Origin of the sequence: Streptoverticillium olivoreticuli subsp. olivoreticuli, assembly GCF_003391135.1 — a bacterium.
GTDB classification, from domain to species: Bacteria; Actinomycetota; Actinomycetes; order Streptomycetales; family Streptomycetaceae; genus Streptomyces; species Streptomyces blastmyceticus.
Genome location: NZ_CP031455.1, coordinates 7,705,425 through 7,763,095, shown reverse-complemented (window position 1 = coordinate 7,763,095; position 57,671 = coordinate 7,705,425). Strand labels below are relative to the sequence as shown.

The following is a 57,671-nucleotide window of genomic DNA, read 5'->3' as shown; positions in this document are numbered from 1 at the left end:
CGCGCTCGACTGGGACTTCGTCAAGACGTATGTGCGCGCGCCGGGTTGGGTGATGGAGGAGGCCGCGCGGTACGCCCACGACCGGCTCGGGGTGCGGGCGGGCAGCCACCTCTGCTCGCCCGGCATGCAGCTGGGGCAGGATCTGACGACCCATCTCCAGGCGACCCAGCGGCTGGAGTTCGGGCACGCCACGACGGCGTCGGGCCACGCGCACCAGGATCTGGTGGAGATCTACACCCGTGCGGGCTTCCACATGATCGCCACGATCTTCACCTCGGTGCCGCTGCTGGGCGAGGCCCCGGCCCTGGCGGAGGATCCCCGGGTGACGCGGCTGATGCCGCCGTGGGACGCGGCGGTCGTGCGCCAGACGGCGACGGCGGCGCCGACCGCGGAGCAGCTGACCACGCTGGAGCGGGAGATCGACGTCTACCGCAGGATCCTGGCCGGCGGCGGCATCGTCGCCCTCGGTACGGACGCGCCCCTGGTGCCGGTCGGGCTGTCCCTGCACCTGGGGCTGCGGGCCCTGCACCGGTACGGCCTGTCGGCGGCGCAGGCGCTGCGGACGGCGACGGTCCTGCCGGCGCGGGCGTTCGGCGCGGAGCGGGAGCTGGGCACGCTGGAGGCCGGGAAGCTCGCCGATGTGACGATCGTGGACGGCGACCCGTTCACGGACTTCGACGCGCTCGTGCGGACGGTGTCGGTGCTGCGCGGAGGGGTGCCGTTCGAGCAGGCGGAGCTGGTCGGGGCGTACGGCGGCGCGGGGGACCGCGGGACGTACGCGGCGCGCTCGCACAGTCAATGGCTGGAGGTCGGGCGGCAGTTGCGCCGCGACTCCTGCTGCGACATGGAGCTGCCGCACTTCTGACGGCCGCCGCCCCGCGCGCCCGGGTGAGGGCGCGCGGGGCGCCGTCGGCTGTTCGTCGATCTGCCGGAGAAGGAACGCGCCGACTTCCGCACCAGGCGTCAACTCCCCGGCTACGCCCGTACGGTGGCCTCCACGGCGTCGGTCCGCTCCCGCACCGGCGCGGCCGGGACGGTGGCCGGGCGCAGCGCGATCGCCCGCCACCACGGGTCGGACGGCAGCCCGCCCGCGGGCTCGAAGGGCTGTCCCGGCGTGGGTGCGGCGACTCGCGCGCCCAGGCGGCCGGCTGCAGCGACCGTGCCCTCGACCGGCTCCTCCCAGGAGTGCGGCGCGAGGTTGAAGGTGCCCCAGTGAATGGGCAGCATGACGCCCCGCGCGGCCTCGCCCTGGAGGTCGGCGTGGGCCCGCACGCCTTCCTCTGGAGTCATGTGGATGTCCGGCCAGAACTCGCTGAAAGCACCGATTTGCACCATGGTCGCGTCGAACGGCCCGTATTGCTCGCCGATGTCCGTGAAGCCCGGGAAGTAGCCGGTGTCACCGCTGTGGAAGATGCGGTGCTCGGGACCGGCGACCACCCATGAGGCCCACAGGGTGTGCTGGGTGTTGCGCAGCGCCCGGCCGCAGAAGTGCCGCGCGGGGGTGGCGGTGAGGGTGAGGTCGCCCACCACGGTCGACTCGTGCCAGTCGAGTTCGGTGATCCGGTCGGCCCGTACGCCCCAGTGCTCCAGGTGGGCGCCGACGCCGAGCGGTACGGCGAAGCGGGTGCCCGTGCGGGCCAGGGCTCTGACCGTCGCCATGTCCAGGTGGTCGTAGTGGTCGTGGGAGATGACCACCACGTCCGGCCTCCCGACCTCGGCCAGCGGCACCGGCACCGGGTGCAGCCGCCTGGGCCCCGCGAACGCGAACGGCGAACAGCGCTCGGACCACACGGGGTCGAACAGCACCCGGTGGCCGTCGATCTCCGCGAGCACGCTGGAGTGCCCCATCCACGTCAGCCGCAGCCCGGAGGCGGCGGGGACGGCCAGGTCGGCGACGGTCGTGGGGTGGACGGGCACGGTGCCGGCGGGGGTGCGGCGGGCCCGCTCCTCCTTGCGGAAGTAGGTGGGCAGGAACTTCAGCAGCGAACCGGAAGGAGTGCGGTCCGCGGCCACGGGGTTGGTGAACACCCCGTCGACGAAGTTCGGCGACCGCCTGATGCGCTCCATCCGCTCTCCGGACGGATCCGCCCCGAACGCGGCCGGGCGCAGGGCGTCGAGCGGTGAGCTTTTCGGACGGAAGCCGGTCACGGCACCTCCAGGGCGGCAGCGGGCAGGTCATGCCATTATCTGCCCCTCCGGACCGGCACGTGGTGACCCCCTCCCGACGTCCGGGCCGCGCCCGCGCGAAATCCGCGTGCCGCCGCCCGGGCCCACCCCCGATCTCACGGGCCCGGACGGCGGCAGCGGAAGCATGCCCCACTGTGCAGGGTCACGGCCGCCGCCGCACGTGAATTTCCATGAACATGCCCAATGCGCCCCACGCCCGGCCGGGTCCGCTCAGAGCCCGCTCACCCGGAGCGTGATGTTCAGCCGCCCGGACAGCCCGAGCTCGGGCGGCGCGGTGCCCGGCAGGGTGCGGGGCACGCCGTGGAAGGCCCGGCGCGCGGGGCCGCCGAAGACGAAGAGATCACCGCTGCGCAGCTCGACATCCGTCCAGGGCCTGCCCCGGCCGCTCGCGGTGCCGAACCGGAAGACGCAGGCGTCCCCGAGGCTGAGCGAGACCACGGGGGCGTCGGACTCCTCGTCGCGGTCCTGGTGCATGCCCATCTTCGCGTCGGGGCCGTAGAAGTTCACCAGCGCGATGTCGTACGGGGGCGGGGCGGCCGCTTCCGTTCCGTACGCGTCGGCGACGGCCGACCGCGCGAGCTCGCCCAGCCAGGGCGGGAACGGCTTGACGGGCGCGCCGTCGCCGTCCACGACGGTCCGGGCGTAGCCGTAGGGGAACCAGTGCAGGCCGAGGCAGACCGTCCGCACGGACATCTCCCCGCCGCTCGGCATCCGCACGGTCCGCAGTCCGGCGGGGGGCCTCGCCCATTCCCGGCAGGCGGCGAGCGTCCGCGCCTGGGCGGCGGGGGTCAGCCAGTCGGGCACGTGCACGGCGCCCGGGGCGATCTCGGCCCGGGGGCGGGGGAAGAGCGAGTCGTCCATACGACCAGCGTAGATCGGCCTCCGCGCCCGGTCCGGGGACGCCTATTCCGTGAGCAGCCGCTGCCGCAGCCGCTCCCTCGTCGCGGTGGTGACTCCGAGGCCCTCCGCCAGATAGCGGTCGGCCGTGCCCCAGGTCTCCTCGATCACCGCGAACGCGGACGCGAGGTACTCCGCCCGCGCCTCGAACATCGGGGACAGCAGTTCCGTGATCTCCGGCGGCTCCGCCGCTTGCGGCCGCCGCATCCGGTAGCGCCGGTGCGGCGCGTTCGACTCCAGGTAGTCCGCCTCGATGGCCTCGCGCGGGACCCCGAGCGCGAGCAGCGTGACCGCGATCGAAAGCCCCGCCCGGTCCTTGCCCGCGGCGCAGTGCATCAGGGCGGGCACGGCGTCGTCGGCGAGCAGGCGCAGGACGCGGCCGTGCTCGGCGGTGCGGGTGGTGATGATCTCGCGATAGCTCGTACACATCCGGTCCGCGCCCCGGGCGCCCGCCAGCACCTCCCGCAGCCGGTCGAGGTCCCGGGCGCGGACGAGTTTCCAGAACTCGGCACCGTACGCGGGGTCGTTGAGCGGGATGTTCACGTTGCGGACGCCGAGCAGGTCGACGTCGGGGCCGTCGAGTTCGATGTCGGCCGCGTTGCGGAAGTCTAGGACCGTGTGCAGGCCGAGGCTGTCGAGGAAGCGCCGGTCCTCCTCGGTCGCGTGGGCGAGGTGGCCGCTGCGGTAGAGGACGCCGGGCCGTACGCGCCGCCCGCCGACGGCCGGAAGGCCGCCCAGATCACGGAAGTTGCGGACCCCCGCCAGCTCGGGCTCGGTGGACGGGACATGCGGCGTCTGCGTCACGGGCGCTCCCAGGTTCGGCCGTCGACACCGGTCGTCGACGAAGCGACTGACTGACTTTACGACAACGGTTGTACGGGCAATCAGCTCTCGCGGGCACCCGCGTCGACGTATTCCGGTTGGGTCGATTTTGCCGGGGTGGGATACATCACTGCACGTCAACCCCTGGTTACGGTGGCGTAAGTCACTCCCCAAGGTGAAAGATGTGCTGACGTGGCAGACGATTCGCAAGCATTCAGCAAGAGCACAATCGGGTCGTACGCAGCCGTCGGGGACAGCTTCACCGAGGGCGTCGGGGACCCGGGGCCGGACGACGCCTTCATCGGCTGGGCCGACCGACTGGCCGTACTCCTCTCCGACCAGCACCCCGAGCACGCCTTCCGGTACGCCAACCTCGCCGTCCGCGGCCGCCTCCTCGACCAGATCGTGGAGGAGCAGGTGCCGCGGGCGAAGGAGCTCAGACCGGATCTGGTGACGTTCTGCGCCGGGGGCAACGACATCCTGCGGCCGGGCAGCGACCCGGACGACGTGGCCGAGCGCTACGAGGCGGCCGTCGTCGACCTCGCCGGTTCCGTCGGCACGGTGCTGGTGTGCACCGGCTTCGACACCCGTGGCATCCCGGTCCTGCGCCACCTGCGGGGCAGGATCGCGACCTACACCGCCCACGTCCGCGCCATCGCCGACCGGCACGGCTGCCCGGTCCTCGACCTGTGGTCGCTGCGCTCGGTCCAGGACCGGCGGGCCTGGAGCGACGACCGCCTGCACCTCTCGCCGGACGGGCACACGCGCGTCGCGCTGCGCGCCGCCCAGGTGCTGGGCCTTCAGGTGCCGGCCGACCCGGACCAGCCGTGGCCCGAGGAAGGGCAGCGGTCGCCCGCCGAGGTGCGCCGCGACAACATCCACTGGGCGCGCGAGCACCTGGTGCCGTGGATCGGCCGGCGGCTGCGCGGCGAGTCCTCGGGGGACCACGTGGAGCCCAAGCGGCCGGACCTCCTGCCGCTGTAGTCCACCCGGCGGGTCAGTGGGGGAGCCGCCCGTGCGGCAGGTCGGCCCAGACGACGCGGCCACGGCCGCTGTCGTCGGGCCGGACCCCCCAGGCCTTCGACAGCACCCCGACCAGCAGCAGTCCGCGCCCGCTCTCCTCGTCCGTGCCGCTGCACCGCGCCCGCGGCTCCGTCGACGCGTGCCCCTGGTCGGTGACCTCTATCCGCAGGTGTGCGCCGCTCAGGCGCAGTTGACAGCCGACCTTCTCGCTGTCCGTGTGCCGCACCGCGTTGGTGAAGAGTTCAGACACCACCAATTGGGCGTCGTCGCACGCCACTTCGTCGATGCCCCACTCCCGCAGCTGCGCGGCGACTCGTCTGCGCGCCTCCGCCACCGAGGTGTTGAGAGCCGGAAAGTGAAAGGCGTCCTGAAGACGCGCGGCCGTGGAACTGCCGTAGCGTCCGAGCGAAGGTGCGTCATGGGAGGGGACCACTCCGCAACTATGTGCGATGCCGGTCATGTGTGGCAAGGTTCAATCTGTAATTTGCAGAATCGTCAGGGCAGTCTGTGTGCTCCGGGGGGTGCATGGCACACTGCGGGCATATGACAGCGACTGACGGCACGGAGGGGGAACAACAGTGGCGGACGCGCGGCCGACAGGCGCCCCGACCGTCCTTCGGGTCGTGCTCGGCAAACGGCTTCAGGACCTCCGGGAGAAGGCCGGACTGTCCTATGAGGACGCGGGTCGCGCCCTCGATGTGACCCATGCCACGATCCGCAGAATGGAGAAGGCCGAAGTCGGCCTGAAACTCCCCTATGTGGAGAAGTTGCTGTGCGTCTACGGCGTCGCCGGCCAGGAGGAGATCGAGGGTTTTCTCTCCCTCGCCCGCGAGGCCAACCGACCCGGCTGGTGGCACCGTTTCCGCGATGTCCTCCCCGAGTGGTTCAGCGCCTTTGTGAGCCTCGAAGGAGAGGCCAACCTCATTCGTGCCTACGAACCGCACTACGTCCCCGGGCTGTTGCAGACCGAGGATTACGCGCGCGCCGTGCTCCGCGCCGGAATGCCGCACGCGCCCGCCGCCGACATCGACCGCGCGGTCACCGTCCGCAGGCAGCGCCAGTCGCTGCTCACCCGGGACGGGGCGCCCCTGCTGTGGGTGGTGCTGGACGAGACCGTGCTGCGCAGGCCCATCGGCGGGCCCGACATCATGCGCGCGCAGATCGCCCACCTCATGGACGCAACCGACCTGCCGAATGTCAGGCTGCAGGTCATGCCGTTCACCGCCGGGCCGCATCCGGCGATGTACGGGCCTTTCCATATCTTCCGGTTCCCGCTTCCGGAGCTGCCGGACATCGCCTACGCGGAAAACCTGGTCGGAGCCTCCTACTTCGACCAGCGCGACGATGTCTCGGCCTTCCTGGAGGCGCTGGACCGCATGTGCGCGCAGGCCGCGCCGGCACACACCACCAAGGCCGTCCTCGGTGGCATTCGTAAGGAGATCTGAACCATGGATCGCATATACAACGGCATGCCCGCCACCGATCTCGGCACCGAGGGGTGGAGCAAGCCGTGGAGCGGCGGCAACGGGGGGAGTTGCGTCGAGGCCATGCGACTGGGGGACGGCCGGGTCGCCCTGCGCCAGTCCACCGACCCGGAAGGGCCGGCGCTGATCTACACGCACCACGAAATCGAGAGCTTCATCAGAGGCGCGAAGGCCGGCCAGGCCGACTTCCTTCTCGCGGGAACGAGTGTGAGCTGCGAATGAAAGAGCACGGTGTGAGCGAGCGGGGCTTCACGGCCGAGGAAATAGACACCAGCAGGCCGCATCCGGCCCGCATGTACGACTACTACCTCGGCGGCTGGGACAACTACGAGGTCGACCGGCAGGCCGCGGAGCACGTCATCCAGGTGCATCCGCAGGTGCGGCTGTCCGCCCGCGCCAACCGCGCCTTCCTCCAGCGCGCGGTGCGGGAGTGCGTGCGCGACGGCATCCGCCAGATCGTCGACATCGGCACCGGCATCCCCACCTCGCCCAACACCCACGAGGTGGCCCGCGGGATCGCGGAGGACGTACGGGTCGCCTATGTCGACAACGACCCGATCGTGGCGACCCACGCCGGCGCCAAGCTCACCAACACCGGGCGGGCCGCGTTCGTCCTCGGCGACGTGCGCGAGCCCGAGGCCGTCCTGGCCCACCCGGTCGTGCGCGAACTCATCGACTTCACCGAGCCGGTGGCGCTGCTGCTCGTCGCCGTGCTGCACTTCGTCAAGGACGAGGAGGACCCGGCCGGCCTCGTCGCCGCGCTCGGCGCCGCGCTCCCCTCGGGCAGCCGCCTGGTGCTCTCCCACGCCACGGCCGAACCCTACGAGGGGTACGCGGAGGGCTACACCGACGTCAAGGCGCGGGACAGCGTGCTCGGCGCGTACAAGAACGCGACCGCGGCGCTGAACCTCCGGGGCCGGGCGGCGATCGAGCCGCTCTTCGGCGACTTCGCGCTCCAGGACCCGGGCCTGGTGCGGGTGCCGTTGTGGCGCCCGGACGGCCCGGTGCCGAGCGCGCAGGAGCTCAACGACACGATCTTCTACGGCGGGGTGGGCCACAAACCCTGACGCTCCCGCGCGCCGGGCCCCGGCCCGGAAAGGGACGGGGCCGGACGGGGAAAATCCGGGTTGAGCCGCACGACCACGGGGCATCAGCCCTTTACGCGGCCATTTCGGACGCGCGGGGACACGGGGGTGAGCCCATGCGCAACCTCGGCACGGGCATCGGCTGGCGTCCGGAGCTCGCCGACACCCTCGCCCGGCTCCCTCCCCCCGACTGGGTGGAGGTCGTCGCGGAGAACATCGACCCCGCCCATCTTCCCGGCCCCGTAAGGTGGTTGCGCGCCCACGGCACCCCCGTCGTCCCGCACGGCGTCACCCTGGGCCTGGGGGACGCGGCCCGCCCCGGCCTCGCCCGCCTGGCCGCCCTCGCCGAGTGCGCCGAAGCCCTCGGCGCGCCCCTGGTCACCGAGCACCTCGCGACCGTGCGCGCGGGAGGCCTGGAGGCCGGGCATCTGCTGCCCGTGCCCCGCACGCGCGACGCGCTCGACGTCGTCTGCGCGAACATCCGCCTGGCCCAGCAGTTCCTGCCCGTCCCCCTCGCGTTGGAGAACGTCGCCGCCTGCATCCGGTGGCCCGACGAGGAGTTCACGGAGGGTCAGTTCCTCACCGAGGTGGTCGAGCGCACCGGGGTCCGGCTGATCGTCGACGTGGCCAACCTCCACACCAACCACGTCAATCTGGGCCAGGACCCCGTCGGGACACTGGACGCCCTCCCCCTCGAAGCCGTCGCCTACGTCCATGTCGCCGGGGGCGTCGAGGAGCGCGGCGTCTGGTACGACACGCACGCCCACCCCGTGCCCCCGCCCGTGCTGGCCCTGCTCGCCGAGCTGTGCGCCCGCGCCGTGCCGCCCGGCGTCCTGCTGGAGCGTGACGGCGACTTCCCCGGCCCGGACGAGCTCGCGGCGGAACTCGCGGCCGTGCGCGCCGCGGCGGCCCCCGGCGGCCGCCGTGTCTGACCACGGCCTGGAGCGGGCCCGCGCGCGCCTCGCCCGGGACCAGGCCGCCCTGCTGGCCGCGCTCGTCGCGGGCGGCCCGCCGCCGCGGGGCTTCGACCCCGGGCGGCTCGACGTGCAGCGCCGGGTGCTCCTCGCCAAACGGGCGGACACCGTGGCCAAGGTCGCGCCCGAACTCCCCACGATCCTGGGCGAGGAGTTCCACGGCCTGTTCCTCGACTACGCCCGCGCCCGGCCCCTCACCGAGGGGTACCACCGCGACGCGTCGGCCTTCGCCGACCGCCTGCTGGCCACCGGCCGCCCCGGGGACCCGGCGCGCCGCCGTCGCCTGGCCGACTGGCGGACCGCCGCGGCGGAGCCGGCGCCGAACCGGCTCGCCGCGGCCGTACGGGCCCTCCGGCTCAGCGTCGCCCCACGTCCCGTCCGCTCGACACCGCGTTCCGCGAAAGGCACGTGACAGCATGAACACCGCATGGGTAATCGCACTCGCCGTCGCGCTCGTCGCCGTCGCTCTGCCCTCGGCCCTGCTGGTCCGGGCGCGCCACCGGGCGACCGCGCCCGCCCGCACCGGGGACGGCGGGCCGAGCCTGCTGGAGGTCGCCTGTCTGACGGCCGGTCCGCTGCGGGTCGCGGAGACCGTGATCACCATGATGTACGACGACGGGCGGATCAGGGTGACCACCGACGGTCTGATCAAGGTGCTCAGCCCCGTCACGTACGACCCGGTCGAGCGCGCCCTGCTGAAGTGCTGCGGTGACCGCTGGTACTGCACCATGCGCGGCGCGCGGATGGCGCTGCCGCGCGCGCCGGCCGTGCAGGACATCGAGTCGGCGCTGGTGGAAAGGGGCCTGCTCGCGCCCGCCGGACCGGACGCGGCCGGGCGCCGGGCCGAGCGGCTGCACACGGCGGGCCTGACCGGTGCGGGGCTCCTGGCACTGGCCTCGCTCTTCGTCACGCGTACGTATCCGGTGCCGTCCGCCCTCCTCGCGTGCGTCGCGTGCGGTCTCGCGCTACGCCTGGCGGTCCGCGTCCCGTGGTCGAGGGCGACCCGGGCGGGCCGCCGGGCGGTACGGGCCGCGCGCCCGGCGGGGGCCGCGGGCGAGGTCGCCGTCGAGGGCCCGTCCGCCCTGCCGGACGGGGTCCTGCGGGACCAGCTGCTCCGGGCGGCGAAGCCGGAGCGGGCCGGCGGGGCGGCTCCTTCCGGCAGGGGGAACGGGAGCGGGGGATCGGCGTCGGGCTGTGCGGGGTGTCCTACGTTCTCGTGCTCGACGCACGGCGCGTCCTGCGGTTCGTACTCCGGCTGCGGGGGCGGGTGCGGTGGAGGGCACTAGCCCCTACCGGTTCGCCACCGCCTGTTTGACCAGCGTGCGGCCGAAGTCCCACATCAGGGCGCCGCCCCCGTGTGCCTCGTCCATCACCGCCGTGAAGGCGGACACGAAGCGGTCCACCTCCCGCTCGCCGATGATCAGTGGCGGAATCAGCTTGATGACCTCCAGGTGGTCGCCGGAGACCTGGGTGAGGATGCGATGCTTCTGGAGCAGCGGCACGACGACCATCTGCGCGAACAGCCCCTTGCGGGCGGCCTGGAGCATCGCCCAGCGGCTGCGCAGACCGAGCGACTTCGGCTTGCCGAACTCGATGCCGATCATCAGCCCGCGGCCGCGCACATCGTGCAGCAGCTCGTACTTGTCGACCAGCGCCGCCAGTCTCGTCCGCAGCAGATCTCCCGTGTGCCGGGCGTTGGCCACGACCTGGGCGTCCTCCATGACCGAGAGCACGGCGAGGCCCGCGGCCATGGCCTGGGCGTTGGAGCCGAAGCTGGCCGAGTGGACCAGCACCCGGTCCATGGAGGAGTAGACCTTCTTGAAGATCCAGTCCTTGCCGAGGGTCGCGCCGACGGGCACATAGCCGCCGGACAGGGCCTTCGCCACGCACACCAGGTCCGGCTCGACGCCGCCCTCGTGCTGGTAGGCGTAGAAGTCGCCGGTGCGGCCGATCCCGGTCTGCACCTCGTCGGCGATGAGCAGCGCCTTGTGCCGGCGCAGCAGTTCCTGCGCCTGGCGGAGGAAGCCGGGCGGCGGCTCGTGGACGCCCTTGCCCTGGATGGGTTCGACGACGAAGGCGGCCACGTCACCGCGGCGCAGCTCCCGTTCGAGGGCGTCGAGGTCGCCGAGCGGGATCGCGGTGTCGGGCAGCAGCGGGGCGAATCCGTCGCGGAAGCCGTCCTCGCCGTTGACGGACAGCGATCCGGCCGTCAGGCCGTGGAAGGCGTGCGCGCAGTACAGGACTCGTGGCCGCCCGGTGGCGTAGCGGGCGAACTTCAGCGCGGTCTCCACGGCCTCGGTGCCGCTGTTGCCGAAGAACACCCGGTCCAGGTGCGGGGTGTACGACAGCAGCTTCTCGGCGAGGAGGCCGGGCAGCGGCTGGCAGTCGAAGCGGGTGAGGTCGGCGAGCGAGGCGTCGAGGACGTCGTGCAGCGCCTTGCGGACGACGGGGTGGTGGCGGCCGACGCCCATCACCCCGAAGCCGGCGAGCATGTCGAGGTAGTCCTGGCCCTCGGCGTCCCAGAAGTAGGCCCCTTCGGCCCGCTCGTAGACCTTGTCGAAGCCGATGGTGTGCAGCATGCGGGGCAGCTGGTGGTTGAGGTGGCGGGCGTGGAGCTCGTACCGTTCCCCGCCGCGCTCCGCGAGGAGCCGGGTGAGGTCGAATCCCTTGGCGGAGCCGGTGCCGTCGGGTGTCATGCGTCGTTCTCCTTACGGGCCGTGTCCGCCGCCACGGCCTCCTTGCGGGCCAGGGCGGCGCTGATCCGGCCGGCGATCTCGGCGGGTGTGAGCCCCAGGTCGGCCAGGACCTCGCCGCGCTTGGCGTGGGCCAGGAACTGCTCGGGGATGCCGAAGGTGCGTACGGGCACGTCGGAGTCGGCGTCGCGCAGGGCCTGGGCGACGGCCCAGCCGACGCCTCCGGTGCGGCTGTTGTCCTCGACGACGGCGACGAGCCGGTGCCGTTCGGCGAGGGCGGGCAGGGCCTCGTCGACGGGCTTGACCCAGCGCGGGTCGACGACGGTGCAGGCGATGCCGCGCGCGGCGAGCAGGTCGGCCGCCTGGAGGCAGACCTGGGCCATGGCGCCGACGGCGACCAGCAGGACCTGTGGCTCGCCGGTCTCCGGGCGGGCGATCACGTCCATGCCGCCGACCCGGTCGAGGGCCGGGACGGCCTCGCCCACGGTCTCCTTGGGGAAGCGGATGACGGTCGGGGCGTCGGTGACGTCCATGGCCTCGCGCAGCTGGGCGCGGAGCTGGCCGGCGTCGCGCGGGGCGGCGATCCGCAGTCCGGGGACGACCTGGAGGATCGACATGTCCCACATGCCGTTGTGGGAGGCGCCGTCGGTGCCGGTGACCCCGGCCCGGTCCAGGACGAAGGTCACCCCGCACTTGTGCAGCGCCACGTCCATCAGCACCTGGTCGAAGGCGCGGTTGAGGAACGTCGCGTAGACCGCGAAGACCGGGTGCAGGCCGCCCGTCGCCAGCCCCGCCGCCGAGGTCGCCGCGTGCTGCTCGGCGATCCCCACGTCCCAGACGCGGTCGGGGTAGGCCTCGGCGAACCGGGTCAGGCCCACGGGGTGCAGCATCGCGGCGGTGATCGCCACCACGTCCGGCCGCTCGGCGCCGATCCGCACCATCTCGTCGCCGAAGACGGAGGTCCAGGACCGGCCGGTGGAGGGCGTCAGGGGCTCGCCGGTGAGCGAGTTCATCACTCCGACGGTGTGGAAGCGGTCCGCCTCGTCCTGCAGGGCCGGCTGGTAGCCGCGGCCCTTCTCGGTCCGGCAGTGGACGAGGACGGGGCCGTGGAAGCGCTTGGCCCGGCGCAGCGCCGATTCGACGGCCTCGATGTCGTGGCCGTCTATCGGCCCGAGGTACTTCAGCCCGAGGTCCTCGAACATGCCCTGGGGGGCGAAGGCGTCCTTGAAACCCTTCTTCGCGCCGTGCAGCGATTCGTAGAGCGGTTTGCCGACGACGGGCAGTCCCTGGACGGCGTCCTTGCCCCAGGAGAGGAAGCGTTCGTAGCCGTCGGTGGTGCGGAGGGTGGCGAGGTGGTCGGCGAGGCCGCCGATGGTGGGCGCGTAGCTGCGTTCGTTGTCGTTGACGACGATGATCAGCGGCCGGTCCCGGGCGGCAGCTATGTTATTGAGGGCCTCCCAGGCCATGCCTCCGGTGAGGGCTCCGTCGCCGATGACGGCGACGACGTGGCGGTTCCAGCGGCCGAGCACCTGGTTGGCCTTGGCGAGGCCGTCGGCCCAGCCGAGGACGGTGGAGGCGTGGCTGTTCTCGATGACGTCGTGCTCGGACTCCTCGCGCGAGGGGTAGCCGGACAGTCCGCCCTTGCCGCGCAGCTTGGAGAAGTCCTGGCGGCCGGTGAGCAGTTTGTGCACGTACGACTGGTGGCCGGTGTCCCACAGGATGCGGTCGGCCGGGGAGTCGAAGGCGCGGTGCAGTGCGATGGAGAGCTCCACCACGCCGAGGTTGGGTCCGAGGTGTCCTCCGGTCCTGGCCACGGCGTGCACCAGGAAGTGGCGGATCTCCTCGGCCAGTTCGGTCAGGTCCTCGCCGTCCAGCGCCTTCAGGTCGCGTGGACCGCGGATGTTCTCCAGCAACGACACGCGAGCCCCCTCCTCTTCTCTCGGCCTCGGCCGGGCTTGCCGCCACGGCCCTTCTCGCGGTTCCCCTCGCGGTGCGGCGCCGGTGGTCAGCCGACGGTGACGTCGGGCGAGCCCGGGCCGACGCCGTCCGCCGCCATGCCTTCGGCGAGCTTCATCGCCTCGTCGATCAGGGTCTGGACGATCTTCGACTCGGGGACGGTCCTGATGACCTCGCCCTTGACAAAGATCTGCCCCTTGCCGTTGCCGGAGGCCACACCGAGGTCGGCCTCGCGGGCCTCGCCGGGGCCGTTGACCACACAGCCCATGACCGCGACGCGCAGCGGGACCTCCATGCCCTCCAGGCCCGCGGTCACCTCCTCGGCGAGCTTGTAGACGTCGACCTGTGCCCGTCCGCAAGAAGGACAGGAGACGATCTCCAGACGGCGCTCCCGCAACCCCAGCGACTCCAGGATCTGCATGCCGACCTTGATCTCCTCCGCCGGCGGGGCGGAGAGGGAGACGCGGATCGTGTCGCCGATCCCCTGCGAGAGCAACGCCCCGAAGGCCACCGCCGACTTGATCGTGCCCTGGAACGCCGGGCCCGCCTCCGTCACCCCCAGGTGGAGGGGGTAGTCGCACTGCGCGGCCAGCTGCCGGTAGGCGTTGACCATGACGACCGGGTCGTTGTGCTTCACCGAGATCTTGATGTCCCGGAAGCCGTGCTCCTCGAAGAGGGACGCCTCCCACAGCGCCGACTCCACCAGCGCCTCCGGTGTCGCCTTCCCGTACTTCTCCAGCAACCGCCGGTCCAGCGAACCCGCGTTGACTCCGATACGGATCGGCGTACCCGCGTCCGACGCCGCCTTCGCGATCTCCCGTACCTTGTCGTCGAACTGCCGGATGTTCCCCGGATTCACCCGCACCGCCGCACACCCCGCGTCGATCGCGGCGAACACGTACTTCGGCTGGAAGTGGATGTCGGCGATCACCGGGATCTGCGACTTCTTCGCGATCACCGGCAACGCCTCGGCGTCGTCCTGCGAAGGACACGCCACCCGCACGATCTGACAACCCGCCGCCGTCAGCTCCGCGATCTGCTGGAGCGTGGCGCCGATGTCGGCCGTCACGGTCGTGGTCATCGACTGCACCGACACCGGAGCGCCCCCGCCGACGGCGACCGGCCCGACCTGGATGCGCCGCGAGACGCGGCGCGTCGCGAGCGGTCGGGCCGGCACGGCGGGGAGCCCCAGGGACACCGGCCCCGCGGTTCCCATCGCGGTCAGCTCCGGTTCCCGGCGACGCTCTCACGGACCGCGCGCAGCGACTCCTTCAGCGATCCCATGGTGGCGAGGACCGCCGTGGGCTCATAGCCGCAGTGCGCCATGCAGTTGTCGCAGCGGGGGTCCTTGCCGCGCCCGTACTTCTCCCAGTCGGTCTCCTCGATCAGCTCCCGGTACGTCGGCACATAGCCGTCGCTCATCAGGTAGCAGGGGCGCTGCCAGCCGAAGAGGGAGTAGTTGGGGATCGCCCACGCGGTGCACGGGAAGTCGACCTTGCCCTCCAGGAAGTCCAGGAAGAGCGGGCTGTGGTTGAGGCGCCAGCGGGCGCGGTTGCCGCCAGCGAAGGCCTTCTTGAAGAGCTCGCGGGTCTGCTCGACGCCCAGGAAGTGGTCCTGGTCGGGGGCCTTCTCGTAGGCGTAGGCGGGCGAGAGCATCATCTCGTCCACCTGGAGCTCGTCGTTGAGGAAGTCGAGCACGTCGACGATCGTCTGCGGGGTGTCGGTGTTGAAGAAGGTGGAGTTGGTGGTGACCCGGAAGCCGCGCCGCTTGGCCTCCTTGATGGCCTCCACCGCCTCGTCGAAGACGCCTTCCTTCGCAACGGACTCGTCGTGCCGCTCCCGCAGCCCGTCGATGTGCACCGCGAAGGCGAAATACGGCGAGGGGGTGAACTTCTCCATCTTCTTGCGCATCAACAACGCGTTGGTGCACAGGAAGACGTATTTCCGCTTGGCCACCAACTGCCGGACGATCTCATCGATCTGGGGGTGCATCAAGGGCTCGCCGCCGGCGATGGACACCATCGGCGCGCCGGATTCCAGCACGGCGCCCACGGCCTGGGCAACGGGCATGCGCTGCTTGAGCACCCCTGCGGGATGCTGGATCTTCCCGCAGCCCTCGCACTTGAGGTTGCAGGCGAAGAGCGGTTCGAGTTCCACGATCAGGGGGAACTTCTCGCGCTTACGGAGCTTCTGTTCAAAAAGGTAGGTTCCCACCCGGATGGACTGACGGAGCGGCATGGCCATCTGGCTCACCTCCTGGGGAGCAGTAAGGATCGGTGCCATTCGATAAATGCGGGAAGCACGGTGCGGAGCACCCGGAAGGCTGATATTCCACCCCGCAACGTCCCGATTCGTACGAGTTCATGTTCTGGAGCGTCCACGACCACCCGGACGGCCGCAACGGGGCGCGGGCCCCTGCGGACGGCGCTCCGGAGCGTGGCGGCGGACTCCATGTCCACCGCGATCGCGCCCGCGGCGTGCAGGGCCGCGCGCTCCGCGCCGCGCACGACGTGGTCGGAGCCGACGAGCGGTCCGGTGTGGATGACGCGCTTGGGCACGGCCCGTGCGAGCTCCTTGGCGAGCAGCTCGACGCCGGAGCACTCGATGCGGCCCTCGTGGTCGTGGGTCTCGTCGGCGACGACCAGGTCCCCGGGGTGCATCCCGGGGGCCAGGCCGGCGCAGAATCCGGTGGCGATCACGGCCGCGTCGAGCATGGCCGTGCCGTCGCCGAGCGCGCGGGTGACGGCCTGGTCCGCGGCGTGCGGGCCCATGCCGGTGCGCAGGACGGTCACGGGTCCGGCCGCACCGCCGAGGCCGCCCCCGCGCAGGGCGAGGCGCTCGATGCCGAGCGCGCAGGCGATCAGCAGCGGTGCGGACGCGGGACCCGTGCCGGTGGTCATCACGCCTCCCGGCGGTCGGGGGTGAAGGGCTCCCCGTGCACATAGCGGCCGAGGGCCGTGACGGGGAAGACCTGCCGGTAGAGGTGGTAGTTGATGGAGAAGTCCCAGGGGAACCCGGTGCCGGTGAAGTACGGCTCGTCCCAGGTGCCGTCCTCGGTCTGGGTCTCCACCAGATACGCGACGCCGCGCTCGACGGCCTTGCCGCTCCGCTCCCCCGCCGAGAGCAGGGCCATCAGCGCCCACGCCGTCTGGGAGGGGGTGGAGGCGCCGCGGCCGATCCACTCGGGGTCGCGGTAGGAGCGCAGGTCCTCGCCCCAGCCGCCGTCGGCGTTCTGCACGCTCTCCAGCCAGCCCACGGCCCGGCGGACGGCCGGGTGGGAGGCGGGGATGCCGGCGGCGGCCAGGGCGGGCAGCACCGAGCCGGTGCCGTAGACGTAGTTGACGCCCCAGCGGCCGAACCAGGCGCCGCTCTCCTCCTGTTCGGCGAGCAGCCACTCGATGCCGCGCCGGGTGCGCGGGTGGTGCTGCTGCCCGAGGACCGCCAGCATCTCCACCACGTGCGCCGTGACGTCCGCGGACGGCGGGTCGACGACCTCGCCGAAGTCGCAGAAGGGCAGCCGGTTGGGGAAGGGGCTGGTGTTGTCGGCGTCGAAGGCGCCCCAGGCGCCGTTCTTCGACTGCATCCCGAGGTTCCAGCGGGCGGCGCGCTGGATGGCGGCCTCGACGCGTACGGGGTCGGGGTGCGCGACGCGCTTGAGGGCGAGGACCACCTCGGCGGTGTCGTCGATGTCGGGGTAGTTGTCGTTGTGGAACTCGAACGCCCAGCCGCCCGGGGTGAGTTCGGGGCGGCGCACGGCCCAGTCGCCGGGCCGGTGGATCTGCTCGTCCAGCATCCAGTCGACGGCCTTGACGAGCGCCGGGTGGTCGGACGGCACCCCGGCGTCGGCGAGGGCGATGGCCGCGAGGCAGGTGTCCCAGACGGGCGACTGACAAGCCTCGATCATCCGCGAGCCGTCCTCCCGCCAGACGGCGAAACGGTCCAGCGACTCCAGCCCGGCGCGGAGCACGGGGTGGTCGAGGTCGTAGCCGAGAAGGTGGAGGGCGATGACGGAGTAGACGGCCGGGGGCTGGATGCCGCCCCAGCAGCCGTCGTTCTCCTGCCGCTCGACGATCCACCGGGCGGCCGCGGCGAGCGCGGAGCGCCGCAGCCGGCGGAGCGGGAATTTCCGGTACTGGTGGAGCGCCTTGTCCAGGCGCTGGAAGACGCCGTCCCAGCTGGCGACCGGGGCCGGCGGGCGCGGGGGGTTGGGCCGCGCCGGGTCGGTGTGCAGCTCGTCGAGGGCGAACGGCGCGGGCCGTACGGGCCGCTTGGCCGAGACGACGGTCAGCGGCACGATGGTCTGCCGGGCCCAGCAGCCGAAGTCGTAGATGTTGAGCGGGATCCACTTCGGCACGTACATGATCTCGGGCGGCAGCTCGGGGAGGTCGTCCCACTTCCACCAGCCGAAGAGGGCGAGCCAGATCCGGGTGAAGACGCGGGCGGCGGCGACGCCGCCCCGGGCGCGGATCCACTCGGAGGCGGCGGCCATGTGCGGGGCGTCGGGGGTGTCCCCGGCGAGCCGCAGGGCGACATACGCCTCGATGGTGGCGGAGAGCTCCCCCGGCCCGCCGTGGAAGGTAGCCCAGGTGCCGTCCGGGCGTTGCTCGGACCGGATGAAGAGGGCCGCGGCCCTGGTGGTCCTCTCGTCCTGGATCCCCAGGAACTGACGGAGCAGCAGGTCTTCGGCGTCCATGGTGACGTTGGTCTCCAGGTCGCCCTTCCACCACCCCTGTGCGTCCTGACGGGAAAGGAGGTGTTCCACCGCCCGGGCCGTGGCCTGCTCGGCGGCCGTGAGCGGGGGTGCTGCCGTGGCGCTGTCCTTGGCCGCGGCCGCGCCGGGCGCGAGGGCCCCGGCGCTTCCGTCGGTCGTCGCTGTCATGGTTTCCCCTTTTTGCAGTGATCATTACTTCTCTGCCGTGCTGGGGGCTCCGTCGGCCGACGCTCCGTCAGGGCGTCGGCCGGCGACTGCGATCTGTCAGATCGGGTGAATGGTGATCATCTCTTTCGTACGACGACGAAGTCGGCGAGCGCGGTCAGCTGCGCGCGGACTTCGGTGGGCATGTCGACTCCGTTGAGTGCCTCGATCGCGGTGGCGTGCTGGCGGCGGGCTTCCTGGGAGGTCCACTCCCGGCCGCCCGCCTCCTCGATCAACGCCGCGCGGCTGGCGAATTCTTCCTCGTCGAAGTCGGCGGACTGGGCGTCGCTGAGCTTGGCGTCGGCGGCGAGGATGTCGGCGAGCCGGCCCGAGGCGGGGCCGCCCGCCGCGAGGGCGGCGACGACCGGCAGCGACTTCTTGCGCTGGCGCAGGTCGCTCCAGGTCTGCTTGCCGGTGGCCTCCGGGTCGCCCCAGATGCCGAGCAGGTCGTCGACGGCCTGGAAGGCGAGGCCGAGGTGGTAGCCGTAGGCCTCCAGGGTGTCGGCCGTGCGGTCGTCGGCGCCGCCGAGGACCGCACCGATGGAGACGGCGCAGGCGAGCAGGGCGCCCGTCTTGTTGCCCTCCATCTCCAGGCACTCCTCGACGGTGACCCGCTCGCGGTGCTCGTAGGAGATGTCCTGGGCCTGGCCGTCGATCAGCTTGCGGGTGGCGGTGGTCAGCCGCCGGGTGGCCCGGCCCGCCTCTACGGTGCCCAGCTCCAGCAGCACCTCATTCGCGAGTGCGAACAGCGCGTCGCCGACGAGGATGGCCTGCTCGGGGCCGTACACCTTCCACACGGTGTCGCGGTGCCTGCGCTGCTCGTCGCCGTCCATCAGGTCGTCGTGGAGCAGCGAGAAGTTGTGCACGAGCTCCACGGCGACGGCGCCGGGGATGCCCACCTCGGGGCGGGCGCCCGCGGCCTCGGCCGAGAGCAGGGCGAGGGCGGGCCGTACGGCCTTGCCGCTGTCGCCGTGCGCCGGCCGGCCTTCGGCGTCGATCCAGCCGAAGTGGTAGGCGGCGACGGTGTCCATGGGCGGCGCCAGCCGGTTCACGGCAGCACGCAGCACCGGCGTGGCAAGCGTCCGTCCGCGCTCCAGCAGGGCGTTGACGCCTGCGGTGTCGACAGCTGGGATCGCCGAAGTCACGGTCTCTCCTCTGGTGGTCGTGCTCGTGCGCGCCCCGTAGCGGGGCGGCACGCCTTGGTGGCTCGCCTCGTTCATGCCGCCTCCCACGAGGGGTTCCGGCGGGGTAGGCCGAGCTCAAAGAGTGCCGCGCCGGCGGCGTTGACACCGCTGCGCACCGCGCCCTCCATGGTCGCGGGCCAGCCGGTGGCGGTCCACGCACCGGCCAGGTACAGGCCGGGCGCGTTCGTGGGGGCGTGCGGCCGCAGCCGGCCGACGCCCGGAGTGGGGGCGAACGTCGCTGTCCGCTCCCGGGTCACGAAGAAGTCCCGTACGCCGGCGCCGCGTGCCGCGGGCAGCAGGCGCTCCAGCTCGGGAAGATAGCGCTCGCGGAGCTCGGCGACGGGCCGGTCGATGTCGTCGTCCGCGGCCGACTGGGACACGGCCAGGTACTGGCCGCCGTCGGCGCGGCCGCCGAGTCCGGAGGAGTCCGTGCGGTCGAAGACCCACTGCACCGGCGAGCCGAGCGCCGCGAAGAACGGCTGGCGCAGGACTTTGCGGTCGTAAACGACATGGAGGTTGAGGATCGGCGAGGTGCCGATGTCCAGCAGCCGGTCGGGGTCGTCGAGGGCGCCCTCGGGCAGCAGGGCGTGGGTCTCGCGCTGGGGCACGGCGAGCACGACGGTGTCGACGGCGAGCCGCTCGGTGCCGCCGGATCCGGCCTCGATGCCGACGTGCCAGCCGGCGCCTTCGCCCCGGGTGATCGCGGTGGCGCGGGTGCGCAGCTCGGTGCGCACCCCGGCCGCGTCGAGGGCGGCGCGGGCGCGGACGTCGTGCAGTTCGCCGAGCGGGACGCGGGCCCAGCCGATGTCGGCGGCGCCGGGCTCGGACAGCAGCCCGGTCTTGAAGACCATGGCGGCCAGGCCCAGCGAGGAGCGGTCGGCGGGGGCGTTGAGCGTGGCGACGCCGACGAGGTCCCACAGGGCCTCGATCGCACGGTCCGACTGACCGTGGCGGTGCAGCCAGCTCGCGAAGTCCTCGCCGTCCAGGGCGGGGTCGCCGAGGTCGAGGCCGCCGAGCGCCAGCGCGGCGCGCCCGACCTTGGCCCGCTCGGCGAGCGAGAGGTGCGGGTAGGTGGCGAGGCTCGCCGCGAGGTGCAGGGGCACGGGCAGCTGGGCGCGGCGCAGCCGGCCGAGGCGCGGCCGCCCGGAGGGGTGGCCGACGTCCAGCACGGGGACGTCCAGCCGCTGCTGCAGCGGGGCGAGTTCGGCCGCGTCGACGCGGTCGAGGAACCACCGATAGGCGGCGCAGCAGCGCAGGTAGACATGCTGTCCGTTGTCGACCGTCAGTTCGCCGCGACGGAAGGAGAAGGCGAGCCCGCCCAGCCGCGGGCGGCCCTCGACGAGGGTGACCCGCAGCCCGGCGTCGGCGAGCTCGAGGGCTGCGGTGACACCGGCGAGACCGCCGCCGACGACCACCGCGGCCGCGCCGACGGAGCGGCCCTCCCCGTCCGGGCCCCGGCGCTCGGACCGGGTCGTCGTCCCTGGTGTCGTCATGCGCCCACCCCCTCGGCTGCTGTCAGTGACGTGTGCGATCGCCGGAGGGTTGCACACCGCCCACCGGTAGGAGTAGGGCGCATCAAGTGCGCCCCCCGGCGGTCTGCCGGTGGACGCTACGGGCGTCGAATCCGGACAGGCCGCGCACGGCGACATAGACCTTCTCGCGCCCGGGGAGCGAGACCCGGCCGCGCAGCACCGCCTCGGGGTCCTGGGCGATGCGGTCCAGCAGCCTGCGGTAGATGCCGGACATGGCGGCGACGCAGGCGCCGCTGCGCCGGTCGAGCATGGGCAGCAGCTTGGTGCCCTCGGCGAACAGCGCGCGGGCGCGCCGTACTTCGAAGTGGACCAGGCCGGCGAAGTCGGAGCCGGCGGGCGGCCGCACGGAGTGGAAACCCGCGGAGCAGCCGAACTTGGCGAGGTCGTCGGAGGGCAGGTAGGTGCGGCCGTTGGCCGCGTCCTCGCGGACGTCGCGCAGGATATTGGTCAGCTGGAGCGCGAGCCCGAGCGTGTCGGCGTACTCCGCGGCGCGTGCCGCGTCACGTGCGCCGGGCACCGTGCCGAACACGCCCAGCGAGAGCCGTCCGATGGCGCCCGCGACACAGCGGCAGTACGCCGCGAGGTCGTCCCAGGTCTCGTAGGTCTCCCCGCGCACATCCATCTGGACGCCGTCGATGAGCTCGTCGAGCCCGCCGAGCGGGATCGGGAAGCGGCGCGCGGCATGGCTGAGCGCGACGGCCACCGGGTCGGTGTCGTCCTCCTCGACCCTGCCCTCCCTGATCCGGGCGAGCAGGGCGCGGGTCTCCTCGAGCCGGTGCCGCTTGGATTCCGCGTCCAGTGGGCCGTCGCCGATGTCGTCGACCCGCCGCGAGAAGGCGTACAGCGCCGACATGGCGCGTCGCTTGGCGGTCGGCAGAAGCCTGATGCCGTAGCTGAAGTTACCGGCCTGCTGTCCGGTGACTGCCTCGCAGTAGCTGTACGCGGCGAGTACCGGCGCGGACGCGTCTGGCGATCCGTTCACGGTCCCGCTCACCCCTCTCTTCGCAGTGTCGCTCCCACCTCGCGCAGCAGGCTGAGCTTGGTGGGCTTGGGCGGTCCGGGCAGTACGTCGTATCCCGCGGCGGAAACCGCTCTGAGCGCGGCCCTCCCCCCGCCCACGAACCCCGCGAGCAACAGCTTCAACCTGCCGTGGACGCTACCCACCAGGGGGGTGCCTTCATTCAGCAGTTCCCCGGCGCGTTCCGCCTCGTACGCGACCAGGGCGCGCAACGACGCGCCGCTGGTCGGACGGGCGAGGTCGGCCTCGCCGACGTGGAAGCGTTTCATGTCCTCGGCGGGGAGGTAGACGCGGTCGCGCCCGAGGTCCTCGGCGACGTCCTGCAGGTGTTCGACGATCTGCAGAGCTGTGCAGACCGCGTCCGAGCGGCGGATCCGCTCGGGGCTCGCGGTGCCGGTGATGCCCAGGACCAGGCGGCCGACGGGATTGGCGGACAGCTCGCAGTAGGCGAGCAGGTCCTGGTAGGTGGCGTAGCGGCGGACGCGCTGGTCCTGGCGGTTCGCCTCGATCAGGCCGAGGAAGGGCTCCGGGGTCAGGCCGCACCGCTGGACGGTCGGCCGGAGGCGGAGCAGCAGCGGGTGCCGCGGTCCCGTGCCGGAGCGGTCGAAGACGCGGCGCAGGTCGGCCTCGAAGGCGTCGAGCATGGTGAGGCGGTCGTCGCTCTGCTCGCGGTGGAGGCCGAGCAGTTCGGCGTCGCGGCCGCCGGGGGCGAGGTCGCCGTCACCGATGTCGTCGACGAGCCTGGCGAAGCCGTAGACGGCCATGAGATCGTTCCGCCAGGCGCGTGGCACGAAGAAGGGCGCCACGGGGAAGTTCTCGTGCGCGGCCTTGTCGAGCACGGCGCGCTCGTGCGCGTCCGTCCCCGCCGTCACCGCGGGCTGCCCGGACCGGGGACGGCGGATGCGCCTCGGAGCTGGAGAGTTCCCGTAGCCATTGCCGTCACATCTCCCGTTCTACACTGCCGACCCAGAACATCCCATTTCGGACACGCCGCAGGGCAGACCTCCCCCTGCTCCCCCTCGACACCTCCTGCTGGCGACCCGCGGAGCCGCTCTCCACGACGGAGATACACCGGTATCGTCCCGCTTCTCCGCAAATCAGCACGGTACAGCGTACGCCGTACAGGTGTCCGACGCGCGCCCGGGTAGGTGCTTGATCCATACAATGCCACGCGAGGGCCGAATCAACCCTGTCAATAAGTGAGTTGATCGTTACGGATAGGTCAAGGCCCCCACCGAACGCGTCACAGCGGGGGCCCCGGAGGCGCTGTCGTGCTCGCCTGACTAGCGGGCCGTCTCCTTCTCGTAGGCCCGTACGACTTCCTCGGTGGGCCCGTCCATGAGCAGCTGGCCGTGTTCGAGCCAGAGCACGCGGTCGCAGGTGTCGCGGATGGACCGGTTGTTGTGGCTGACGAGGAAGACCGTGCCTGCGCCCTTGCGCAGCTCGCGGACGCGGGCCTCGGAGCGCTTCTGGAAGGACCGGTCGCCGGTGGCCAGCGCCTCGTCGATCATCAGCACGTCGTGGTCCTTGGCCGCGGCGATGGAGAACCGCAGCCGGGCCGCCATGCCGGAGGAGTAGGTGCGCATGGGCAGGGTGATGAAGTCGCCCTTCTCGTTGATGCCCGAGAAGTCGACGATCTCCTGGTAGCGCTCGCGGATCTGCTCCCGGCTCATGCCCATCGCCAGACCGCCGAGCATCACGTTCTTCTCGCCCGTGAGGTCGTTCATCATGGCCGCGTTCACACCCAGCAGCGAGGGCTGGCCGTCGGTGTAGACCTTGCCGCGCTCGGTGGGCAGCAGCCCGGCGATCGCCTTCAGCAGGGTCGACTTGCCCGAGCCGTTGGAGCCGATCAGGCCGATCGCCTCGCCGCGGTAAGCGGTGAAGCTCACACCCTTGACGGCGTGCACCTCGCGCACACCCGCGTTGGGCTTGCGCCGCACCAGCCGGTTCAGGGCCGCGGTGGCACTGCCCCGGCCCGTGTTGCCGCCGTAGACGCGGTAGACGATGTGCACGTCGTCCGCGATCACCGTCGGCACCAGGGAGGTCGACATGGGCGCCTTCGCGGCGCCGTTCTGCTCAGCCACGGCCGTACTGCTCCTCAGCCTTCCAGAAGAACACGAAGCCCCCGGCACCGATCAGCAGCGCCCAGCCGACCGCCAGCGCCCACACGTGCGGCGGCAGGTCGATGTGCTTGTGCGCGGCATGGCCGCTGATCAGGGAGGAACGCATCAGATTGATGAAGACGGCCGCAGGGTTCGCGCTCAGCACGTCGATGAGCCACCCCGGGGCGTGCTGCTTCTTGAGCGCCTCGACCAGGTTGTACATCACGCCGGACGCGTACATCCACGTACGCAGGATGAACGGCAGCAGCTGCGCCAGGTCCGGGGTCTTGCTGCCCGCGCGGGCCAGGATCATCGCCAGGCCGGTGTTGAAGACGAACTGCAGCACCAGCACGGGGACGATCAGCAGCCAGGACGCCTGCGGGGTGTGCCCGAAGCCGAGCAGGAAGAGGAACAGCACCACCATCGAGTACAGCAGCTGCTGGAGCTGCTGGAGCGCGAAGGAGATGGGCAGCGCCGCCCGCGGGAAGTGCAGGGCCCGCACCAGCCCCAGATTGCCCGAGATGGCGCGGACGCCCGACATCGCCGAGCTCTGGGTGAAGGTGAAGACGAAGATGCCCGTCACCAGGAACGGGATGTACGTCTTGATGCCCATGCCCTTGCTCTGGCCCATCAGCAGGCCGAAGATCAGGAAGTAGACCGTGGCGTTCAGCAGCGGGGTCGCCACCTGCCACACCTGACCCAGCTTGGCCTGGCTGTACTGGGCGGTCAGCTTGGCGCGGGAGAAGGCGATGATGAAGTGCCGTCGGTCCCACAGCTGCCGCGCGTACTCCGCCAGCCCCGGCCGGGCACCGCTCACCGCGAGGCCGTACTTCTGGGCCAGCTCGGCGGCGGAGAGTCCGCCGTCGGGCGATGGCGGGGCACTCATGGCGACCGCACTGCCGTGCGTTGTCTCGCTCACAGTTGACACTTTCGTCCTCAAGGTGCGCTCCCGGGGCCGGGCCCCGGTTCGCGCCTGATGCTCATCGACATGCTCATCGACAAGAGCTTGTCAGATCACGGGAGGGCGACCCAGTCGGGTCAGGCGCCACACGGTACGCCACTTCATGGGGCGCCGTGGACCGCACGGCGTCGACCAGCCCTCCCGGAAGCCGCCGAACCAGGCGCGCAGCGCGGGCAGCGACGGCCGCCGCGCCAGGGTCAGCAGCAGCCACACCCCGATGTAGACGGGGACGAGCGGCGCGGGCAGATTGCGGCGGGCCAGCCACACCCGGTTGCGGGCGACCATCCGGTGGTAGACCGCGTGCCGGCTGGGGGCCGTCGTCGGGTGGTGCAGCACCATGTCCGCGCGGTAGTCGATCATCCAGCCCGCGTCGAGGGCCCGCCACGCGAGGTCGGTCTCCTCGTGCGCGTAGAAGAAGTCGTCGGGGAGCCCGCCGACCTCGGCGAAGACCCGGGTGCGGGCGGCGTTGGCGCCCCCGAGGAAGGTCGTCACCCGCGAGGACCGCAAGGGGTCCGAGGCGCGCAGCCGGGGTACGTGGCGGCGCTGGGTGACCCCGGTGTCGGGGTCGGCGATGCGGAAGCTGATGATGCCGAGCCGCGGGTCGGCCGTGAACGCCTGCCGGCACAGCTCGGCGGTGTCCTGGCCGGGCAGCAGCCCGTCGTCGTCCAGGAAGAGCAGCACGTCGACGTCGCGGCCGGCGGGGCCGAACGCCTCGATGCCGACGTTGCGGCCGGCCGGGATGCCGACGTTCTCGGACAGCTCCACCGTCCGTACGGTCAGCCCGGGCACGGACAGCGGGGGCAGCGGGGAGCCGTTGCCGACGACGACGACCTCGATCGGGTCGCCGTCCTGCTTGGCCACGGACTCCAGCAGCGCGCGCAGTTCGGCGGGGCGGTTGCCCATGGTGAGGACGACCGCGCCGACCTTCAGCGGGGGGGCACTCATTTGAGCCTGCTCGAAGCGAGGATGGACACGAGGTGCAGCACAGTCTGCAGCACGGCGACGGCCGCGAGCAGGACGACCGCGATCCGGGTGAACAGCAGGTCGTGATGGACGAAGTCCGCGATTCCCGCCACCAGGATCACCAGCGACGCCTCGACGCCGCCGACGAGCCGGTGGAACTTCAGCGCGGCCGCGGCCTTGCGGGCCAGCGCCATGCCCGAGGAGCGGGGCGTCGCCGCGGAGTCCTCCACGGCCGCCATGCCGCTGCGGGCGCGGGCCACGTCGACCAGGTCGGTCTCGGCCTTGATCAGGATCGCGCCGAGCGCGGCCACCGTGCCGAGGAACGCCCACTGCCACTGGGTGGCGGCGCCGTCCTTGTGGAAGACGTCCGCGGCGCGGATGCCGAATCCCACCAGAAGAGCGGCCTCGGAGAGGTAGTGGCCCACCCGGTCGAGGTAGACGCCGGTCGTCGAGGTGACCTTACGCCAGCGCGCGAGCTCGCCGTCGACGCAGTCCAGCAGCAGGTACAGCTGGATGAGCAGCATGCCCAGGATCGCGCCGGTGAGCCCGGGCACCAGCAGGGCGGCGCCCGCCGCGACCCCGGCGAGGATCATCAGGCCGGTGTACTGGTTGGGCGTGGGCCTGCTGTTCAGCAGCACCCGGGTGCAGCGCAGCGAGACCTCGCGCATGTACAGGCGCCCGGCCCAGTGCTCACCGCTGCGCCGGTCCTTGAGGCCGCCGGGGTGGACGACCGGACGGAGTTCAGCTAGTGACGGTTTTGGCATAGTCGGCGTAAGCGTCCCTGATCTGGTCGGTGGAGAGGTCGAGGTGCTCCAGGATCGTGTAGCGCCCGGGGCGGGTCCGCGGGGCGTACTCGACCGCCTTGACGAACTCCTCGGTGCTGAAGCCGATCTCCTGCGGCAGCACCGGCAGCCCGTGGCGGCGCAGCACCTCGACCATCAGCGCGGACTCCGCGCGGGCACCGCGCAGGTACATCGCGAAGGCGGCGCCGAGGCCGCACTGCTCGCCGTGGCTGGCGGCCCGCTTGGGGTAGAGCAGGTCGAAGGCGTGGTTGATCTCGTGGCAGGCGCCCGAGGCGGGGCGGCTGTCGCCGGCCACCGACATCGAGATGCCGGTGAGGACCAGGCCCTCGGCCAGCACCTGGAGGAAGCCGTCGTCGCCGACGCCGCCGGGGTGGCGCAGCACGGCCTCGCCGGCCTGCCGGGCCATGGCGGCGGCCAGGCCGTCGATGGACTCGCCCGTCTCGCGGTGGGAGAGCTCCCAGTCCGCGACGGAGGAGATGTTGGAGATCGCGTCGCCGATGCCGGACCGGACGAACCGGGCCGGTGCCTCGCGGATGACGTCGAGGTCGATGACGACGGCGATGGGGTTGGGCACCCCGTAGGAGCCGCGGCCCGCGTCGTTGTCGAGGGTGGCGACCGGCGAGCAGAGGCCGTCGTGCGACAGGTTGGTCGCGACGGCCACCAGCGGCAGGCCGACCCGTGCGGCGGCGTACTTCGCACAGTCGATGATCTTGCCGCCGCCGAGGCCCACGACCGCGTCGTAGTGCCCCTTCTTCATGGCGTCGCCGAGCTTGATCGCGTCGTCCAGCGTGCCGCCGCCGACCTCGTACCAGGTGGCGCCGGGCAGCGCCGGGGCGAGCCGCTCGCGCAGCACCGCCCCGGAGCCGCCGCTGATGGCGATGGCCAGCTTGCCGGAGCTGGAGATCCGCTGGTCGGCGAGCACGCCGGCCAGGTCGTCCAGCGCTCCGGCGCGGATGTCGACGACGACCGGCGAGGGGATGAGCCTCGTCAGTACTGGCACGCGATCCCCCGGCCCTTGGCGAGGTCGTCGTGGTTGTCGATCTCGACCCACTTGACGTCGCCGATGGGCGCCACGTCGATCTTGAAGCCGCGGTTGACGAGCTCCTGGTAGCCGTCCTCGTAGTAGAGGTCGGGGTCGCGCTCGAAGGTGACCTTGAGGGCGTCCGCCAGCTCGGCGGCGGCCTCGCCCTCGATCAGGGTGACGCCGATGTACTCACCGGTGGCCTCGGCCGGGTCCATCAGCTTGGTGATGCGCTGGACGCCCTTGTCGGGGTCCACGACGACCTTCATCTCCTCGTCGGCGAGCTGCTTCACCGTGTCGAGGGCGAGGATGATCTTCCGGCCGTTGCCGCGGGCGGCGAGCAGGGTCTTCTCGACGGAGACCGGGTGCACGGTGTCGCCGTTGGCGAGGATCACGTCGTGCTTGAGGGCGTCACGGCCGCACCACAGGGAGTAGGCGTTGTTCCACTCCTCGGCCTTGTCGTTGTCGATCAGGGTGAGCTTGAGGCCGTACTTGGCCTCCAGCGCCTCCTTGCGCGCGTACACGGCCTCCTTGCGGTAACCGACGATGATCGCGACCTCGGTCAGGCCGATCTCGGCGAAGTTGCCCAGGGTGAGGTCGAGGATGGTGGTGTCACCGTCGACCGGCACCAGGGCCTTGGGCAGAGTGTCGGTGTAGGGACGCAGACGCCGTCCGGCGCCGGCGGCCAGCACGAGGCCGATCATGCGGGTTCTCCTGATTCGTCGTGTACTGCGGGCGCCCCGGAGGACACCCAGAAGCGGATGCTCTCGATGAGCACCGTGAGCGCGATGGCGGTCGCGAGGACCGTCAGCGCGATCGTGAAACCTTGGTCGTGCCACAGGGCGGCGGCGATCGAGACCGCCAGGATCCGTCCCTCGTGCCCGCCGATCGCCCGCACCAGCCAGTGCGGGGGCGCCCCGGTGCCACCGCGGATGCGGTACACCGTGTCGTAGTGATGGTAGGCGACTGCGGCCACCAGGCCGAAAGCCGCGGGCAGGGCGCCGGGGACGCCGGAGGTCGCGGCGAGGGCGAGGATCATGCCGTACTCGGCGGCCCGGAAGACGGGCGGCACGAGCCAGTCGAGGGGGCCCTTGAGCGGGTGGGCGACGGCCACCCCGGCGAGGATGGCGTAGACGACGGCCTGCGGCACGGCCCGCCAGGTGCCGACGGTGTCCGCCACGAGCGGCCAGACGAACAGCGCGGCGGTCGCGAGCAGCGCCCAGTAGGGGGCGCTGTAGGTGCCCGCGGCCATCGTGCGGCCCAGCGTCCGGCTCGCGAGCTCCGCGAGGGGTCCGGAGTCGGCGAGGTCGGCCAGCGCCCGGGCGGCGCGGTCGGTCCTCTTCGCCTTGCGGGTGAGGGAGCGCAGGACGCGGCCCGCGGTGGTGTAGCAGGCGGCCAGCGCGCAGCCGACGAGCAGGGCGTAGAAGACGACGCGGGGCGTGGTGAGGGCGGTGAGGACCGCGATCATCGCCCAGCGCTCGCCGATGGGCAGCACGATCATGCGGCGGGCCCAGACCGTCCAGCCGACGCTGTCGAGCCGGTCGGAGAGGGCGGCGGTGGGGCTGGTATTGGCCGCGGCGTCGTGGTTGGCCTCGTTGAACGAGAAGTCGACGACGTGCCGGCAGGTCTGGAGGACCATCGCGCCGAGCGCCAGCGCCCAGACGTCGTCGGTGCCGCCGCCGCGGGCCGCGCCGACGGCGAGGCCCGCGTAGTAGGCGTATTCCTTGGCGCGGTCGAAGGTCGCGTCGAGCCAGGCGCCCAGCGTGGAGTACTGCAGGGAGTAGCGGGCGAGCTGGCCGTCGGTGCAGTCCAGGACGAAGGAGAGGAGCAGCAGCACGCCCGCGGCGACGAAGCCGGGCCGGGTCCCGGTGGCCGCGCAGCCGGCCGCGACGAGGGCGGTGAGCAGCGAGGCGGTGGTGACCTGGTTGGGGGTGAGGCCACGGCGGGCGCACCAGCGCGCGAGGTAGCGGGAGTACGGGCTGATGAAGAAGGTGGTGAAGAAGCCGTCGCGGGACTTCACGGCGGAGCGCAGCCGTACGGCCTCGTCGTCGACGGCCCGGACGTCGGCCTCGGCCTTGGTCCGGATGTCGGCGTCGGCGGGCACGGTGGCGACGAGGACGCCGAGGTCGGGGCGGTGGAGTGCGACGCCGTCGGCTTCCAGCCGGTGGGCGAGGGCGTCGGGCAGGCCGGCCTCGGGGCCGCCTGCCGGCAGGGCCTGACCGACCGCGTGCGCCAGGGCGCCGCGTGCCTCGGGCTGCGCGGTCAGCGCGCCCTCCACGGCGGCGGCGGGGAAGCGTGGGTCGGTGAGCGCCAGGCGCAGCGAGTGGACGTGGCCCACGAAGCGCGCGTCGACGAGCGCGACGCGCTCGCCCGCGGGGACGGCGGCGAGCTCGGTGGTGACGGCGGCGGCGTCAGCGGCCACGCGTACGCCGAAGCCCAGGGACCGCAGGTCGTCCTCGAGGGAGGAGCCGACGGGCGGCGAACCGGTGACGATGGCGGTCGACAGACGAACTCACTCCTTGGAAGCGGATGCGGCCGCCTCGGTCCGCGGGGCGTCCGGGCAGCGGGCGTGGCACGCGCCGGCCCTGCGGGGCGGGCGGCGTGCGGGCACGTCGGCAGAGGCTATCGGATCAACGGAAGACGCCGTTCACCGCACGTGCACCAGGGCTTCCCGACACTGACTGGACGCTCGGGCCGCCCGTGCGGTTCCGGGGGGCGCGAAGAAGGGGGCACGGCGGGGGCGGACGGGGGTGAAGGGAACAGGGCCCTTACGCCGCCTGGATTAGGGTGCCGACATGACATGGCTGATCACAGGTGGAGCCGGGTACATCGGGGCGCACGTCGCACGGGCGATGGTGGACGCCGGGGAGCGCGTCGCCGTGCTGGACGACCTGTCCACGGGCGTGGCCGGGCGGCTGCCCGCGGAGTGCGCGCTGGTGCGGGGTTCGGTCCTGGACCGTGAGCTCCTGGACCGTACGTTCGCCGAGCTGGGTGTGACCGGTGTGGTGCACCTGGCGGCGAAGAAGCAGGTCGGGGAGTCGGTGGAGAAGCCGCTGCTCTACTACCGGGAGAATCTGCACGGCCTGACGGTCCTGCTGGAGGCGGTGGTCGCGGCGGGCGTGGGGAGCTTCGTCTTCTCCTCCTCCGCCGCCGTCTACGGGATGCCGGATGTCGACCTCGTCACGGAGGAGACGCCGTGCCTGCCGATGAACCCCTACGGGGAGACCAAGCTGGCCGGTGAGTGGCTGGTGCGCGCCACCGGGGCGGCGCACGGCGTCTCCACCGCGTGCCTGCGGTATTTCAACGTGGCGGGCGCGGCCGTGCCTGAACTGGCCGACACCGGGGTCTACAACATCATCCCGATGATGTTCGACCGGCTCACGCGGGGCGAGAGCCCGCGCATCTTCGGTGCCGACTACGACACCCCCGACGGCACCTGTGTCCGTGACTACATCCACATCGAGGACCTGGCCACCGCCCACCTGGCGGCGGCCCGGCGGCTCGACGGGCGGCCGGGCACGGGCGACCTCACGCTGAACGTCGGCACGGGTCAGGGGGTGTCCGTGCGGGAGATGGCGGACCTGATCGCCGAGATCACCGGGCGCACCGAGCCCGCGCCCGTCGTCGAGCCGCGCCGTCCGGGTGATCCGGCGCGTGTCGTCGCCTCGAACGAACTGATCGCCAAGGAGCTCGGCTGGAGCCCGGTGCACGGGGTGCGGAGCATGGTCGCCTCGGCCTGGGAGGGCTGGTGCCACCACCATCCGGAGGCCCGCTCCTAGCTGATCGTCCCAGGTCGGCGCGTTATGCATCGCCGCAGGTCAGAGCACATGACAACGGTGTTCAGTGCCGCGTTGCCCGATACCCCCCACCCGTAGTTCACTGGGTGCTCGGCCGGCGTCCGCCGGCCGTTGCGGGCACCTTTCGGAGGCGGCTTTCATGGGCGCAGGGCACGACCACGGCCATTCGCACGGACCCCCGCCGGGGACGAGCGGCACGGCCGCCGCGGCCTACCGGGGCCGGCTGCGGATCGCGCTGGGCATCACCTTGACGGTGCTCGTCGCGGAGATCGTCGGCAGCGCGCTGACCGGTTCGCTGGCGCTGCTCGCGGACGCCGGGCACATGGCGACCGACGCGGTCGGCGTGGGCATGGCGCTGGTGGCGATCCACTTCGCCAACCGGCCGCCCGGCGGCCGCCGTACGTACGGCTACGCCCGGGCGGAGATCCTGGCGGCGCTGCTGAACTGTCTGCTGCTGCTGGGCGTCGGCGGCTTCATCCTCTTCGAGGCGATCAAACGGCTGGCGAACCCCACCGAGGTGCCCGGCAGCACGACGGTGGTTTTCGGTCTGGTCGGCGTGGTGGCCAACCTGATCTCGCTGGCGCTGCTGATGCGCGGCCAGAAGGAGAGCCTCAATGTGCGCGGGGCGTTCCTGGAGGTCCTCTCGGACGCCCTGGGCTCCCTGGCCGTCGTGATCTCCGCCCTGGTCATCATGGCCACGGGCTGGACGCAGGCGGACCCCGTCGCGTCCCTGCTGATCGGCCTGATGATCGTGCCGCGCACGGTCAAGCTGCTGCGGGAGGCGCTGGACGTCCTGCTGGAGGCGGCCCCCAAGGACGTCGACATGGACGAGATCCGGTCGCACATCATGGCGCTGCCGGGTGTGGAGGACCTGCACGACCTGCATGTGTGGACGATCACATCCGGAATGCCGGTGCTCTCGGCGCACGTGGTCGTCGACCACGCCGCGCTGGATTCGGTCGGGCACGAGAAAATGCTTCACGACCTGCAGGGCTGTCTCGGCGAGCACTTCGACGTCGAGCACTGCACCTTCCAGCTGGAGCCCGGCGGCCATGCGGAGCACGAGGCGAGGCTCTGTCATTGACGGCGCGGCGGGTTACGGCAGACTTGAGGGTCGAAGACCGACTACAAGGATGGTCAATGCCGATCACACCTGCCAAGGGCCTGTCCGCCGACGACTCGGCGGTTCCCGCTTCCGACGGCACAGCTGAACCGATCATGCTGGAACTGGTCGACGAGTCCGGCAGAACCATCGGCACGGCCGAGAAGCTCTCCGCGCACATCGCTCCCGGGCGGCTGCACCGCGCCTTCTCGGTCTTCCTCTTCGACGAGCAGGGGCGGCTGCTGCTCCAGCGCCGGGCGCTCGGGAAGTACCACTCCCCCGGCGTCTGGTCGAACACCTGCTGCGGCCACCCCTATCCGGACGAGCCGCCGTTCGTCGCGGCGGCCCGCCGTACGGGCGAGGAGCTGGGGGTGGCCCCGGCGCTGCTGCGCGAGGCGGGCACCGTGCGCTACAACCACCCCGACCCGGCGTCGGGCCTGGTCGAGCAGGAGTTCAACCACCTCTTCGTGGGCACTGTGAGCGCGGGGCTGCGCCCGGACCCCGAGGAGGTCGAGGAGACGGCCTTCGTGACACCGGCCGAGCTCGACGAGCTGCGGGAGAAGTTCACGTTCTCGGCGTGGTTCATGGACGTCCTGGACACCGCGCGCCCCGTGGTGCGCGAGATCACCGGGGACGCAGCGGGCTGGTAGCGGGCGCGCCGAGCGGCAGGGCGGCCCAGACCACCTTGCCGCCGTTCGCGGTGTGCTCCACGTCGCACAGGCCGCCGGCCTCGTCCGAGATGGTCTTGACCAGCAGCAGTCCCCGGCCGCCGATGCGGTCGTCGTCCGCCTCCAGGGGCTTGGGCCGGTACGGGTGGTCGTCCTCGACGGCCACCCTTACCCAGTGGGGGCCGATGGAGACCTCCACGGCGACCTCCGGCGAGAGCAGCGCGGCGTGCTGCACGGCGTTGGTGACCAGCTCGGAGACGATCAGCAGCAGGCCGTGCAGGAGGTCCTCGCGCAGCGGCACCCGCTGGCGTCCCAGCAGGTCGCGGACGGCGTGTCTGGCGCGGGGCACGGAGGAGTCCAGTGCGGGAGCGGTGAACCGCCAGGCGCCGTCGAACTCGATCGGTCTGCGCGGCGGGGCCTGTCCCGGATCGGGCGGGACGCTCCCGAGGATTTCCATGTCCGATACCAACCCCTCACCGTGGTCGACCGCACCTCGAGTGTTGGGAACGTAAGGGTCCGCACCGGCATTCTGAGCAGAAGTCAGCCTCTATCGACGGGATTTGATCGCGCGCGTATGCCAGGGTCACTCACGCGACTGTTCCTGGCCGCCCCGGTCGTTGTCGGCTGAACGATCCGGAGCGACTTCTTCCGAGACCAGGCCGACGACGCGGCGGCCCCCGACCCCGAGAGCGATCAGACCGAGCCCGTCGAAGAGCAGGGCGAGGGAGAAGAAGGTGCCGATCACATAGCGGCTGCTGTGCGGCCAGTCGCCCAGCACCAGGATGCCCAGCAGCAGCCCGAAGGCACCCTGCACGAGCGTCCAGCCGAACTGCGGACCGCGCACGACCAGGCTGCCCACCAGCCGGAAGACACCGCCGGTCAGGAAGAGCAGCGCGGCGAACATCGTCAGTCCCACGGCGGCGACCTCGGGCCGCCGGATCACCACCGCGCCCGCGGCGATGTTCAGCGCGGCGACCACCACGCCCAGCCAGAAGAAGTTGCTGTCCCGCGACTGGACGGCGTGCACCAGGCCGACGACCCCGCCGAGCAGCAGCAGCCAGCCGAAGAGGATCATCGTGGTGAGGGTCGCGAAGCCCGCATAGGCCAGCCCGACCAGCCCGGCGAGCACCAGGATCCCGCCCAGCAGCGCCAGCACGCCGAAACTGCGGCTGAGCCTGTGGCCCGGCGACTGCGCCCGCCTCGTGCCCCTGGACATGAGCGCCTCCTCGTAGCGCCCCCTGTTTTGATCATAGGGCGGATCATGGAAACGCGCCCCGGATAGCATCCGGACCATGGAGCCCGCACTGCATCTGGACATCACCGACGGCACCGCGACCGTCCGCATCGCCAACCCCGCCAAGCGGAACGCCATGACGACCGGCATGTGGCGGGCCCTGCCCGGGCTGCTGGAGCGCTGCGCGGCCGACCCGGCGGTGCGCGTCCTGGTGCTCACCGGCGAGGGCGACACCTTCTGCGCGGGCGCCGACATCTCCTCGCTCACCGACGGCGGCGAGGTCTCGCGCGACCTCGCCGTCGCGGCCGAGGAGGCGCTCGCCGCCTTCCCCAAGCCGACGGTCGCGGCCGTCCGCGGCTACTGCGTGGGCGGCGGCTGCCAGCTCGCGGCCGCCTGCGACCTGCGCTTCGCCGCGGAGGGCGCGTCCTTCGGGGTGACCCCGGCGCGGCTGGGGATCGTCTACGCGGCGTCGTCCACCCGGCGGCTGGTCGACCTGGTCGGCCCGTCGACGGCCAAATACCTGCTGTTCTCCGCCGAGTTGATCGACGCGGAACGGGCGCTGCGCACGGGGCTGGTGGACGAGGTGTGGCCGGCGGACGCGCTCGACAAGCGGGTGGCGGAGTTCGCGCGCGTGCTGGGGTCGCGGTCGCTGCTCACCCAGGTGGCGGCGAAGGAGTTCGCGGCGGCGGAGGGGGCGGCGCGGTGGGAGCACTGGGCGGCGGAGGCCCGGGCGAGCGGTGAGGCGGCGGAGGGGGCGGCGGCGTTCCTGGAGCGGCGGGCCCCGCGGTTCGCCTGGCGGGTTCCGGGTACGGCGTGATGGCGGTACGGCGTGATGGCGGTACGGCGTGATGGCGGTACGGCCTGATGGCGGTACGGCCTGACGGCCGTGGAGGGCCGGACCCCCGTCCCGGTCCTCCACGGCCGCCATGTCGTGCCGGGCAGGTTTTCCCCTACCCGCCCCTTCCCGAACCGGGGGCTTCACTCCCAAGCCCCCCGACAGGCTCGATTCAGCTGATGCCGTCAGACACCCCGCGCCCGCCACTCGGCGACCAGGTCCGCCGGGGCCTTCTCCGGTGAGCCCGCGTCGTACGGAGGCTGCGGGTCGTATTCGATGAGCAGCTGGATCTCCTGGGCCACGCGGTCCCCCGCGATGCGGCCCGCGAGGGTGAGGCCCATGTCGATGCCGGAGGAGACCCCCGCCGCGGTCACGTACTTGCCGTCGGTGACGACCCGTTCACCGGTCGACTCGACGCCGTAGGAGGCCAGTTCGTCCAGGTGCAGCCAGTGCGAGGTGGCCCGACGGCCCGTCAGCAGACCGGCGGCGGCAAGGATCAGGGAGCCGGTGCATACGGACGTCGTCCAGGTGGTGGTGCGGTCGACCGCCGTCAGCCACTCCCGTACGGCGTCGGACTTCGCCGGCCCGCTGGTGTCGGGGGCGCCCGGCACCACGACGATGTCGGGGCGGCCGACCTCGCCGAGCGAGGCGTCGGCGAGCACGGCGAGCCTGCCGCTGTCGTTGCGTATCGTCCCCGGCCGCTCGGCGACGAAGACGGTGTCGGCGCCGGGGAGATTGCTCAGGACCTCGAAGGGGCCGATGGCGTCGAGGGCGGTGAAGCCGGGGTAGAGCAGGATGGCGATCTGCACGGTCGTCCTTTCGTACGGCACGGGCTCAGGCTGCCGGTGCCAGTGGGCGGAAGCGGCGCCGGTATTCGGCCGGTGAGGCGCCCAGGGACCGGACGAAGGCACGGCGCATCGCCTCGGACGTGCCGTAGCCGCAGGCCCGCGCGACCGCCTCGACGCTGCCCGCGGTGTCCTCCAGGCGCCTGCGCGCGGCCTCCAGCCGGACCTTGTCGACATAGCGGCCCGGTGTCATCCCGACCTCGCTGTGGAAGGCGCGGGCGAAGTGACGGGGCGACAGGCCCGCGCGGGCGGCGAGCGCGTCGACGGAGAGGTCGGCCCCCAGGTTCTCGACGACCCAGTGCTGGATGTCGCGCAGCGGTGGCCGCGTGGCGGTCTGGACGGCCAACTGGGCGCTGAACTGCGTCTGGTTGCCCGGGCGGCGCAGGAAGACGACGAGCGCGCGGGCGACGGCGAGCGCCGCCTCCCGGCCCAGGTCCTCCTCCACGAGGGCCAGCGCGAGGTCGATGCCCGCGGTGATGCCGGCCGTGGTGGCGATGTTCCCGTCGCGCACGTAGATGGGGTCGGGTTCCACCCGGATCGCGGGATAGTGCTCGGCGAGGCTGCGGCAGCGCGCCCAGTGGGTCGTCGCGCGGCGGCCGTCGAGCAGCCCGGCCGCGGCGAGCAGGAACGCGCCCGTGCACACCGACACGATGCGCTCGGCGTGCGGGGCGTTCTCGCGCAGCCAGGCGACGAGCCGGGGGCCGGGGGCACGGGTGCCGTCGCCGCCGGGGACGACGAGGGTGTGCGGGACCTCCGCCTCGTGGAGGGCCATGTCCGGGACGAGCCGCAGGCCGCTGGTGGTGCGTACGGGCCCGCCGTCGACAGTGGCGGTGCGGACCTCGTAGAGGTCCGGGTCACCGGTGAGGGCGCCCCCGTAGGCGAACACTTCGAGGGGGCCCGTGACATCGAGGCTCTGCACCTCCTCGAAGAGGAGGAAGAGCACGGTGCGGCGAGGCGTCATGGACACCATGCTCGGCGGGGCCGGACGTGTCCGCAATGACGAAGATCCCACCTTTACTGCCATCGGCCACCACCTTCCCGCCGTACCGACCAGTCGGTAACGTTCAGGCATGACCACTTCACAGCGTCTGCCCGAGCGCGCCGCGCGCCACTGTCACAACGTCGTGAACCCCCTCCACTCCGTGGTGTATTTCTCCCCGGACCTCCACCGGGAGTTCGCGGAGCTGGGCATCGAGGACCGCCCCGCCGTCAACCTGGCCTCGCGCAGCGCCGCGTTCGGGCGGGTGGGCGCCGGACCGGTGGCCGCGGCGTTCTACAACTACAAGTACGAGCTGGTGGCCCGGCACATCCCCGCCGTCTGGGACATCGCCTCGCCCGAGGACGCGATCGCCGCCCGGCTGCGCGCCTGCGACACCACCCTGCGCCGCCTCCTCGGCGACGACGCCCTCGCCTCCCCGGAGATGGCCGAGGCCGCCCGCCTCGCCCTGCGCGCCACCGAGGGCTGCACCCGCGGCGGCCGCCCGCTGTACTCCGCCCACGCGGACCTGGCCGTGCCGGACGCCCCGCACCTCGCCTTCTGGTACGCCGCGACGCTGCTGCGCGAACACCGCGGCGACGGCCATGTGATGGCGCTCGTCCAGGCCGGGCTCGACCCGGTGGAGGCGCTCGTCAGCCACGGCGCGACCGGCCGCGGCATGACCCAGAAGTGGCTGCTCGCCACGCGCGGCTGGAACGAGGAGGAGCTGGAAGCCGGCCGGGACCGGCTGCGGGAGCGCGGACTGCTCGACGCGGAGGGCGAGTTGACGGAGGCCGGCATCGCGCTGCGCGAGGAGCTGGAGGACGCGACCGACCGCCTGGACGCGGCCCCGTACGAGCACCTGGGCGCGGCGGGCGTCGAGCGCCTCACCGAGCTGGCGACGGCCTTCACCACGGCGGCGGCCGCCGCGGGCGCCTTCCCCGCGGACCTGCTCGGCAAGGGCTGAGCGCCGGGGCCGCGAGGCTCGCGCGGGCGTTGTCGGCGGTACCTGCCACAATGCAGATCGCAGCTCGAAGAGAAAGCGGAGCGTGATCGTGACGGCAGCGGGTGCGTCGACCGAGGGCAGGATCGCAGGCAGGATCGCCGAGGAGCTCGGCGTGCGGGAGCGGCAGGTGAAGGCGGCCGTCGACTTGCTCGACGGCGGTTCGACCGTGCCGTTCATCGCCCGCTACCGCAAGGAAGCGACCGAGATGCTCGACGACGCGCAGCTGCGCGCCCTCGAGGAGCGGCTGCGCTATCTGCGGGAGCTGGAGGACCGCCGCACGGCGGTCCTCGACTCCGTGCGCGCGCAGGGCAAGCTGGACGCCGCGCTGGAGGCGCAGATCCTCGCGGCCGACTCCAAGGCCCGGCTGGAGGACATCTACCTGCCCTTCAAGCCCAAGCGGCGCACCAAGGCGCAGATCGCCCGGGAGGCCGGTCTCGAGCCGCTGGCGGACGGGCTGCTGGGCGACCCCGGCGTCGATCCGCTCGCCGCGGCCGCGGCCTTCGTCTCCGCCGAGCGCGGTGTCGCGGACGCCGCGGCCGCGCTGGAGGGCGCCCGCGCCATCCTGACCGAGCGGTTCAGCGAGGACGCCGACCTGATCGGCGAGCTGCGCGAGCGCATGTGGACGCGCGGTCGCGTCGCGGCGAAGGTGCGGGCGGGCAAGGAGGAGGCGGGCGCGAAGTTCGCCGACTACTTCGACTTCGCCGAGCCCTTCACGGCGCTGCCCTCGCACCGGGTGCTGGCCATGCTGCGGGGCGAGAAGGAGGAGATCCTCGATCTCGCCCTGGAGCCGGAGGAGCCGTCGGCCGCGGAGGGCCCGACCGCGTACGAGCAGGCCATCGCCCAGCGGTTCGGCATCGCCCGGCGCGGCCGCCCGGGCGACAAGTGGCTGGCCGACACCGTGCGCTGGGCCTGGCGCACCCGCGTCCTCGTCCACCTCGGCATCGACCTTCGGCTGCGGCTGCGCCAGGCCGCCGAGGACGAGGCGGTCCGGGTCTTCGCCGCGAACCTCCGCGACCTGCTGCTCGCCGCCCCGGCGGGCACGCGCGCCACGATGGGCCTCGACCCCGGTTTCCGTACGGGCGTGAAGGTCGCCGTCGTGGACGCGACCGGCAAGGTCGCCGCGACGGAGACGATCTACCCGCACGTGCCGCAGCAGAAGTGGGACGCGTCGCTGGCGACGCTGGCCCGCCTCGCGCGCGAGCACGGCGTGGAGCTCGTCGCGATCGGCAACGGCACGGCGTCGCGCGAGACCGACAAGCTCGCGGCGGACCTGATCGCCCGCCACCCGGAGCTGGGGCTGACCAAGGTGATGGTCTCGGAGGCGGGCGCCTCGGTGTACTCCGCGTCCGCGTTCGCCTCGCAGGAGCTGCCCGGGCTGGATGTGTCCCTGCGCGGCGCGGTCTCCATCGCCCGACGGCTCCAGGACCCGCTCGCCGAGCTGGTGAAGATCGACCCCAAGTCCATCGGCGTCGGCCAGTACCAGCACGACCTGTCCGAGGTGAAGCTCTCCCGCTCGCTCGACGCGGTCGTGGAGGACTGTGTGAACGGCGTCGGCGTCGACGTGAACACCGCGTCCGCGCCGCTGCTCTCCCGGGTCTCCGGCATCAGCTCGGGCCTCGCGGAGAACATCGTCGCCCACCGCGACGCCAACGGCCCCTTCCGCTCCCGCAAGGGGCTCAAGGACGTGGCCCGGCTCGGCCCGAAGGCGTACGAGCAGTGCGCGGGCTTCCTGCGGATCCGCGGCGGCGACGACCCGCTGGACGCCTCCAGCGTGCACCCCGAGGCCTACCCCGTGGTGCGGGCGATGGTGAAGTCCACGGGCGGCGAGGTCGCCGCGCTCATCGGCAACACGGGCGTGCTGCGCTCGCTGCGCCCGGAGAGCTTCGTCAACGACTCCTTCGGCCTGCCGACGGTCACCGACATCCTGCGGGAGCTGGAGAAGCCGGGGCGCGACCCGCGCCCGGCGTTCCGGACGGCGACGTTCAAGGAGGGCGTCGAGAAGCTCGGCGACCTGGTGCCGGGGATGCTGCTGGAAGGCGTCGTCACCAACGTGGCGGCCTTCGGCGCCTTCGTGGACATCGGTGTGCACCAGGACGGTCTGGTGCATGTGTCGGCGATGTCGAAGAACTTCGTGAAGGACCCGCGGGATGTCGTGAAGCCCGGTGACATCGTGCGGGTGAAGGTCATGGAGGTCGACATCCCGCGCAAGCGGGTGTCGCTGACGCTGCGGCTGGACGATGCGGCTCCCGCCGAGGGGACGGCGCCCGGTAAGGGAACGCGCAGTGGCTCCGGCCGGACCGGTGCGCCGAAGCCGCGGCGCGGCGACGGTGGGGGTGGCGGTTCTCGCGCGGTGGCGCCGTCGAATGACGCGATGGCGGATGCGCTGAGGCGAGCGGGGCTCTTGGACCCGAAGCGCCGCTAGCCGAGCGGGGTTTGTTCCCCAGCCCCGCCCCTTCCCGAAACTGGGGGCTTCGCCCCCAGACCCCCAAGGGTGCGCGAATTCAGCCCGTGGGGGCACCTCCCAGCGGTAGCTGGGGGAGATTGAGGACAGCGCGCGAAGCGTGCTTCGGGGTCTGGGGCGGAGCCCCAGTTTCGGGAAGGGGCGGGATAGGGGAACAAGCCCGCCGCAGGCGCCACGCACCCGCGCCCTCCCCCGCCGTTCAGCAACCCGACAGGAATATCGTTGCCCCACATACCCGCCGACCTCAAAGCCGACTGCGCCAACTGCTTCGCCCTGTGCTGCACCGTGCCCGCGTTCTCGGCCTCGTCGGACTTCGCGGTCGACAAGCCCGCCCGGACGCCCTGTCCCAATCTGCGGACGGACTTCCGGTGCGGCATTCACACCGAGCTGCGTCCGCGCGGCTTCCGGGGCTGCACGGTCTACGACTGTTTCGGTGCCGGGCAGAAGGTGTCGCAGGTGACGTTCGGCGGGCGGGACTGGCGGTCGGCGCCGGACGGCGGGCAGCGGATGTTCGACGTGTTCCCGGTCATGCGGGACCTCCACGAGCTGCTGTGGTATCTGACGGAGGCGCGGGCGCTGCCCGCGGCCCGGCCGGTGCACGGTGAGCTCACTCGCGCGCTGGAGGAGACCGAGCGCCTGACCGCCCGGGATCCCGAGGCCCTCGCTGCCGTCGACGTCCCGGCGGTCCGGCAGCAGGTCAACCCCCTGCTGCTGCGGGCGAGCGAGCTCGCGCGCGCCGGGTTCGGCGGCAGGAAGAAGGAGCGCCGGGGAGCGGACCTCATCGGGGCGAAGCTCAAGGGCGCGGACCTGCGGGGCGCCAATCTGCGGGGGGCGTATCTCATCGGGGCCGACCTCAGGGGCGCCGACCTGCGGCTGGCCGATCTCATAGGGGCCGATCTGCGCGGGGCGGACCTCAGGGGCGCCGACCTGACGGACAGCATCTTCCTCATCCAGTCCCAGCTCGACGCCGCGAAGGGCGACGGCAGCACCGTACTGCCACCGGCGTTGAACCGCCCGGCGCACTGGTAGGCGCGCCGGGCGGTCGGCTTGACGGTCACACCGCGGTGGACCGCTCCGGGAAGTCCGGCAGTGTCTTGTCGAACAGCCAGGGGTGGATCAGGTCCGCCAGCGGCCGCCCCGCCGTCCGTTCCGCGTGGGCGACGAACGCGTCGGTGTCCGCGCTGCCGCCGCGGTGCGCGGCGTGCCAGGTGCGCAGCACCGTGAAGAACCGCTCGTCGCCCAGGGCCAGCCGGAGCGCGTGCAGGGTGCACGCGCCCCGGACGTAGATCCGGTCGTCGAAGAGGCGGCTGCGCCCGGGGTCGCCGATGCGCAGGTTCTGCCGGCGCCCGGACAGCTCCCGCCATGCCTGGACGGCGAGGGTGTGGGCGTCGTCCTCCTCGAGGTGTTCGGACCACAGCCATTCCGCGTAGGTGGCGAACCCCTCGTTGAGCCAGATGTGCCGCCAGTCGGCGAGGCTCACGCTGTTCCCGTACCACTGGTGGGCGATCTCGTGGGCCACGAGCGTCTCCCAGCCGCGCTTGCCGTCCATGTGGTTGCTGCCGAAGACGGAGAGCGTCTGGTTCTCGACGGGCGCCGCCAGTTCGGCGTCGACGACGACCGCGCCGTACGTCTCGAAGGGGTACGGGCCGAAGAGCTCCGTGAAGGCGCGCAGCATCTGCGGCTGGCGGGCCAGGTCGTGCCGGGCCCGGTCGGCGAGGTGGGCGGGGTAGGCGTTGCGCAGCGGGACCGGTGAGCCGCTGCTTTCCGTGTCGTGCGTCTCGTGCGTGAACCGGCCGGTGTAGACGGCCGCGAGGTAGGACGCCATCGGGCCGGGGTGGTGGTAGGTCCAGCTCACCGACCCGTCGTCGAGGTCCCGGCGCTCGCGGAGGGTGCCGTTGGCGAGCGCGTGGTGGCCGCCGGGCACCCGTACGGTGACGGTGTAGGCGGCCTTGTCGTCCGGCCGGTCGTTGCACGGGAACCACGAGGGCGCGCCGAGCGGCTGGGAGGCGACGAGGGTGCCGTCGTGACCGTCACCGGTGCGGTCCCAGCCGATCGCGCCGAACGGGGTGCGCACGGGCGCCGGGCTGCCGCTGTAGCGGATGTCCGCGGTGAAGGGCCGGCCGGCCACGAGCGGCCGCTCGGCGGTGAGCACGGCCTTGCCGTCCCGCCGCTGCACGGTCGCCGGCCTGCCGTCGATCTCCGCGGAGTGCACGGTCAGCCGGGCCAGGTCGAGTTCGACCCGGCGGGTGCCCTGGTTGGCGACCGCGTCGATGCGGGCGTGGCCGTCGAGCCAGGCGGTCTCGGGATCGTAGGAGAGCCGCAGGTCGTAGGCGAGGGTGCGGTGGCCGTACGAGCCGTGGCGCGGGAAGTAGCGCGCCGTCCCGCCGCCCACGCGCTCGGCGGGGTCGCCGGTGCTCGCCGCGGCCGCGGCGAGCGGGAGGGCCGCCGCGGCCGTCAGGACGGCGCGGCGGCTGCACGGGAATCGGGCCAGGAGGGTCATGCGCCGTCGCCCCTCATGCCACGCGCTCCCCTGCGATCGGGTTGCCCGCCCAGCGGGTCCCGGCGGGCACGGACTCGCCGCGCATGACCAGCGAGGAGGGCGCGATGGCGGCGTGCTCCCCGATGCTGGTGCCGGGCAGGACGATGCCGTGCGGGCCCAGCGAGGCGCCCGCGGCGAGGTGGACGGTGTCCATCCGCATGATCCGGTCGTGGAAGAGGTGGGTCTGCAGGACGCACCCGCGGTTGACGCTGGCGCCGTCGCCGATGGTGATCAGGTCGGTCTCGGGCAGCCAGTGCGTGTCGCACCACACGCCGCGGCCGATCCGGGCACCGAGGCTGCGCAGCCACCAGTTGAGGACCGGGGTGCCGGTGAAGGGACCGGCCATCCACGGCACGGCGAGGGACTCCACGAAGGTGTCGTACAGCTCGTTGCGCCAGACGAAGGAGCTCCACAGCGGCTTCTCCCCCACCTTGAAGCGGCCCATGAGCAGCCACTTCGCGGCGGTGGCGGTCAGTCCGGCGGCGGCCGCGGCGGCCAGCAGCAGGGGGGCGCCGACGGCCGCGGCGAGACCGGGGCCTCCGGTGTCGAGCGCGTCCTGCTCGCCCAGCAGGACCAGTTCGGCGAACGCGAAGCCGATGATCAGCGGCAGGACGCGGCACATCTCGACGGCCGCGCGGGCGAACACGAGGCGGCGCGGCGGGTCGAAGGTGCGGCCCGCCTCGGCGACGGTCGCGACGCGGGGCAGCGGCATCGCGGGGCGGCCCAGCCAGGAGGAGCCCGGCTCGCTGTGCTCGGGGGTGTCGGAGAGGACGCCGATCAGACCGTGGTCGGGCACGCTGCGGCCGGGGCCCACGATGCCGGAGTTGCCGACGAAGGCGCGCCGCCCGATGCGCGCGGTGCCCAGCCGCATCCGGCCGCCGTGCAGTTCGTAGGGGGCGACCAGGGTGTCGTCGGCGAGGAACGCGCCGTCGTCGACCGTGAGCAGCGACGGGAGCGGGAGCACCGTGGAGATCTCGGCGTTCTTGCCGACGCGGGCGCCCAGCAGGCGCATCCAGACGGGGGTGGCGAGGCCCGCGTAGAGCGGGAAGAGGCTGGAGCGCGTGGAGTCGAGCAGCCGGGTGACCAGCCAGGCGCGCCAGGCGACCCCGCCGGTGGCGGGGTGGTCGCCGGGGGTGATGCGGCGCCCGAGGAGCCGGACGACCCCGGCGACGACCAGCGCCCAGCACAGGGTGGTGGCGACGGTGAGCACGGGCGCGGCGGCGAGCAGCAGCAGCGACACGGAGATCAGCGTGGAGCAGCCCTTGACGAGGTAGTACGTGCCGACCAGCGCGGGCAGCGCGGAGAGGAGCGGCAGCAGGGGCAGGGCCCCGAGGGACAGCCCGTAGGCGAGGCGCCAGCGCAGCGCCATCCGCGGGGTGGTGGGCGGGGCGGGGCGGGCGCGCCGCGCGGTGCGGCCGCCGCCGGAGCGGAGCGGGCCCTTGGCCCGGCCCGCGTACGGCTCGGGCCGCCCGGTGGGCTGCGGCCGGACGGACGCGGAGGCGCCGCGCGCGGCACGGCGGTTGCGGGTGAACGGCCGGGAGGAGACGGCCGTGCCGCCGCGTCCGGAGCCGTCCGTGTCATGGGCGAGGGCGTCGGCGTTGCCGGTGCCGTGCGCGACGGCGTCGTGCCGTACGGCGCAGGCGCCGTCCGTGGGGCGCGGGACCGTCGGCGGGAGGTCGGGGGCGGGCGCGTGGAGCACCTGCCCGGCGCGGTCCGCGGCGGCCTCGTCCAGGGGGCGCGGGACCGCGCCGTCGACGCCTGCGGTCGCGGTGCGGCCCGCGGCGGCGTTGCGGAGTGCGGCGGTGCGCGCGCCCGCGTCGGCCCGTGCGGCCGCGGTGCGTGGTGCGGCCGCGCGGGCACGCGGGCGCGCCGGGGAGCCCTCCCAGGTCTCGCCGGCCGGGATGTGGCCGTCCAGGCAGGCGCCGGAGGTGAGTTCGGCGTTCGCGCCGAGCGAGGCGCCCGGCATCATCATGCTGCGGTGCGCCACCCGGGCGCCCGCGCCGACCTTCACGGCGCCGACGTGCAGGAGTCCGCCGTCGAGCCACCAGCCGGAGATGTCGGCCTCGGGTTCGATGCCGCAGCCGTCGCCGAATTCGGCGAGGCCGGTGACCGGTGGCATCGCGTGCAGGGCCACGCCGCGGCCGGCCTTGCAGCCGAGGGCGCGGGCGTACCAGGCGGCCCAGGGGGTGCCCAGGAGTGCGGGGACGCCGAAGGAGGCCACGGTGCGTTCGGCGGCCCACAGCCGCAGGTGGACGCGGCCGCCGCGGGGGTAGGCGCCCGGCTTGACGCCGCGGGTCAGGGTGCGGGCCGCCGCGGCGCCGATCGCGAACCGGGCGGGTGCGCTGAAGAGCACCACCCAGCCGGCCAGCACCAGCCACCAGGAGGTGTGCGGCGCCCAGGCCTCGGGGGCCAGCAGTCCGAGGACGTTGTCGGCGGCGGCGAGGCCGACCAGCCCGCGCAGCCCGGCGACGCCGAACAGCGCGCACTGCACGAGGACCTGGGCCACGCCGGTGCGGCGCCGCAAGGGGCGCACGGGGCGCACCTCGGGCGCGGGGCCCGTGGTGCGCGCGGGGGCGAGGGAGTCGATGTGGTCGGCCATGTCGCGCAGGACGGGGTGCCGGTAGAGGCCCGCGACGGAGACGCCGGGGTGGTGCTCGCGCAGCGAGGACGCCATGCGGGCGGCGGTGAGGCTGGTGCCGCCCAGGGAGACGAAGTCGGATTCGGCGGTGGGCCGGGTGCCGAGCAGCTGTTCCCACAGGTGGGCCAGGCGGGCGGCGGTGCCGTGCAGTTCCTCGCCGTCCTCGGCGGTCTGCGGCAGCGGCCACGGCAGGGCGTCGCGGTCGACCTTGCCGGAGGTGCGGGTGGGCAGTTCCCCGACCTCGGCGAGGACGGGGACCAGGGCGGCGGGCAGCCGCTCGGCCAGCAGAGCTCTCGCCTTGTGCCGTTCGTAGCCGCCGTCCGGCAGCACATAGCCGACGAGGAGTTTGCCGCCCGCCGGGGTGGTGCGTACGGCCGCGGCGGCGCCCTGGACGCCGGGCAGGGCGCTGAGCGCGGCGTCGATCTCGCCCAGTTCGAGGCGGCGTCCGCCGATCTTGATCTGGTCGTCGGCGCGGCCCGCGAAGACCAGGCCCTCGGGGTCGGCGCGGACGAGGTCGCCGGTGCGGTAGGCGCGGTCGGTGTCCAGGGCGGCGGAGGGACTGTAGCGGTCGGCGTCCTTGACCGGGTCGAGGTAGCGGGCGTTGCCCGCGCCCGCGATGACGAGCTCGCCCTCGGCGCCGAAGGGCACGGGCGCCCCGGTCTCGTCCACGACGGCCAGTTCCCAGCCGTTGAGCGGAAGGCCGATGCGGACGGGCTCGCCGGGGTGCATCCGGGCGGCGCAGGCGACGACGGTGGTCTCGGTCGGGCCGTAGGTGTTCCACATCTCGCGGCCGGGCACGGCGAAGCGGTCGACGAGCGCGGCGGGGCAGGCCTCGCCGCCGACGATCAGCAGCCGCACCCGGTCCAGGCACTCCGGGGGCCACAGTGCCGCGAGGGTGGGCACGGTGGACACCACGGTGATGCCCCGCTCGACCAGCCAGGGGCCGAGTTCGTGACCGGCGCGGACCAGGGCGCGGGGAGCGGGAACGAGGCAGGCGCCGTACCGCCAGGCCAGCCACATCTCCTCGCAGGAGGCGTCGAAGGCCACGGACAGTCCGGCCAGCACCCGGTCGCCGGGGCCCAGCGGGCTGCCCTGGAGGAACAGCGCGGCCTCGGCGTCGACGAACGCGGCGGCGCTGCGGTGGGTGACGGCGACGCCCTTGGGGGCGCCGGTGGAGCCGGAGGTGAAGATGATCCAGGCGTCGTCCTGCGGGAGCGGCTCCGGCCGCTGCGTCCGCGAGGGGGGGACGGGTCCGGCCGTGTGGAGGCCGTCGGCGCCGAGGACGACGCAGACGCCCGCCTCGCCGAAGACGGTGGTGGCGCGCTCCTCGGGGTCGTCCGCGTCGACCGGCACATAGGCGGCGCCGCAGGCCAGCACGGAGAGGATGGCCAGATACAGCTCGGCGGTGCCCGAGGGGATGCGGATGCCGACGCGGTCGCCGGGGCCGATGCCGGCGCGGCGCAGCCGGTCGGCGCGGGCGGTGATCTCGTCCCTCAGGGCTCGGTAGGTGAGGGCCTCGGTGCCGGTGTCGAGGGCGAGGGCCTCGGGATGTGCGGCGATCGTGGTGCCGAGTACGTCGAGCAGGGTGCGCGGGTGCGGTGCCGGGGCACTGCGGTAGCGGGCCTGCCCCACAGGGGGGTCCTGTGTGCCGGGTTGTGGGCCGGAAAGGGACGGGGACATCGGTACGCCTCTATTCGCCTTAATTCGACGGCGGGTGGAACGGACGCCCTCGGGACGTCCGCCACCACAGACGCCGCCCCCCGGCGCAGGGTTCGCATGACGAAGCCAACATTCCGCAAATCGAACACCTGCTGGAGCATCCCCATCAGCAGTTCAAATCCGCCACCGGGCGGGGCCTGGGGACGACCGAGCACGGCGCGTCGCCCCGTCCGCCATGGTCATCGCTTGGCCAAACATTGGCCTGTACCTGGGTTTGTTTTCGGACACCGCTTCACCCGGACGGGCTGTTGCGGTTTCCGACCCTGTCAGTTCTCTGTGAGACGGCCGTCCGCGACCTCGATGCGGCGGGTGGTGTGGACGGCATCGAGCATCCGGCGGTCGTGGGTGACGAGCAGCAGCGTCCCCTCGTACGACGCGAGCGCGGACTCCAACTGCTCGATGGCCGGCAGGTCGAGGTGGTTGGTGGGCTCGTCCAGGACCAGCAGATTGACGCCACGGGCCTGGAGCAGCGCGAGGGCGGCGCGGGTCCGCTCGCCCGGGGAGAGGGTGGCGGCCGGGCGCAGCACATGGGCGGCCTTCAGCCCGAACTTCGCGAGCAGCGTCCGGACGTCGGCGGGCTCCAGCTCGGGCACGGCCGCCTCGAAGGCGTCCAGCAGCGCCTCGGTCCCGAAGAAGAGGGCGCGCGCCTGGTCGACCTCGCCGACGACGACGCCGGGGCCGAGCGCCGCGGCTCCCGCGTCGAGCGGCAGGCGGCCCAGGAGCGCGGCGAGGAGCGTGGACTTGCCGGAGCCGTTGGCGCCCGTGATCGCGACCCGGTCGGCCCAGTCGATCTGGAGGTCGGCGGGGCCGAAGGTGAAGGCGCCGCGGCGGACCTCGGCGCCGCGCAGGGTGGCCACGACCGCGCCGGAGCGGGGCGCGGCGGCGATCTCCATGCGCAGCTCCCACTCCTTGCGGGGCTCCTCGACCACGTCCAGGCGCTCGATGAGCCGCTCGGTCTGCCGGGCCTTGGCGGCCTGCTTCTCGGTGGACTCGGTGCGGAACTTGCGGCCGATCTTGTCGTTGTCGGTGGCCTTGCGGCGGGCGTTCTTGACGCCCTTCTCCATCCAGTTCCGCTGGGTGCGGGCGCGGGCCTCCAGGCCGGCGCGGGTGTCGGCGTACTCCTCGTAGGCCTCGCGGGCGTGCCGGCGGGCGGTCTCGCGCTCCTCCAGATAGGCGGTGTAGCCACCGCCGTAGAGGGTGATCTGCTGCTGGGCGAGGTCGAGCTCGAGCACCTTGTCGACCGTGCGGGCGAGGAACTCGCGGTCGTGGCTGACGAGGACGGTGCCCGCGCGCAGCCCGGTGACGAAGGACTCCAGACGGGCCAGGCCGTCCAGGTCGAGGTCGTTGGTGGGCTCGTCGAGGAGGAAGACGTCGTAGCGGCTGAGCAGCAGCGAGGCGAGGCCGGCGCGGGCGGCCTGGCCGCCGGAGAGCGCGGTCATGGGCCGGTCGAGGCCGACGGTGAGGCCGAGGGAGCCGGTGACCTCCTCGGCGCGCTCCTCCAGGTCGGCGCCGCCGAGGTCGAGCCAGCGGTCGAGGCTGTGGGCGTAGGCGTCGTCGGCGCCCGGGGCGCCGTCCACCAGTGCCTGGGTGGCGGCGTCGAGGGCGGCCTGCGCCTCGGCGACGCCGGTGCGGCGGGCGAGGAAGGCCCGCACGGTCTCCCCGGGGCGGCGCTCGGGCTCCTGGGGCAGGTGGCCGACGGTCGCGGTGGGCGGGCTGAGCCGGACGGCGCCCTCCTCCGGGGTGGCCAGGCCCGCGAGCAGCCTCAGCAGGGTCGACTTGCCCGCGCCGTTGGCGCCGACCAGTCCGATGACGTCGCCGGGGGCGACGACGAGGTCGAGCCCGGCGAAGAGGGTGCGGTCGCCGTGTCCGGCTGCGAGGTCCTTGGCGACGAGGGTGGCGCTCATGATGCGCCGACTCTAACCGCTCGAGGGCCCGGTCCCATAACAGTTTTTTCTATGGGCGACCTGTGACACCCGCGCGATCCCGCCACCGGGGCGGGACCGCGCGGTCGTTCAGGAGGCCGGCACGTGGGACGGCGCCGACGGGCGGAAGCCGTACGGCGGGGTGCCCGGGTGCGGCACGGGGCGGTGGCCGCCGGCCGTCGCGCGGGCGAAGGCCGCGCGTCCCCCGACGAACGGCAGCTCGGCGGAGGTGCGGCCGAGGTCCACCGTCAGCCGCGGGCTGGTGGCGGCGGGCTCGATGAGCCCTGCGTCGGTGCCCGCGACGATCAGGGCGAGGCGGTGGCCCGCCGGGACGACGTGGTCGGTGGCGGCCAGGTCCAGGGTGAGGGTGTACGGCTTGCCGGGGGTCAGCGGGCGCGCCTTGCCTCCGGCGTAGTGGCCGAGATCGGCCCAGCCGCGGCTGAAGACGGTGTACCCGACCTGCTCGGTGTCGGCCGCGGTGTTCTTGAAGCAGCCGGTGTCACCGGGGGTGCCGCTCCCCCAGCAGCTGCTGTCGGTCAGGGTGCGGATGCCCTCGCCGTCGGCCGCGTAGTTGCGGATGGTGGCCGGGCCGAGGTCCACCAGGACGGCGGAGAGGTGGGCGGAGGCGGTGGACGGGGTGACGGTGAGGCGGACGGTGGAGGAGCCGGACAGCCGCAGGTCGCGGACGAGCGGTCCGGTGGTGAACCCGGCCTTGCCGGGGGTGGATTCGTCGATGTGGGCGGACCAGTCGCCCTCGTTCAGCTTCGGGTCGTCGGTGAAGGAAGCGGTGGTGCCGGACGGTGCGGGCGCGAGACCCAGGGTGCCGACGCCGGCGACGGGGCCCGCGGCCGGGCGGAGCGCGGTGGTCCGGGTGCCGCTCGGCGGCCAGACGCGGTCGGTGGACCACTGGTCGGGGGCGCGCTCGATGTCGGCCATGGGCTCGCGCTCGATGCCGTTGGCGTAGCCGAGGAGGTAGTGGTCGAACCAGCGGTGCAGGGTGGGCACCCAGGCGTCGCGGCGGAAGTCGAAGGGGTCGACGTGCCCGGTCTGCGACAGCCAGATCTTGCGCTCCACGCCCTGCTGCGCGAGCGCGTCCCACCACTGGCCGAAGTGCTTGGTGCGGACGTTGAGGTCCTGCGCGCCGTGGACGACGAAGACGCTGGCGCGCACCTTGTCGGCGTCCTTGACGTAGTCGCGCTCGCTCCACAGCGGGGTCCGGTCGCCGTTGCGCGGTGCGCCCTCGGCGAGCTTGCGCTGGACGGCCTGGCAGCGGGTGCGCGCCTCGGGGCTCTCGATGCGGTCCGAGAGCCCGTCGGGGCCGCCGTCGTAGAGGGCGGCGCCCTTGGCGAAGTAGTAGTCGTACCAGGAACTGATCGCCCCGATCGGGACGATGGTCTTCAGGCCCTCGACACCGGTGGCGGCGACGCCGTTGGCGACGGTGCCGTCATAGCTCTTGCCGATCATCCCGACGGCGCCGGTGGTCCAGTCGGCCGTGACGGCCGTCCGCCCGGTGCGGCTGCTGTAGCCGCGGGCGCGGCCGTTCAGCCAGTCGACGACCGCCTTCGCGGAGCGGATGTCGGAGCGGCCGCCGATGTCGACACAGCCGTCGGAGCGATTGGTTCCGGCCAGGTCGACCAGGGCGACGGCATAGCCGCGCGGGACGAAGTAGTTGTCGTAATACAGCGGGAACTGCACGGGGTTGCCCTGTGCGTCATAGGTCTTCTTCTGGCTTTCGTTGCCCCGGCCGCAGCAGGAGTAGTACGGGCTGGCATCCATGATCACCGGCACCCGGCGGCCCTGTTCGGCGGGCTCTCGGGGGCGGATGATGTCGACGGCGACCCGGTCGGACCGTCCGTCACCGTCACCGTCGACCTTGATGTCCACCCATACGGACTCGCGCACGGCACGGTCGTACGAGTAGACGGGTCTGCTCTCCTTCGGCTTCGCTCCGCCGGGGGTCGCGGTCGCCGCGCCCGCCGGTGCGACGAGCACGGCCAACAGGGCGGCGACGGCCGCCAGTACGGTTGCGGTCCAGGGTATGCGGGCGGTGTCCCGCGGACGTGTGCGCATCGCCGGACCGTAGCGCGGCCGACGGCCGTGCAGAAGGGGATGCGAGCAGTCTCACGAGGTGGCCGGAAACACAACTGATGACAGGCGTATGACGTTCGCATGTCGACCGCCCCATGGACATACCCTCCTCCACAGTGAGTACATAGGCTCCGAGTGATCGTTCTCCTCTACGAGTTGGAGTGACTCGTGCGTCACAGACTCATCGTTCCGGGCGCGGCCGCCGTCTGCCTGCTGCTGGCGATCCCCGCGTCGGCCGCCGAGCCCACGCCGGGTGCCCCAGGCGTCGGGGACTCCTACTACCCCGACTCCGGGAACGGCGGATACCACGTCTCCCACTACGACCTGAGGCTGAAGTACCAGCCGAAGTCGGACAAGCTGGAGGGCACGGCGACCCTGCTCGCCACCACCACCCAGGACCTGTCCCGCTTCAACCTGGACTTCCTGCTCGACGTCAACGAGGTCCTGGTCAACGGCAAGAAGGCCACGTTCGCCAAGTCGGGCGTCCACGAGCTGGAGATCACCCCGTCCGCCGCCCTCCCCAAGGGCAAGGACATCAGCGTGGTCGTCCGCTACAGCGGCACCCCCTCCGAGGTCAAGGTCGCGGGCTTCACCGCCTGGAACCGCACCCCGGACGGCGCGGTCGTGGCGCAGGAACCGGAGGGCGCGGCCTGGTGGTTCCCCAGCAACGACCACCCGACGGACAAGGCCACGTTCGACATCTCGGTGTCGGTGCCGGACGGCTATCAGACCGTCAGCAACGGCATCCTCACCTCGCAGAGCTCCAAGCTCGGCTGGACGCGCTACAACTGGCGCTCCTCCAAGCCGCAGGCGACGTACCTCACCACGCTCGCGGTGGGCAAGTTCGACATCACGCAGGACACCACCGCCAACGGGCTGCCGGTCCTCAACGCCTACAGCAAGGACCTCGGCGAGAACGCCCCGGCCGTGCGGGCGAGCGTCGAGCGCACCCCCGAGATCATCGACTGGGAGAGCTCGCTCTTCGGGCCGTACCCCTTCACCGCGGTCGGCGGCTATGTGCCCAACGTCAAGACGGGCTACGCGCTGGAGACCCAGACCCGGCCATACTACAGCCCCTCCAGCTTCCGCAACGGCGCCAACACCTCCCTGATCGTGCACGAGCTCGCCCACCAGTGGTTCGGCGACAGCGTCTCGGTGAAGGACTGGAAGAACATCTGGATCAACGAGGGCTTCGCCACCTACGCCCAGTGGCTGTGGTCGGAGAAGGAGGGCGAGGGCACCACCCAGGAACTCGCCGACTACATCTACAACGGGGTGCCCGCCGACAACGCCTTCTGGACGGTGAAGCCGGGCGACCCGGGCGCGGACAAGCAGTTCGACCGCGCCGTCTACGACCGGGGCGCCCTCGCGCTCCAGGCGCTGCGCACCAAGGTCGGGGACAAGACGTTCTTCGAGATCCTCCAGGGGTGGACGGCCGCGAACAAGTACGGCAACGCCTCGGTGCAGGACTTCGCGACGTTCGCCGAGAAGGTCTCCGGCAAGCCGCTGGCGCAGCTCTTCGACACCTGGCTGTTCTCCACGTCGAAGCCGGCCGTGTCGCCGAACGCCACGGCGGGCAAGGCGGGGAAGTCCGCCAAGTCGCTCAAGGCCCCGGCCCGGCCCAAGTCCTGGCAGAAGATCCAGGAGGCGCAGGCCGCCCACCCGCACCACTGATCCCGCTGATCCCGCACGCCCGGCAGGGCCCGTCGCACCCCACGGTGGTGCGACGGGCCCTGCCCCTGTGTCATGGGCGGTGAAACAGCAATACTGTTGAACCCCAAGGTGCGGAACAGAGAGCGAGGCGCCGCCGATGGCCACGGACACCGAGGAACCGGACCTCACCGTCGACGAGTTGGCCGCCCGCGCCGGCGTGACCGTGCGCACCGTGCGCTTCTACAGCAGCCGCGGGCTGCTGCCACCGCCCGAGATCGGCCCCCGCCGGGTCGGGCGCTACGGCCCCGGCCACCTCTCGCGGCTGGCCCTGATCGAGGAGCTCCAGCACCAGGGCCTCACCCTCGCCGCCATCGAACGCTACCTGCGCCGGCTCCCCGACGGGATCGGCCCGCACGACCTCGCCATCCACCGCGCCCTGGTGGCCTCCTGGACACCGGACGAGCCCGAGGAGACGACCCACGCGCAACTGGAGCGGCGGGCCGGGCGCGCGCTCACGGAGGAGGACGTCGACCGGCTCGTCGCGATGGGCGCGGTGGAGCGGCTCTCCCCCGACGGCCCCCTCCGCGTCGACCCGGGCCTGCTCCCCCTCGGCGTACGGCTGCTGGACGTCCCCCTCGCCCCGGAGACGCTGCTGGCGGCGCGCACGGTTCTGCTGGAGCATGCGCGCGCCACGGCCGGGGAGTTGACGCGGCTCTTCCGCGACGAGGTCGACGCGCCGGATGTGGCGGCCATGAAGTCGCTCTCGGCGCATATGCAGCCGCTGGTGGTGCAGGCGTTGGTGACGGCGTTTCAGCGGTCGCTGCGGTGTGAACTGCGTTCGCTGTACGCGGAGGAGGAGGCGGAGGCGTCCCGCTAGGCCGCCTGCGGCGGGCCTTTCCCCACCCCGCCCCTTCCCGGCTGTGTCGATTTGCGGCTCCGCCGCGTGGGGGCTCCGCCCCGGACCCCGGTCCTCAAACGCCGGACGGGCTGAAATCAGCCCGTGGGGGCACCTCCCAGCGGTAGCTGGGGGAGTTTGAGGACGCGCCCGCAGGGCGCTGGGGGTCCGGGGTCTCCCCGGTTTCGGGAAGGGGCGGGACTGGGGAAAAAATCCCTCCTACTCGAAGCGTTCGCCCCGTTCCGCCTTTTCCAGAAGCAGGCGCGGCGGCGCGAATCGATCACCGTATGCCGCCTGCAAAGCGCGCGCCCGCGTCACAAACCCGGCGAGCCCGCCCTCATACCCGTTGATGTACTGAATCGCGCCCCCCGTCCACCCCGGGAACCCGATCCCCAGGATCGACCCGATGTTCGCGTCGGCCACCGACGTCAGGACGCCCTCCTCAAGGCACCGCACCGTGTCCAGCGCCTCGGAGAAGAGCATCCGCTCCTTCATGTCCTCGAACGGAATCGCCGCATCCGCCCGGGTGAAGTGCTCCCGCAGCCCCGGCCACAGGCCGGCCCGCTTGCCGTCGACGTAGTCGTAGAAGCCCGCGCCGCCGCTGCGCCCGGTGCGGCCGAACTCGTCCAGCATGCGGTCGAGCACCGCGTCCGCCGGGTGCGGGGTCCAGACGCCGCCCGCCTCCTCGACCGCGCGCCGGGTCTCGTCCCGGATCCTGCGCGGCAGCGTGAAGGTGAGCTCGTCCATCAGGGAGAGCACCTTGGCCGGGTAGCCGGCCTGGGCCGCGGCCTGTTCGACGGAGGCGGGGTCGAGGCCCTCGCCGACCATCGCCACGCCCTCGTTGATGAACCGGCCGATCACCCGTGAGGTGAAGAAGCCGCGCGAGTCATTGACGACGATCGGCGTCTTGCGGATCTGCCGGACGAGGTCGAAGGCGCGGGCCAGCGCCTCGTCCCCGGTCCGCTCCCCCTTGATGATCTCCACCAGCGGCATCTTGTCGACGGGCGAGAAGAAGTGCAGGCCGACGAAGCCGTCGGGCCGCTCGACGCCCTCGGCCAGCAAGGTGATCGGCAGGGTGGAGGTGTTGGAGCACAGCAGCGCGTCGGGGGCGACGATGTGCTGGATCTCCTGGAAGACCTTGTGCTTGAGGGACGGGTCCTCGAAGACCGCCTCGATGACGGCGTCGCAGCCAGCGAGGTCCCTCGGGTCGGCCGTGGGCGTGATCCGGGCGAGCAGCGCGTCCCGCTCGGCCTCGGTCGTACGGCCCTTGGCCACTGCCTTCGCGAGCAGGCCCGCGGAGTAGGACTTGCCCTTCTCGGCCGCTTCCCGGGAGACGTCCTTGAGCACGACCTCGATGCCCGCCTTGGCACAGGCGTAGGCGATGCCCGCGCCCATCATGCCCGCGCCGAGGACGGCGGCCTTCGTGACCGTGCGGGGCGCGACGTCCGCGGGCCGGCTGGCACCGGAGTTGACGGCCTGGAGGTCGAAGAAGAACGCCTGGATCATGTTCTTGGCAGTCTGTCCTGTGACCAGCTCCGTGAAGTAGCGGGCCTCGATGACCTGCGCGTTCTCGAAGTCGACCTGCGAGCCCTCGACGGCCGCCGCCAGGATGTTGCGCGGCGCGGGGTAGGGGGCGCCGCCCAGCTGCTTCCTGAGGGTGGCGGGGAAGGCCGGAAGGTTCGCCGCGAAGCGCGGGCTGGCCGGGGTGCCGCCGGGGATCCGGTAGCCCTTCTCGTCCCAGGGCTGCCGGGACTCGGGGTGGGCGTCGATGAAGGCACGGGCCTTGGCCAGCAGTTCCTCGCCGGTGGCGGCGGTCTCGTGGACGAGGCCCGCCTCGAGGGCGCGCGGCGCGCTGTAACGGGTGCCCTGGAGCAGCACCTTGAGGAGCGCGTCGGTGATGCCGAGGAGCCGTACGGTGCGGGTGACGCCGCCGGCCGCCGGGAGGAGGCCGAGGGTGACCTCGGGCAGGCCGATCCTCACGTGCGGGGCGTCGAGGGCGACGCGGTGGTGGCAGGCGAGGGCGATCTCGTAACCGCCGCCGAGGGCCGCTCCGCCCACGGCGGCGACGACGGGCACGCCGAGGGTCTCGATGCGGCGCAGGTCGCGCTTGATGGCCATGCCGGTCTCGAAGACCTGCTGCGCGTCCTCGGGCCCGACCTTGATCATGTCCTTGAGGTCGCCGCCCGCGAAGAACGTCTTCTTCGCGGAGGTGATGACGACGCCCCGTACGGACTCCTTCTCGGCCTCCAGCCGGTCGGCGACCGCGGCGAGGGACGCCTTGAAGGCGGCGTTCATGGTGTTGGCGGACTGGCCGGGGTCGTCCATGACGAGGGTGACGACCCCGTCGTCGCTCCGCTCCCAGCGAATGGTGTCGGGCAGGCTCATGTGGATGCTCTCCGTTGAAGATCAAGAGGCGGGCAGGGGCGGGGAATTCCCCGGAGGGCTACAGGCGCTCGACGACGGTGGCGATCCCCATACCGCCTCCCACGCAGAGCGTGACCAGCCCGTACCGCTTGCCCTGGCGTTCGAGCTCGTCGATGACCGTCCCGAGCAGCATCGCCCCGGTCGCCCCCAGCGGGTGTCCGAGCGCGATCGCCCCGCCATTGACGTTGATCTTGTCCAGGCTGATGTCCATGTCGCGGGCGAAGCGCAGCACCACCGCGGCGAACGCCTCGTTCATCTCCACCAGGTCGATGTCGTCCACGGTCAGCCCGGCCTTGGCGAGGGCCTTGCGGCAGGCGGGCGCGGGGCCGGTGAGCATGATGGTGGGGTCGTCGCCGGAGACGGCCGCGGAGACGATACGGGCGCGGGGCACGAGCCCGTACCGCTCGCCGGTCTCGCGGTTGCCGATGGCGACGAGCGCGGCGCCGTCGACAATGCCGGAGGAGTTGCCCGCGTGGTGGACGTGGTCGATCTTCTCCACCCAGTGGTACTTCTGGAGCGCCACGGCGTCGAAGCCGCCCTGCTCGCCGATCGCGGCGAAGGAGGGCTTCAGCCCCGCGAGGGTCTCGGGGGTGGTGCCGGGGCGGATGTGCTCGTCGCGGTCGAGGACGACGAGGCCGTTGCGGTCGCGCACGGGCACCACGGAGCGGTCGAAGCGGCCCTCCTTCCACGCCTGGGCGGCGCGCTCCTGCGAGCGGGAGGCGAAGGTGTCGACGTCGTGGCGGGAGAAGCCGCCGATGGTCGCGATGAGGTCGGCGCCGATGCCCTGCGGCACGAAGTTCACCTGGAAGTTGGTCATGGGGTCGGCGAACCAGGCGCCGCCGTCGGAGCCCATGGGCACCCGGGACATCGATTCGACGCCACCGGCGAGCACGAGGTCCTCCCAGCCGGAGCGGACCTTGGCGGCGGCGAGGTTGACGGCTTCCAGGCCCGAGGCACAGAAGCGGTTCTCCTGGACGCCCGCGACGGTGTCGGGCAGCCCGGCGGCGATGGCGGAGATCCGGGCGATGTCGGAGCCCTGGTCGCCGAGGGGGCTGACGACGCCGAGCACGATGTCGTCGACGGCGGCCGGGTCGAGGTCCGGGAAGCGCCGCCGGAGCTCGTGGATGAGGCCGACGACGAGGTCGACGGGCTTGGTGCCGTGCAGCGCGCCGTTGGCCTTGCCGCGGCCGCGCGGGGTGCGGATCGCGTCGTACACGTACGCTTCGGTGGTCACGGTCGTATGCCTTTC

The 57,671-nt window shown here is 72.5% G+C and carries 46 protein-coding genes and 1 pseudogene (1 of these 47 only partly in view); 16 read left to right on the top strand and 31 right to left on the bottom strand.

Going from position 1 to position 57,671, the window contains the following annotated elements:
- Positions 1-865: the final stretch of an amidohydrolase family protein gene (locus tag DXZ73_RS33680; RefSeq protein ID WP_116214732.1), read on the top strand. The gene continues 2,363 nt to the left of window position 1, outside the view; the window shows 865 of its 3,228 coding nt (coding positions 2,364-3,228); the start codon falls outside the window, past its left edge; it ends in the stop codon at positions 863-865.
- A gap of 110 nt (positions 866-975) precedes the next feature.
- On the opposite strand, the gene DXZ73_RS33675 is transcribed toward DXZ73_RS33680, so the two are convergent.
- From DXZ73_RS33675 to DXZ73_RS33665, 3 genes are all read right to left on the bottom strand, one after another.
- Positions 976-2,148, bottom strand: coding sequence for an MBL fold metallo-hydrolase (locus DXZ73_RS33675; protein ID WP_116214731.1), 1,173 nt, complete (start codon positions 2,146-2,148; stop codon positions 976-978).
- Between the two features lie 249 nt (positions 2,149-2,397).
- On the bottom strand, positions 2,398-3,048 hold the full coding sequence (locus tag DXZ73_RS33670) for an alpha-ketoglutarate-dependent dioxygenase AlkB family protein (RefSeq protein WP_116214730.1): 651 nt from the start codon (positions 3,046-3,048) through the stop codon (positions 2,398-2,400).
- Between the two features lie 42 nt (positions 3,049-3,090).
- On the bottom strand, positions 3,091-3,888 hold the full coding sequence (locus tag DXZ73_RS33665) for a tyrosine-protein phosphatase (protein WP_162890431.1): 798 nt from the start codon (positions 3,886-3,888) through the stop codon (positions 3,091-3,093).
- A gap of 210 nt (positions 3,889-4,098) precedes the next feature.
- Between DXZ73_RS33665 and DXZ73_RS33660 the strand changes: the two genes are divergently transcribed.
- Complete coding sequence (locus DXZ73_RS33660; RefSeq protein WP_116214729.1) at positions 4,099-4,890, top strand: SGNH/GDSL hydrolase family protein; 792 nt, start codon at positions 4,099-4,101, stop codon at positions 4,888-4,890.
- A gap of 13 nt (positions 4,891-4,903) precedes the next feature.
- Here the strand turns inward: DXZ73_RS33660 and DXZ73_RS33655 are convergent, their stop codons facing one another.
- A complete protein-coding gene (locus tag DXZ73_RS33655; RefSeq protein WP_240351606.1) occupies positions 4,904-5,362 on the bottom strand; it encodes an ATP-binding protein in 459 nt (152 codons plus the stop codon).
- A 145-nt stretch (positions 5,363-5,507) separates the two neighbouring features.
- On the opposite strand from DXZ73_RS33655, the gene DXZ73_RS33650 reads away from it, so the two are divergent.
- The 5 genes and pseudogenes from DXZ73_RS33650 (at position 5,508) to DXZ73_RS33625 (ending at position 9,758) form a co-directional block, all read left to right on the top strand.
- On the top strand, positions 5,508-6,374 hold the full coding sequence (locus DXZ73_RS33650; protein ID WP_116214727.1) for a helix-turn-helix domain-containing protein: 867 nt from the start codon (positions 5,508-5,510) through the stop codon (positions 6,372-6,374).
- 3 nt (positions 6,375-6,377) lie between these two features.
- Complete coding sequence (locus DXZ73_RS33645) at positions 6,378-6,635, top strand: DUF397 domain-containing protein (protein ID WP_116214726.1); 258 nt, start codon at positions 6,378-6,380, stop codon at positions 6,633-6,635.
- Positions 6,632-7,480: an SAM-dependent methyltransferase gene (locus DXZ73_RS33640; RefSeq protein ID WP_116214725.1), complete on the top strand. Its 849-nt coding sequence runs from the start codon at positions 6,632-6,634 to the stop codon at positions 7,478-7,480. Before DXZ73_RS33645 ends, DXZ73_RS33640 begins: the two co-directional genes overlap by 4 nt.
- 134 nt (positions 7,481-7,614) lie before the next feature.
- A pseudogene (locus DXZ73_RS39765) lies at positions 7,615-8,884 on the top strand (DUF692 domain-containing protein).
- Between the two features lie 4 nt (positions 8,885-8,888).
- Positions 8,889-9,758, top strand: a complete 870-nt coding sequence (locus DXZ73_RS33625) for a TIGR04222 domain-containing membrane protein (protein ID WP_116214722.1) — start codon at positions 8,889-8,891, stop codon at positions 9,756-9,758.
- A gap of 3 nt (positions 9,759-9,761) precedes the next feature.
- Here the strand turns inward: DXZ73_RS33625 and DXZ73_RS33620 are convergent, their stop codons facing one another.
- The 17 genes from DXZ73_RS33620 to DXZ73_RS33540 all read right to left on the bottom strand — a co-directional run bounded on the left by DXZ73_RS33620 (position 9,762) and on the right by DXZ73_RS33540 (position 30,126).
- The gene (locus DXZ73_RS33620; protein WP_116214721.1) at positions 9,762-11,168 is read right to left on the bottom strand and encodes an aspartate aminotransferase family protein; all 1,407 of its coding nucleotides are present in this window, start codon (positions 11,166-11,168) and stop codon (positions 9,762-9,764) included.
- On the bottom strand, positions 11,165-13,084 hold the full coding sequence (dxs, locus tag DXZ73_RS33615; RefSeq protein ID WP_116214720.1) for a 1-deoxy-D-xylulose-5-phosphate synthase: 1,920 nt from the start codon (positions 13,082-13,084) through the stop codon (positions 11,165-11,167). The genes DXZ73_RS33620 and dxs overlap by 4 nt, the downstream gene beginning before the upstream one ends.
- 86 nt (positions 13,085-13,170) lie before the next feature.
- A complete protein-coding gene (gene ispG / locus DXZ73_RS33610; RefSeq protein WP_116214719.1) occupies positions 13,171-14,337 on the bottom strand; it encodes a flavodoxin-dependent (E)-4-hydroxy-3-methylbut-2-enyl-diphosphate synthase in 1,167 nt (388 codons plus the stop codon).
- Between the two features lie 5 nt (positions 14,338-14,342).
- Positions 14,343-15,365, bottom strand: a complete 1,023-nt coding sequence (gene hpnH / locus DXZ73_RS33605; protein ID WP_116214718.1) for an adenosyl-hopene transferase HpnH — start codon at positions 15,363-15,365, stop codon at positions 14,343-14,345.
- Positions 15,366-15,370: 5 nt separating this feature from the next.
- Entirely contained in the window at positions 15,371-16,021 is a 651-nt protein-coding gene (locus tag DXZ73_RS33600; protein WP_116214717.1) for a 1-hydroxy-2-methyl-2-butenyl 4-diphosphate reductase, read from the bottom strand.
- On the bottom strand, positions 16,021-18,000 hold the full coding sequence (gene shc / locus DXZ73_RS33595; protein WP_116214716.1) for a squalene--hopene cyclase: 1,980 nt from the start codon (positions 17,998-18,000) through the stop codon (positions 16,021-16,023). The genes DXZ73_RS33600 and shc overlap by 1 nt, the downstream gene beginning before the upstream one ends.
- Positions 18,001-18,116: 116 nt before the next feature.
- Entirely contained in the window at positions 18,117-19,256 is a 1,140-nt protein-coding gene (locus DXZ73_RS33590) for a polyprenyl synthetase family protein (RefSeq protein WP_116216047.1), read from the bottom strand.
- Positions 19,253-20,713 (bottom strand): hydroxysqualene dehydroxylase HpnE, encoded by a 1,461-nt coding sequence (gene hpnE / locus DXZ73_RS33585; protein ID WP_116214715.1) that lies wholly within the window; start codon positions 20,711-20,713, stop codon positions 19,253-19,255. The genes DXZ73_RS33590 and hpnE overlap by 4 nt, the downstream gene beginning before the upstream one ends.
- A gap of 82 nt (positions 20,714-20,795) precedes the next feature.
- Entirely contained in the window at positions 20,796-21,746 is a 951-nt protein-coding gene (hpnD, locus tag DXZ73_RS33580) for a presqualene diphosphate synthase HpnD (RefSeq protein ID WP_116214714.1), read from the bottom strand.
- Positions 21,743-22,609 carry a squalene synthase HpnC gene (hpnC, locus tag DXZ73_RS33575; RefSeq protein WP_116214713.1) on the bottom strand — a complete coding sequence of 289 codons (867 nt, stop codon included), beginning with the start codon at positions 22,607-22,609 and terminating at the stop codon, positions 21,743-21,745. Before hpnC ends, hpnD begins: the two co-directional genes overlap by 4 nt.
- 444 nt (positions 22,610-23,053) lie before the next feature.
- Entirely contained in the window at positions 23,054-23,821 is a 768-nt protein-coding gene (locus DXZ73_RS33570) for an ABC transporter ATP-binding protein (RefSeq protein WP_116216046.1), read from the bottom strand.
- Positions 23,822-23,846: 25 nt separating this feature from the next.
- Positions 23,847-24,791 carry an ABC transporter permease gene (locus DXZ73_RS33565; RefSeq protein ID WP_116214712.1) on the bottom strand — a complete coding sequence of 315 codons (945 nt, stop codon included), beginning with the start codon at positions 24,789-24,791 and terminating at the stop codon, positions 23,847-23,849.
- 90 nt (positions 24,792-24,881) lie between these two features.
- Entirely contained in the window at positions 24,882-25,778 is an 897-nt protein-coding gene (locus DXZ73_RS33560) for a glycosyltransferase family 2 protein (RefSeq protein WP_116214711.1), read from the bottom strand.
- A complete protein-coding gene (locus DXZ73_RS33555; protein ID WP_116216045.1) occupies positions 25,775-26,560 on the bottom strand; it encodes a CDP-alcohol phosphatidyltransferase family protein in 786 nt (261 codons plus the stop codon). Before DXZ73_RS33555 ends, DXZ73_RS33560 begins: the two co-directional genes overlap by 4 nt.
- The gene (locus DXZ73_RS33550) at positions 26,538-27,599 is read right to left on the bottom strand and encodes an iron-containing alcohol dehydrogenase family protein (RefSeq protein WP_116214710.1); all 1,062 of its coding nucleotides are present in this window, start codon (positions 27,597-27,599) and stop codon (positions 26,538-26,540) included. The genes DXZ73_RS33555 and DXZ73_RS33550 overlap by 23 nt, the downstream gene beginning before the upstream one ends.
- The gene (locus DXZ73_RS33545) at positions 27,587-28,324 is read right to left on the bottom strand and encodes a sugar phosphate nucleotidyltransferase (protein WP_116214709.1); all 738 of its coding nucleotides are present in this window, start codon (positions 28,322-28,324) and stop codon (positions 27,587-27,589) included. The genes DXZ73_RS33550 and DXZ73_RS33545 overlap by 13 nt, the downstream gene beginning before the upstream one ends.
- Positions 28,321-30,126, bottom strand: coding sequence for a DUF5941 domain-containing protein (locus tag DXZ73_RS33540; RefSeq protein WP_116214708.1), 1,806 nt, complete (start codon positions 30,124-30,126; stop codon positions 28,321-28,323). Before DXZ73_RS33540 ends, DXZ73_RS33545 begins: the two co-directional genes overlap by 4 nt.
- Positions 30,127-30,415: 289 nt before the next feature.
- Here DXZ73_RS33540 and galE point away from each other — a divergent pair, with 289 nt between their 5' ends.
- The 3 genes from galE (at position 30,416) to idi (ending at position 33,169) form a co-directional block, all read left to right on the top strand.
- Complete coding sequence (gene galE / locus DXZ73_RS33535) at positions 30,416-31,399, top strand: UDP-glucose 4-epimerase GalE (RefSeq protein ID WP_116214707.1); 984 nt, start codon at positions 30,416-30,418, stop codon at positions 31,397-31,399.
- 157 nt (positions 31,400-31,556) lie between these two features.
- Positions 31,557-32,501 (top strand): cation diffusion facilitator family transporter, encoded by a 945-nt coding sequence (locus DXZ73_RS33530; protein ID WP_116214706.1) that lies wholly within the window; start codon positions 31,557-31,559, stop codon positions 32,499-32,501.
- Positions 32,502-32,557: 56 nt separating this feature from the next.
- Positions 32,558-33,169, top strand: a complete 612-nt coding sequence (gene idi / locus DXZ73_RS33525) for an isopentenyl-diphosphate Delta-isomerase (RefSeq protein WP_116214705.1) — start codon at positions 32,558-32,560, stop codon at positions 33,167-33,169.
- Here the strand turns inward: idi and DXZ73_RS33520 are convergent.
- Complete coding sequence (locus DXZ73_RS33520) at positions 33,144-33,644, bottom strand: ATP-binding protein (protein WP_116214704.1); 501 nt, start codon at positions 33,642-33,644, stop codon at positions 33,144-33,146. The two genes, idi and DXZ73_RS33520, sit on opposite strands and share 26 nt — an antisense overlap.
- 126 nt (positions 33,645-33,770) lie before the next feature.
- Entirely contained in the window at positions 33,771-34,403 is a 633-nt protein-coding gene (locus tag DXZ73_RS33515) for an HdeD family acid-resistance protein (protein WP_116214703.1), read from the bottom strand.
- Positions 34,404-34,479: 76 nt separating this feature from the next.
- Between DXZ73_RS33515 and DXZ73_RS33510 the strand changes: the two genes are divergently transcribed.
- Positions 34,480-35,238, top strand: a complete 759-nt coding sequence (locus DXZ73_RS33510; RefSeq protein WP_116214702.1) for an enoyl-CoA hydratase/isomerase family protein — start codon at positions 34,480-34,482, stop codon at positions 35,236-35,238.
- A gap of 203 nt (positions 35,239-35,441) precedes the next feature.
- Here DXZ73_RS33510 and DXZ73_RS33505 read toward each other — a convergent pair whose 3' ends face one another.
- On the bottom strand, positions 35,442-36,065 hold the full coding sequence (locus DXZ73_RS33505; RefSeq protein ID WP_116214701.1) for a DJ-1/PfpI family protein: 624 nt from the start codon (positions 36,063-36,065) through the stop codon (positions 35,442-35,444).
- Between the two features lie 25 nt (positions 36,066-36,090).
- On the bottom strand, positions 36,091-37,062 hold the full coding sequence (locus tag DXZ73_RS33500; RefSeq protein ID WP_116216044.1) for a GlxA family transcriptional regulator: 972 nt from the start codon (positions 37,060-37,062) through the stop codon (positions 36,091-36,093).
- A 109-nt stretch (positions 37,063-37,171) separates the two neighbouring features.
- On the opposite strand from DXZ73_RS33500, the gene DXZ73_RS33495 reads away from it, so the two are divergent.
- From DXZ73_RS33495 to DXZ73_RS33485, 3 genes are all read left to right on the top strand, one after another.
- Complete coding sequence (locus DXZ73_RS33495; RefSeq protein WP_116214700.1) at positions 37,172-38,044, top strand: SCO6745 family protein; 873 nt, start codon at positions 37,172-37,174, stop codon at positions 38,042-38,044.
- A gap of 88 nt (positions 38,045-38,132) precedes the next feature.
- Positions 38,133-40,505, top strand: a complete 2,373-nt coding sequence (locus DXZ73_RS33490; RefSeq protein ID WP_116216043.1) for a helix-hairpin-helix domain-containing protein — start codon at positions 38,133-38,135, stop codon at positions 40,503-40,505.
- A gap of 261 nt (positions 40,506-40,766) precedes the next feature.
- On the top strand, positions 40,767-41,573 hold the full coding sequence (locus DXZ73_RS33485; RefSeq protein WP_240351605.1) for a pentapeptide repeat-containing protein: 807 nt from the start codon (positions 40,767-40,769) through the stop codon (positions 41,571-41,573).
- Between the two features lie 25 nt (positions 41,574-41,598).
- Here the strand turns inward: DXZ73_RS33485 and DXZ73_RS33480 are convergent, their stop codons facing one another.
- The 4 genes from DXZ73_RS33480 to DXZ73_RS33465 all read right to left on the bottom strand — a co-directional run bounded on the left by DXZ73_RS33480 (position 41,599) and on the right by DXZ73_RS33465 (position 51,432).
- The gene (locus DXZ73_RS33480; protein WP_116214698.1) at positions 41,599-43,044 is read right to left on the bottom strand and encodes a M1 family metallopeptidase; all 1,446 of its coding nucleotides are present in this window, start codon (positions 43,042-43,044) and stop codon (positions 41,599-41,601) included.
- A 13-nt stretch (positions 43,045-43,057) separates the two neighbouring features.
- Positions 43,058-47,401 (bottom strand): Pls/PosA family non-ribosomal peptide synthetase, encoded by a 4,344-nt coding sequence (locus DXZ73_RS39760; protein ID WP_425315885.1) that lies wholly within the window; start codon positions 47,399-47,401, stop codon positions 43,058-43,060.
- 305 nt (positions 47,402-47,706) lie between these two features.
- The gene (locus DXZ73_RS33470; RefSeq protein WP_116214697.1) at positions 47,707-49,344 is read right to left on the bottom strand and encodes an ABC-F family ATP-binding cassette domain-containing protein; all 1,638 of its coding nucleotides are present in this window, start codon (positions 49,342-49,344) and stop codon (positions 47,707-47,709) included.
- 108 nt (positions 49,345-49,452) lie between these two features.
- Entirely contained in the window at positions 49,453-51,432 is a 1,980-nt protein-coding gene (locus DXZ73_RS33465; RefSeq protein ID WP_116214696.1) for a Xaa-Pro dipeptidyl-peptidase, read from the bottom strand.
- 186 nt (positions 51,433-51,618) lie between these two features.
- Here DXZ73_RS33465 and DXZ73_RS33460 point away from each other — a divergent pair, with 186 nt between their 5' ends.
- Together DXZ73_RS33460 and DXZ73_RS33455 are read left to right on the top strand one after the other, a co-directional pair.
- Positions 51,619-53,124, top strand: a complete 1,506-nt coding sequence (locus DXZ73_RS33460) for a M1 family metallopeptidase (protein ID WP_116214695.1) — start codon at positions 51,619-51,621, stop codon at positions 53,122-53,124.
- Positions 53,125-53,260: 136 nt separating this feature from the next.
- Positions 53,261-53,980: a MerR family transcriptional regulator gene (locus tag DXZ73_RS33455; RefSeq protein WP_116214694.1), complete on the top strand. Its 720-nt coding sequence runs from the start codon at positions 53,261-53,263 to the stop codon at positions 53,978-53,980.
- 237 nt (positions 53,981-54,217) lie between these two features.
- Here the strand turns inward: DXZ73_RS33455 and DXZ73_RS33450 are convergent, their stop codons facing one another.
- Both DXZ73_RS33450 and DXZ73_RS33445 read right to left on the bottom strand, forming a co-directional pair.
- The gene (locus tag DXZ73_RS33450; RefSeq protein ID WP_116214693.1) at positions 54,218-56,383 is read right to left on the bottom strand and encodes a 3-hydroxyacyl-CoA dehydrogenase NAD-binding domain-containing protein; all 2,166 of its coding nucleotides are present in this window, start codon (positions 56,381-56,383) and stop codon (positions 54,218-54,220) included.
- Positions 56,384-56,441: 58 nt separating this feature from the next.
- Positions 56,442-57,656: an acetyl-CoA C-acetyltransferase gene (locus DXZ73_RS33445; RefSeq protein ID WP_116214692.1), complete on the bottom strand. Its 1,215-nt coding sequence runs from the start codon at positions 57,654-57,656 to the stop codon at positions 56,442-56,444.
- Positions 57,657-57,671: the final 15 nt, after the last annotated feature.

Excerpts from the sequence above, each read along its gene's own strand:
- DXZ73_RS39760 (WP_425315885.1), bottom strand. The coding sequence starts at position 47,401 with ATGTCCCCGTCCCTTTCCGGCCCACAACCCGGCACACAGGACCCCCCT.
- hpnE (WP_116214715.1), bottom strand. The coding sequence starts at position 20,713 with ATGACGACACCAGGGACGACGACCCGGTCCGAGCGCCGGGGCCCGGAC.
- DXZ73_RS33530 (WP_116214706.1), top strand. The coding sequence starts at position 31,557 with ATGGGCGCAGGGCACGACCACGGCCATTCGCACGGACCCCCGCCGGGG.
- DXZ73_RS33450 (WP_116214693.1), bottom strand. The coding sequence starts at position 56,383 with ATGAGCCTGCCCGACACCATTCGCTGGGAGCGGAGCGACGACGGGGTC.
- DXZ73_RS33495 (WP_116214700.1), top strand. The coding sequence starts at position 37,172 with ATGACCACTTCACAGCGTCTGCCCGAGCGCGCCGCGCGCCACTGTCAC.
- DXZ73_RS33670 (WP_116214730.1), bottom strand. The coding sequence starts at position 3,048 with ATGGACGACTCGCTCTTCCCCCGCCCCCGGGCCGAGATCGCCCCGGGC.
- galE (WP_116214707.1), top strand. The coding sequence starts at position 30,416 with ATGACATGGCTGATCACAGGTGGAGCCGGGTACATCGGGGCGCACGTC.
- DXZ73_RS33590 (WP_116216047.1), bottom strand. The coding sequence starts at position 19,256 with ATGAACGAGGCGAGCCACCAAGGCGTGCCGCCCCGCTACGGGGCGCGC.
- DXZ73_RS33520 (WP_116214704.1), bottom strand. The coding sequence starts at position 33,644 with ATGGAAATCCTCGGGAGCGTCCCGCCCGATCCGGGACAGGCCCCGCCG.
- DXZ73_RS33470 (WP_116214697.1), bottom strand. The coding sequence starts at position 49,344 with ATGAGCGCCACCCTCGTCGCCAAGGACCTCGCAGCCGGACACGGCGAC.
- DXZ73_RS33510 (WP_116214702.1), top strand. The coding sequence starts at position 34,480 with ATGGAGCCCGCACTGCATCTGGACATCACCGACGGCACCGCGACCGTC.
- DXZ73_RS33480 (WP_116214698.1), bottom strand. The coding sequence starts at position 43,044 with ATGACCCTCCTGGCCCGATTCCCGTGCAGCCGCCGCGCCGTCCTGACG.
- hpnH (WP_116214718.1), bottom strand. The coding sequence starts at position 15,365 with ATGGCCATGCCGCTCCGTCAGTCCATCCGGGTGGGAACCTACCTTTTT.
- DXZ73_RS33465 (WP_116214696.1), bottom strand. The coding sequence starts at position 51,432 with ATGCGCACACGTCCGCGGGACACCGCCCGCATACCCTGGACCGCAACC.
- shc (WP_116214716.1), bottom strand. The coding sequence starts at position 18,000 with ATGACAGCGACGACCGACGGAAGCGCCGGGGCCCTCGCGCCCGGCGCG.
- ispG (WP_116214719.1), bottom strand. The coding sequence starts at position 14,337 with ATGGGAACCGCGGGGCCGGTGTCCCTGGGGCTCCCCGCCGTGCCGGCC.
- DXZ73_RS33645 (WP_116214726.1), top strand. The coding sequence starts at position 6,378 with ATGGATCGCATATACAACGGCATGCCCGCCACCGATCTCGGCACCGAG.
- DXZ73_RS33455 (WP_116214694.1), top strand. The coding sequence starts at position 53,261 with ATGGCCACGGACACCGAGGAACCGGACCTCACCGTCGACGAGTTGGCC.
- DXZ73_RS33625 (WP_116214722.1), top strand. The coding sequence starts at position 8,889 with ATGAACACCGCATGGGTAATCGCACTCGCCGTCGCGCTCGTCGCCGTC.
- DXZ73_RS33620 (WP_116214721.1), bottom strand. The coding sequence starts at position 11,168 with ATGACACCCGACGGCACCGGCTCCGCCAAGGGATTCGACCTCACCCGG.
- DXZ73_RS33640 (WP_116214725.1), top strand. The coding sequence starts at position 6,632 with ATGAAAGAGCACGGTGTGAGCGAGCGGGGCTTCACGGCCGAGGAAATA.
- DXZ73_RS33545 (WP_116214709.1), bottom strand. The coding sequence starts at position 28,324 with ATGATCGGCCTCGTGCTGGCCGCCGGCGCCGGACGGCGTCTGCGTCCC.
- DXZ73_RS33560 (WP_116214711.1), bottom strand. The coding sequence starts at position 25,778 with ATGAGTGCCCCCCCGCTGAAGGTCGGCGCGGTCGTCCTCACCATGGGC.
- DXZ73_RS33570 (WP_116216046.1), bottom strand. The coding sequence starts at position 23,821 with ATGTCGACCTCCCTGGTGCCGACGGTGATCGCGGACGACGTGCACATC.
- DXZ73_RS33500 (WP_116216044.1), bottom strand. The coding sequence starts at position 37,062 with ATGACGCCTCGCCGCACCGTGCTCTTCCTCCTCTTCGAGGAGGTGCAG.
- idi (WP_116214705.1), top strand. The coding sequence starts at position 32,558 with ATGCCGATCACACCTGCCAAGGGCCTGTCCGCCGACGACTCGGCGGTT.
- DXZ73_RS33600 (WP_116214717.1), bottom strand. The coding sequence starts at position 16,021 with ATGACCACCGGCACGGGTCCCGCGTCCGCACCGCTGCTGATCGCCTGC.
- DXZ73_RS33515 (WP_116214703.1), bottom strand. The coding sequence starts at position 34,403 with ATGTCCAGGGGCACGAGGCGGGCGCAGTCGCCGGGCCACAGGCTCAGC.
- DXZ73_RS33555 (WP_116216045.1), bottom strand. The coding sequence starts at position 26,560 with ATGCCAAAACCGTCACTAGCTGAACTCCGTCCGGTCGTCCACCCCGGC.